The organism is Streptomyces sp. NPDC054794 (genome assembly GCF_053611585.1).
The window spans coordinates 111184-156566 of record NZ_JBSHAQ010000020.1 but is presented as its reverse complement, the minus strand read 5'-3'; the positions used below and the strand labels follow the sequence as shown (position 1 = coordinate 156566).

Genomic DNA, 45383 nt, shown 5'->3' with positions numbered 1-45383 from the left:
CACCCCCCCTCCCTACACCCCCCCCCAACCCTTCGCCCCCCCCCCCCGGGGGGGGCTCTCCCCGCCCCCCCGGCGCCCGCCCCCCCGGCGCCCGGGCCCCGACCGGTCTTTTCGGGAGAGGCGCACAGCGCAATTCCGCTGCAGGAATGCTGCAGGAATGCTGCAGGAATACAGAGCAGAATCGAAGGCAGGGGGGAAATCACCAATGCGACAGGGCACCCGCAAGGGCCTCATGACCGTCGCCGCCGCCACCGGCGTGATCGCCGCGGCAGGCGGCTACGCGCACGCCGACTCGGGCGCGAGCGGCTCCGCCGCGCACTCGCCCGGCGTGCTGTCCGGCAACACCGTGCAGGCGCCGGTGCACGTGCCGGTCAACGTCTGCGGCAACACCGTGAACGTGGTCGGCGCTCTCAACCCGTCCATGGGCAACAAGTGCGCCAATGACAGTGGCGGCAGCTCCTCGGGCGGCTACGGCGACTCCGGCGGGCACGGCGGCTCGCACGCGGGCGGGCACACCGGCGGGTCGCCGGGCGTGGGGTCGGGCAACACCGTCCAGGTACCGGTCGACGTGCCGGTCAACGTGTGCGGCAACAGCGTCAACGTGGTGGGCGTCGGCAACGCGGCCGTCGGGAACCACTGCGCGAACGGGAGCGGATCCGGGGGCGGTGACCACAGCCTGCCGCCGGGCGGGGGGCACGGGACGCCTCCGGGGGGCGGTCACGGAACGCCGCCGCCGGGAACGCCGGGCAACCCCGGGACACCGGGCCACCCCGGTCAGCCGGGCAACCCCGGGACGCCCGGACACCCGGGTATGCCGGCCACCCCGCCCGCCGCGGGCGGTCACCAGCCCGGGACCGGCGGTTCCGCGCACGTCGTCCAGCAGGGCACTGGCTCCGGGCAGCCGGGCCTCGCGCAGCTCGCCCACACCGGCAGCGACCTGCCGCTCGGCATGGTCCTGCCGGTCGGCGCGGGAGCGCTGCTCGCGGGCGCCGTGCTGTACCGCAAGGCGCGGGCCGCGGCATAACGCACCCGCACGCAGGACGGAGCGGGTCCCGACACCGCGGGGCCCGCTCCGATCATGTGCTCCGCCTCACCAGGTGGCGCGTACCTGGCGGATGATCCGCCGGCGCAACCGCACCCTGCGGCTGCCGTCGCGCATGAGGCTCAGTCGGTCCAACTCCCAGTGTCCGTACTCGGCATGGTCCGTCAGCAGACGCGTCGCCTCCTTGCGGGACACCCCGCGTGGTACGTACACGTCGACAAATTCGTATTCCGGCATCGCATCTATTGTGCGGGTTGGGGCCCGGTACGGATAGCGTCTGCACTATGTCTGATGCTGCGCAGCCCACCGCTGCCGAGGTACGCGCCGCCGCCGAAGCGGTCAAGACCGCGCTCGACCGTCACCTGGCGGCGGTCGAACGCAGGTCGGGGGAGGACGACCCGGCCGTCTACGAGGCGTTCAACCAGCTGGCCGCGGCCGCCGAGGCGTATGACGAGCTGCTCTACGACCACTACGACGAGGTCACGCCCTTCGAGATCCCGGGGACGGAGGACGCGCTGCCGCCGTACACGGGCCCCGAGGAACCCCACGCGATCAGTGTGCTGATCCGTCGCGACTACGCCGTGGCGGAACCGCAGCGGCTGCTGGCGCAGGCCCAGCGGGTCGAGGCGGCCGAGTACGGGGAGGGCTCGGGCGCGGAGGCCGCAGGCACGGTGCACGGGGCGCTGGGCATCCTGTTCGGGGAGTTCGAACCGGACGAGATCGCCTCCCGGCACAAGGAGTTCGGACTGGAGGAGGCCGACTCCACGCTGTGGGTGACCGCCGCGGACGAGCCGGCCGATCCCGGGGAGTGGCTGGAAGCGCCGTTCGAGCAGGTCGATCCGCAGTGGGTGGTGTGCCGGTTCGATGTCAGCGCGGTCTTCGACGACGAGGTCGAGGACGAGTTGGACGAAGAGGCCGGGGTGCTGGAGGACGACCTCGATCTGGACGGCGACGAGGAACTGGAGCCGTTGGACGCGGATCGCTGACCGCCGGAATCCGCCGCCGTGGCCGCTTGCCGTGGCGGCGGATCCGGAAGGCCGGCTGATCGGTGCGCGAGCGGATCAGCCGGACGCGGGGACCTGGGCTCGGAGGAGCGCCGGGAGGCGGGTCGTGCGGGGTTTGGGCGGGGTTTCGGTGACCGCTCTCGCCAGGGCCTGCTCGACGCCGTGGACCACGGAGAGGTGCCGGTCCGCCCGGCTGAAGGCCGTGTAGACCCAGGGCCGGCTGAGGGACTGCGCGGCGTCACCGGGCAGGACCACGACCACCGCCGGCCACCGCCCGCCCGCCGCCTGGTGCGCGGTCAGCGCCCACCCGTGCCGCACGGACTGCTCCACCCGCTCCCTCGGTACGACGACGGGGGCGCCCGAGCACGACAGGTGCAGCCCCTCGGCGTCGGCCTTCACGACCTGGCCCGCGAGCGTGCGCCCCGGCGCGGGGGAGTAGGCGATCCGGTCACCCGGGTCGAAGCCCCCGAAGCGGCCGGGACCGGGGTTGAGCCGCTCCTTGAGCGCGGCGTTGAGCGCGCGGGTGCCCGCGGCCCCGCCGTGCCCCGGCGTGATCACCACCGTCTGCTCGGCCGGGACGCCGATCGCCCGCGGCACCGAGTCCGCGACCAGCTGCACCGTCCGGTGCACGGCCTCGCCCGCGTCCCGCACCGGCACGATGACGACCTCCTTGCCGGGCGCGTCGACCTGGTTCAGCTCGCCGACGCCGATGCCCGAGACCAGCTCACCGAGGGGGCCGGGGTCGGGCACCCGCGAGGCGATCTGCGGGCACGTCCGCGCCGCGAGCAGATCCGCGAACACCCGCCCGGGCCCGACCGACCAGAGCACGGCCGGGTCTCCGGCCAGTACCAGCCGCGCGCCGTCCGGCAGCGACTCGAGGAGCAGCGCCGCCGTCTCGACGTCCAGCTGGGGCGCGTCGAGCACGATCAGCAGGTCGAGATCGAACGCGCCGTCCGCGTCCCGGCCGGGGCCCTCGGCGCTGGACAACAGGCCCGCGACGGTGGCGGTCGCGCCCACCGGCCGCTCGGACGGGCCGTCCGCCCTGCCGAAACCGGCGAGCAGGGCCGCGAAGCGGTCCCGGCCGTCGGCCGTGTGCGCGGCGGCCCAGGCGCGCAGCCCCAGACCGGGCGCCTCGGACAGCAGGCGCGCCGGGTCGGCCAGGGACGCGTACCCGCCGGTGTGCAGCACCAGCCCGTGTCCCGCGACCGCGCCGATCAACTCGCCGGCGGAGCCCCGGGCCCCGGCGGCGGCCCGCTCCCAGGCCTCGGCCGGGCCGTCCTCCTTCGGCACCGAGTTGGCCAGGCGGGCCAGTCCGTCGGCGAGGCTCTCCTCGGCGAGCGCGTACCGCTCCAGACCGACGAGGACGCGGACCGGCCGTTCCTCCTCGCTCTCCTCGCCCGACTCACTGTCTTCCTCCCCTTGCCGGGGCTGTCGCGCCGGGGCGCCCGGCTCCTCCAGGGCGTCCTGGAAGACCAGGGCCTCGCCCTCCGCGAGCGTGCTCTGCACGGCGGCGTCGGGATCCGGGACGCCGCCCTTGGCCAGTGTGGCGACGAGCGCGGGCAGTTCCAGCGAGGTGTGCCCGGCCAGGGCCGCCTGCTCCAGCAGCCAGACGGTGACCGCGCGGGCGCGCCGCTCGTCGTCAGGGCGGCACTCCGCGCCGAGCAGCGCCCGCGCGAACCCGTCCGCCCGGTCCGGCCGGATGCCGGCGACCCGCAGCAACTGCCAGGGGTCCTCCCGCAACAGGGCGTCCGCGCCCTCGCCGAGGGCCGCCGCGACCTGGGGCGCGAGCGTCTCGGGCGCGCCGCCGTCGGTCAGGACGCGGCGCACGGCGTCGACCGACTCCGCCGCGGGGGCGGCGGGCACGGTGGTCTCGGCGACCGCCTGTGTGAGGGGCTGCGGGCGGGACGCGGACTCGGGCGCCGGGCGGCGCGGGGCAGGCTCCCGCTCCTCGAAGACCGTGGCCGCGGGCTTCTCGCCGCTCTCCACCGCCCGTACCGCCGCGAGCAGATCGGCCGCCTTGCCGCTCAGCTTGGTGCCTGCGGCGACCGGCCCCTTCCGCTCGGCCTTCCGCCGCTCGATCCGCTCCCGCTCGACCCGCTGCGCCGCGAGTTCGGCCTGCGCCTCGGACACCTGGGCATCGGCTCCGGCCTCGGCATCGCCCGACCGCGCCCCCGCGTCGCTGCCGCCGTCGCCACCGTCATCGCCGTCGGCCTCGACATCCGCAACGGAGTCGGCCTCGACATCCGCAACGCCGTCGGCAGTTGGATCGACCGCCCCCGCCGCTTCGGTCCCGCCGGCCTCCCCGGTCGGCGTACCTTCGGCGGTCGCGGCGCCGTCCGAGGTGTCCGGGGTCCCCGGCCCGGTTTCCTCCGTGGTCTCCGGCTCCGTGCTCACAGCGTGCTCCAGTCGTGATCGGGATAGCGGTGCACGGGCGCAGACACATCGTCGAGCGCCCGGCAGATCTCGTCAGGAAGACTAAGCGCCTCCACTGACAATGCCGCCGTGAGCTGCTGCGCCGTGCGCGCGCCGACGATCGGGGCGGCCACGCCGGGCCGGTCCCTGACCCAGGCGAGGGCGACCTGGAGCGGGGTCACGGCGAGCCCGTCGGCAGCCGTCGTCACCGCGTCCACGATCCGGCTCGCCGTGTCGTCGAGGTACGGCGCGACGAACGGCGCCAGATGCTCCGAGGCGCCCCGCGAGTCGGGCGGGGTGGAGTGACGGTACTTGGCCGTCAGGACGCCCCGGCCGAGCGGGGAGGAGGGGAGCAGGCCGACGCCCAGGTCGAGGGCGGCGGGCAGCACCTCGCGTTCCACGCCGCGCTGGAGCAGCGAGTACTCCATCTGCGTGCTCGCCAGCCGGGTGCGCGGGCCCGGCTGCGCGAGCTGCCAGGTCGCCGCCTTGGCCAGCTGCCAGCCGCAGAAGTTGGACACGCCGACATACCGGGCGCGGCCGCTGCTCACCGCCAGGTCGAGGGCCTGGAGAGTCTCCTCCAGCGGGGTGTCCGGGTCGTAGGCGTGCACGTGCCAGACGTCCACGTAGTCCGTACCGAGGCGGGCGAGCGAGGCGTCCAGCGCGGAGAGCAGATGGCCGCGCGAGCCGTCGAAGCGCCGGTCGGGATCCGGGACGCTGCCGGCCTTGGTCGACAGGACCAGGTCGCGGCGCGGCACCAGGCCGTCTATCAGCCGTCCGAGCAGATACTCGGACTCCCCGTCGCCGTACACGTCCGCGGTGTCGACGAGCGTTCCGCCGGCCTCCCAGAACGCCTTCAGCATGTCCGCGGCGTCGTGCTCGTCGGTGGCCCGGCCCCAGGTCAGGGTGCCGAGTCCGATCCGGGACACGCGCAGGCCGGTACGGCCGAGATGCCTCTGCTCCATGAACGCCGAGATTACTGGCCAGAACTGTTGGATTGGGTTGCCTGTGGATAACCGATTTCCCCAGGACCACGGGAGTTCGGCACGGCCACGGACGGCCCCGCGGCCGATCCCCCCCGACGGCCGCACCCACTGCCCCCCGCAGCCGTGCCGCGCTAGGGTCGGGGCCACAGGGACATTACTGATCAGTAAGGGGATTCGGCCATGCAGCTCGGGATCAACCTCGGCTACTGGGGCGCCGGAATGGACGCGGACAATCTCGCCGTGGCCCAGGAGGCGGACCGGCTCGGTTACGCCGTGTGCTGGGCCGCGGAGGCCTACGGATCCGACGCGCCCACGGTGCTCGCGTACGTCGCCGCCAAGACCGAGCGCATCGACGTCGGCTCCGCCATCATGCAGATTCCCGCCCGCCAGCCGGCGATGACCGCGATGACCGCCGCCACCCTCGACTCGCTCTCCGGCGGCCGCTTCCGCCTCGGCCTCGGCGTCTCGGGACCGCAGGTCTCCGAGGGCTGGTACGGCGTCAAGTTCGACAAGCCGCTGGCCCGGACGCGCGAGTACGTCGAGATCGTGCGCAAGGCGATGACCCGGGAGCGCCTGACGTACGACGGCGCGCACTGGACGCTGCCGCTGCCAGGCGGCCCGGGCAAGCCGATCAAGCTGACCGTGCACCCGGAGCGGGAGCACATCCCGCTGTACATCGCCGCCATCGGACCGAAGAACCTGGAGCAGACCGGCGAGATCGCCGACGGCGCCCTGCTCATCTTCCCCTCCGCCGAACACCTGGAGGACACGGCCGTCACGTACCTGCGCGCCGGGCGCGAGAAGGCCGGCAAGACCATGGACGGGTTCGACGTCTGCCCGACGCTGCCGCTCGCCGTCGGCGACGACAAGGACGTGACCCGGCTCGCCGACACCTTCCGCCCCTACACCGCGCTGTACCTGGGCGGCATGGGCAGCAGCAAGCAGAACTTCTACAACGAGCTCGCCCGGCGCATGGGGTACGAGAAGGAAGCCGCCGAGATCCAGGAGAAGTACCTGTCGGGGGACAAGCAGGGCGCCGCGGCCGCCGTACCGCACGACCTGATCGACCGGACCACCCTGCTGGGTTCCGTGGACCGCATCGCCGACCGGATGAAGGCCTACGCGGCGGTCGGCGTCACCACGCTCACGCTGGCCCCCGCGGGCTTCACGCTCGACGAGCGGCTCGCCTCCCTGCGGGCCGGCAGCGAGGCCGCGGAGCGCGCCGGACTCGTGTAACGCGGGGAGCGGAAGAGGGAGTTCAGCGGCCGTGGTGGGGGCTCGGGGGTCTACCCCGCCACGGCCGTCACAGGGAACAACGCGCCCGGGCCCACGCGGTTACGCCCTTGTCAGGACCCCGGTGCTCCTTCTTTCGGCCCAGTTGTGCGACATACCTGTTGCAGGACGCTCCCGGCCGCATTTGACTCGGTCTCTGCGGTATCTCGTGGAATTCCCCCGAATCCACGGGATTCTCCGGGAACCCCGCGCATCCTGCAGAGAGGTGCCCACGATGCTTTCGGCCAAGAGTCTGTTCCAGGAGATCCTCGACAACGACGAGTCCTTCCGGCTCTTCTGCTCCATCGCGGCCAGCGGGGAGGCGCAGGGCGGCTGGGAGAACGGGCGCATCGCCGCGCTGGTGCCGGACGGCGAACGCGCGCTCGCCCCCAAGATCACCCGGCACGGCGCGGACGAGGACAAGCACGGCCGGATCTTCAACGCCCTGCTGCGCAAGCGCGGCCTGAAGCCTGTCCCCGTACCGCCCGAGACCGACTACACGATGCTCCTGGAGCGGCACGGCATCGGCCTCGCCCACGAGAAGCTCAAGGCCGACGAACCGCTCACCGTGCTGGACATCGTCGTCTACCTCGCCCACAGCCGCGTCACCGAGCAGCGGGCCTGTGAGCAGATGGAACTGCTGCGCAGGCACTTCGGGGAGCACCCCGACCTCGGCCGGGCGGTACGGATGATCGCGGCCGACGAGGACGACCACCTCGCCTACTGCCACGAGGAACTGCTGCGTCTCGCGTACGCCGGTCACGGCCCCGCCATCCGGCGGACCCTGCGCGCCTGCGCCCTGGCCGAGATCCGCGTCCACCGGGACGTCAGCCTCGCCGTCATGGCTCGCATGGGGCGCATCCTCGGCTGGTCCCGGGCCAGGTCCGCGGTGCTCATGGCCGGTATCCACGCCGTGTACGCGTACGAGCGGCTCGCGGGCTGGCGGCGGATGGTGTCCCTGAGGATGCCGGAGCGCCGGGACGCCCTCGGCGGCCCGGCGAACACGGCCCCCGAATTCGCCTGAGGCCCGCTCGACTCGACCGAAGTCCGTTCACTCACCGCGGCCGGCGCCGCCTCACAGCCAGCCGCGGCGCTTGAACATGCGGTAGAGCACCAGTTCCAGCAGGCCCATCGTCCCGATCACCAACGGATACGACCACAGCCAGTGCAGCTCCGGCATGTGGTCGAAGTTCATGCCGTAGATCCCCGCGATCATCGTGGGGATCGCGGCCATCGCCGCCCAGGCCGAGATCTTCCGCATGTCGTCGTTCTGCCGCACGCTCGTCTGCGCCAGATGCGCCGCCAGCACGTCCGAGACCAGCCGGTCCAGGCCCTCCACGGACTCGTTCACGCGCGTGAGGTGGTCGTTCACGTCCCGGAAGAACGGACGGGCGGCCTCGGGCACGAACGGCACGTCCGTCGCGGAGGGCCCCAGTCCCGCGAGCTTGCTCATGGGCAGCGCCAGCGGCCCCGTCGCCCGCCGGAACTCCTGCACCTGCCGTTTGAAGGTGTAGATCCGTGACGCCGTGTGCCGGGAGCCGCCCAGGTTCGGCGAGAACACCTCGGCCTCCAGCTCCTCCAGGTCGGTCCCGAGCTCGGTGGCCACCTCCAGGTAGTGGTCGACGACCGCGTCGGTGATCGAGTACAGCACCCCGGTCGGACCGTGCCGCAGCATCTCGTGCTGCTCCTCCAGATGGCGCCGGATGCTGCCGAGCGGCGACCCCTCGCCATGGCGCACCGTCACCAGGAACGAGTCGCCGATGAACAGCATCAGCTCCCCGGAGGCGACCGTGTCGCTCTTCGCCTCGTAGGTCACCGGCTTGAGCACCACGAACAGCGAGTCGTCGTACACCTCCAGCTTGGGCCGCTGGTGGGCCTTCAGGGCGTCCTCGACGGCCAGCGGGTGGAGTCCGAACTCCTCGGTGACCAGGTCGAACTCCTTCTCCGTCGGTTCGTACAGGCCGATCCACAGGAAGCTGTCACCACGGGCGCGCGCCTCCGCCAGGGCGTCGGCGAAGTCCTGGGGACTCTCGGTACGGTGCCCGTTGCGGTAGATGGCGCAGTCGACGATCACGGAGCGTATTCTCCCGCCGGGCGCCGACCGGCGCACCCTGTCGTTCGCGGCATGCGCCTACCCTGGGCGGCATGCCCACGCTGATCCTCGTAAGGCACGGACGTTCCACCGCCAACACCGCGGGCCTGCTCGCCGGCTGGACGCCGGGCGTCGCCCTCGACGAGCGGGGGGCGGCCCAGGCCGCCGCGCTGCCCGGACGGCTCGCCGGGCTGCCCCTCTCGGAGGTCGTCACCAGCCCGCTGCAACGTTGTCAGGAGACCCTCCGGCCGCTGCTCGACGCCCGCCCGGAGCTGCGTCCCCACACCGACGAGCGGATCGGGGAGTGCCACTACGGCGACTGGTCCGGCCGCAAGCTCGCCGAGCTCATGGACGAGCCGCTGATGCAGGTGGTGCAGACGCACCCGTCGGCGGCCGCGTTCCCCGGCGGCGAGTCGATGCGGGCGATGCAGACCCGGGCCGCCGAGGCCGTACGCGAGTGGAACGCGCGCGTGGAGCGCGACCACGGCGCCGACGCCGTGTACCTGATGTGCTCGCACGGCGACATCATCAAGTCGCTCGTCGCGGACGCCCTCGGACTGCATCTCGACCTCTTCCAACGGATCTCCGTCGAACCGTGTTCCATCACGGCGATCCGTTACACCCGGCTCAGGCCTTTTCTCGTTCGCCTCGGCGACACCGGGGATTTCGCCTCCCTTGCGCCGCGCGAGGAACCCCAGGGGGAAGACGCACCGGTCGGGGGCGGTGCGGGCGCACCGTGATCGTCGGCCGCAGTAGGGTGAAGCGATCCACACAGTCGCGCTCACGCATGCACTCTCACGCACTTTCGATTCCAATGGAGACAGGACGTGTCCCGTCAGGTGTTCCTCTACGACCCGCCGGAGCGCTTCGTGGCCGGTACGGTCGGGCTGCCCGGGCGCCGTACGTTCTTCCTCCAGGCCACCGCCGGCCCCCGGGTGACCAGCGTGGTCCTGGAGAAGACCCAGGTCGCCGCCCTCGCCGAGCGCATGGACGAACTGCTCGACGAGGTCGTACGACGTAGCGGTGGCAATGCCGCCGTCCCCGCCGTCGCGCCCACGGAGATCTCCGACACGGCTCCGCTGGACACCCCGATCGAGGAGGAGTTCCGCGTCGGCACCATGGCTCTGGCCTGGGACGGCGAGGAAGAGCGCATGGTCGTCGAGGCCCAGGCGCTGGTGGAGCTGGACGCCGACTCCGAGGAGGATCTCGCGGAGGCCGAGGAGCGGCTCCTCCAGGACGAGGAGAACGGGCCCCCGATGCTGCGGGTCCGGCTCACCGGCGCGCAGGCCAGAGCCTTCGCCAAGCGCGCCCTCGACGTCGTCAACGCCGGGCGGCCGCCGTGCCCGCTGTGCAGCCTCCCGCTCGACCCGGAAGGACACGTATGTCCGCGCCAGAACGGATACCGCCGGGGAGCGTGACGCCCGGCGTCGCCCCCGCCGCACTGCTCGCCGAAGGGGAGCTGACGGTACGCGGGCGCATCCGCGAGGCGTCCAACACGGCGCTGTTCTGCAAGGTCGCCCTCGACGGCCAGGAGGCGTCCTGCATCTACAAGCCGATCGCCGGGGAGCGCCCGCTGTGGGACTTCCCCGACGGCACCCTCGCCGAGCGCGAGGTCGCCGCGTACGAGGTGTCCGAGGCCACCGGCTGGGGGCTCGTACCGCCCACCGTGCTGCGGGACGGGCCGTACGGCGAGGGCATGGTCCAGCTGTGGGTCGAGGAGACCCCTCAGGCCGAGCTGCTCGCCCTGGTGGACGGCGAGGAGGCCGGGCCCGGCTGGAAGGCGATCGGCTTCGCCGAGGTCGGTGAGGGCCGCACGGCGCTGCTGGTGCACGCCGACGACGAACGGCTGCGGCGGCTCTCCGTCCTGGACGCCGTGATCAACAACGCGGACCGCAAGGGCGGTCACCTGCTGCCGACGTCCGAGGGGCAGCTGTACGGCATCGACCACGGGGTCACCTTCAACGTCGAGAACAAGCTCCGCACCCTGCTGTGGGGCTGGGCGGGGGAGCCGCTCACCCTCGACGCGATGGGCGTGCTCAAGGTGCTCAGGGACGTCCTGGGCGACGGCGGCACGCTCGGCATCCGGCTGGCCGGGCTGATCACCGCGGCCGAGCTCGCGGCCACGCGCGCGCGGGTCGAGGCACTGCTGACCTCGGGGAAGCACCCGGAGCCGAGCGGGGAGTGGCCGGCGATTCCCTGGCCGCCGGTCTAGGACGCGCCGCCGGTCCGGGGAGCGCCTGCGACGGCGCGGAAGCACATCGGGGGCCGGACCGCAAGATCGCCTTTCCGGTCATCTGGCCTGGTCCGGTTCGTACGCGCGAGTTGAGGCCGGTTACGCTCATGTACATGCATGCCTGGCCCGCTTCTGAGGTCCCCGCCCTGCCCGGTCAGGGCCGCGACCTGAGGATCCACGACACCGCGACCGGCGGTCTGGTCACTCTGGCCCCCGGTCCCGTCGCCCGTATCTACGTCTGCGGCATCACGCCGTACGACGCGACCCATATGGGTCACGCGGCGACCTACAACGCGTTCGACCTCGTTCAGCGCGTGTGGCTCGACACCAAGCGGCAGGTCCACTACGTGCAGAACGTCACCGACGTCGACGATCCACTCCTGGAGCGCGCGGAGCGGGACGGCGTCGACTGGGTCGCCCTCGCCGAGAAGGAGACGGCCCTGTTCCGCGAGGACATGACCGCCCTGCGGATGCTCCCGCCCCAGCACTACATAGGCGCCGTCGAGGCGATACCCGGCATCGTCCCGCTCGTGGAGCGGCTGCGCGACCTCGGCGCGACCTACGAGCTGGACGGCGACATCTACTTCTCCGTCGAGTCCGACCCGCACTTCGGCCAGGTCTCGAACCTCGACGCCGCCGCCATGCGGCTGCTGTCCGCCGAGCGAGGCGGCGACCCGGACCGTCCGGGCAAGAAGAACCCGCTCGACCCGATGCTGTGGATGGCCGCCCGCGAGGGCGAGCCCAGCTGGGACGGCGGCTCGCTGGGGCCCGGCCGCCCCGGCTGGCACATCGAGTGCGTCGCCATCGCCCTGGACCACCTCGGCATGGGCTTCGACCTCCAGGGCGGCGGCTCCGACCTCGCCTTCCCGCACCACGAGATGGGCGCCTCGCACGCCCAGGTGCTGACCGGCGAGTTCCCCATGGCCAAGGCGTACGTCCACGCCGGCATGGTCGCCCTGCACGGCGAGAAGATGTCCAAGTCCAAGGGCAATCTCGTCTTCGTCTCGCGGCTGCGCCGCGACGGCGTCGACCCGGCCGCCATCCGGCTCGCCCTGCTCGCCCACCACTACCGGGCCGACTGGGAGTGGACCGACCAGGTCCTGCGGGACGCCGAGGCGCGGCTCGGGCGCTGGCGCGCCGCCGTCTCCCGCCCCGACGGACCGCCCGCCGAGGCGCTCGTCGAGGAGATCCGCGAGGCCCTCGCGAACGACCTGGACGCGCCGGCCGCGCTGGCCGCCGTGGACCGCTGGGTCGCGCTGCAGGACGAGCGGGGCGGCACGGACATCGGCGCCCCGGGCGTCGTGTCGCGCGCCGTGGACGCCCTGCTGGGCGTGGCGCTGTAGAAAGCCGACAGGGCGGCTCCTCCCCGCGGTAGGAGCCGCCCCTTCTTTCACGCGCCGGCCGGCCGTTCACCTGCCGGTCGGCACTTCTCCCCGGCGCCGGTCAGAGCCGCTGCACCCGCACGCTGCGCAGGACCGCCGGTGACGTACCCTCCCAGACGCCGATCACCTGGTGGCCGAGGGCGAAGGCCTGCTGGATCTCCTGGTGGGCCTGCGGGGTCGGGTTGTTGAGGACCCGGAAGCCGTCCGGGAAGCGCAGGAAGATCTGCTGCGGCTGGCCCGGCAGCGGCTGCACGATGTCGACATAGCCGTTCGCGATGCCCGCCTGCAGCAGCTGGGCCGAGGCCTGTTGGATCGCCGCCTGCGTGACCTGCTGCATCTGGTGCTGCATCTGCTGCTGGATCTGCTGGATCTGTTGCTCGCCCTGCCCCTGCGGCTGTCCGATCTGGGGCTGTCCGAGCTGCGGCTGTCCGAGCTGCTGCAACAGCTGCTGGTACGGCTGCTGCTGCCCGAGCTGCTGGAGCTGCTCCAGCGAGCCGACCGTGCCGTACGGCTGCTGGTAGGGCGAGGTGGTCGGGAACTGCTGGTGCTGGTGGCTCATCTGCGGGGTGGTGCTCATACGGTGTCACCTTCCCTTGATGGATTGGTCCGTCAGCCCGTGACGACCAGGCCGACGATCTCGTCGTCCGCGAACCACACGCGGACGTCGGGCCGTCCCCCCGCGAAGGCGGTGTGCACCGCCTGGCGGATCTCGGGGGACGGGTGGTTCAGGTTCCGCCAGGCGCCGGCCACGAACAGCCGGAGCCTCGGCGGGAGTTCACGGGGGTACGGGAGCAACTCGTCCCAGTACCGCTCGGCCCGGCCCGAGCCCACCGCCTCCGGCAGCAGGCGCGTGACGGCCGCCCTGACGTCGGGCCGGCCCCCGATGCGCTGGGAGGCGGGCCGGCCCGGCGCGTCCTGCTGCGGGGAGCCCGTGGCCCGCAGCACCTCGCGGGCCCGGTCGGCGGACATCGGGGGCTGGGCGGCCGCCCTGAGCATCCCCTGCAGGGCGGCCAGGGCACCGGCCACCACCGGGGTGGCGGCGGAGGTCCCGGAGAAAGCGTCCGTGTACCAGGCGATCTCCTCGGGCCCGCCCTGCAGATCGCCGGGCCGGTCCCAGAAGCCGCCGGTGGTGGTGACCTCGCGGCCCCAGCCCTGGGCGTCGACCCGGGCGCCGTAGTTGGAGAAGGCGAGCCGGGAGCGGTCCGGGCCGTGGTCGCGGCCGTGCGTGCCGGGCGGCGGGGCACCCGCGCCGACCAGGATCGCGCCGGAGGCCGGGTTCGACGGATCGAACGGGTTGCGCCACCAGGCCGGGAAGCCGTCCGGACGGCGCTCGTAGACCGCGTCGTCGAGGGACTCGGCGCCGTTCCCGGCGGCGGCCACGACCAGCACGCCCCGGTCGGTGGCGTGGCGGATCGCCGCGAAGTCGTCCGGCCACCATTCCAGCGGGAGGTAACCGCGCTGGTCGTCGCGGTCCGCGTAGTCGAACCGCGGCCCGGGGCGGTGCAGCCCGACCACCATCAGGTCGCCGGGGCCGAGCCGGTCGGCCGCCGCGTGGATCGCCGCCGCGGTACCGGCGGTCCGGACGGACGCGGCCGCGGTCACCGCCTCCGGGACGATGCCGGTGATGCCGCACTCGCCGCGGTCCCCGCCGAGCACCCCGATCACGGCGGTGCCGTGGTTGCGCCAGGCCAGGTCGGTCAGGGGCGTACCGACGACCACGCCGGCCAGCTTGGCCGCCAGGTCCTCGTGTCCGAGCTGCCAGGCGCCCTCGACGTCGATCACCGTGACGCCCTGACCGGACCCGCCGGGCCGCTGCCAGGCCCAGTGGGCGTCGATCCCCTCCGGCCCGCGGCGCAGATACCCCTGACGTCCGCTGAAGTCCGGGGTGACCGGGGCGCCTTCCTTGAGACGACGGTCGTCGGCGGGGGCCGTCGCCGGTACGGCGCCCGGTTTGACGTACGCCGTGTCGATCCCCGGCAGTGCGGCGATCCGCGCGCACAACTCCTGTGCCCGGTCGTCCCCGCCGCGCAGCCGGTAGAAGAGTGTCAGGTCGGGCGCGCCCTCCGTGCCGGACTGCCGCACCCGCTCCTCGCTGCCGAACAGCGGTTCCAGGGTGAGCTGTTCGTCGCCGAGGAACATGGCGAGCGCCGACACGTCGGTGCCCGCCGCCGAGCGGACCCCGTCGGTCCCGGCGCGCAGCCGGGCCTCGGCACGCGCGACGACGATCAGCTCACGTTCGGCCCCGCGATAGGTGAATCCCGCTCCGTCGGGCCCCGGTCCGGTCGCCCCGGGGTCCCGCTCCGGCATGGTTCGATCGGTCATCGCTGCCGCTCCCTTCGGTCCGTTCCCTTCGGTCCGTGCGGGCCGCCACGCAGCACAACCAAGCACGCCGACGGCGAGCCGTCCAGACGTGTTTCGGCAACTCGGTTTGGAACAAGTTGAATTGGGTAACGTGTGCATTCCGTCCGGAAGCAGATGTCACGCCATGATCCGGCCAGTTGCCGGCAGGGTGCTGTGGACGATCAGGGGGTCACCTGTGGCGGGAGCGGCCACAGGGGTGCCCGGCACGAGGGCGGTACGCGTGTCGCGTACCGCCCCGGCTCAGTCCTCGGAGGTGTCCTCGTCGTCGCTCTCGGGCGTGCCCGTGCTGCCGCCGGGGCCCGCGGAGCCGGGCCGCGGGGGCTTCGGCGGGCGGGTCTTCCCGCTGGGGTTGTCCCGCAGGTACGACGAGCCGTCCCCGCCGTCCGCCGTCGCGTGTCCGCCCGGCGGGTTGACGTCCCTGCGCCGCAGGTAGCGCTCGAATTCGCGGGCGATCGCCTCGCCCGACGCCTCCGGCAGCTCGGCGGTGTCCCGGGCCTCCTCCAGCGTCTGGACGTACTCGGCGACCTCGCTGTCCTCCGCGGCCAGCTGGTCCACGCCCACCTGCCAGGCACGCGCGTCCTCCGGCAGCTCGCCCAGCGGAATGCGCAGGTCGAGCAGGTCCTCCAGCCGGTTCAGCAGGGCCAGCGTGGCCTTCGGGTTCGGCGGCTGCGACACATAGTGCGGGACCGCCGCCCACAGTGACACCGCCGGGACGCCCGCGTGCGTGCACGCCTCCTGAAGGACGCCGACGATGCCCGTGGGGCCCTCGTACTTGGTCTCCTCCAGGTCCATGCGCTGGGCCAGGTCCGGGTCGGAGGTGACCCCGCTGACCGGCACCGGACGTGTGTGCGGGGTGTCACCGAGCAGGGCGCCCAGGACGACCACCAGCTCCACACCCAGCTCGTGGGCGAAGCCGAGGAGCTCGTTGCAGAACGATCGCCAGCGCATGGACGGTTCGATACCGCGGACCAGCACCAGGTCCCGCGGCTTCTCGCCGCCGACCCGGACCACCGACAACCGTGTCGTCGGCCAAGTGATCTTGCGGACGCCCGCATCCATCCACACCGTGGGGCGATTCACCTGGAAGTCGTAGTAGTCCTCGGCGTCCAGCGCCGCGAACACCTCGCCCTTCCACTCGCGCTCCAGATGCGCGACCGCGGTGGAGGCGGCGTCACCGGCATCGTTCCAGCCCTCGAACGCGGCCACCATGACTGGGTCGATCAGCTCGGGAACTCCCTCCAGCTCGATCACCCAGCGCCTCCTTCCGACGTGCCCTCGCGTACGTCCCAACCTTACGGCGTCCATCGGGGGCGCCCGCAGCCCCCTTGCACGGGGGAGTGAACGGATCACTGCCCCGTTCATCACCCGCGAACACCCCTCGTCGGTGGGGAGCCTCGGTGGCCCGCCGAGGTGTCACAGGGTGCTGCGCAGCCACTGCTCCACGCTCGCGATGTGCACGGTCGCCCAGGAACGCGCCGCCTCCGCGTCCCGGTCGCGCAGCGCGGCCAGGATCGCCCGGTGCTCGCGCAGCGTGCGGGCCACCGCGTCCTCCTGGGTGAGGCCGCGCCAGATCCGGGCCCGCGTGGTCGGCCCGGACAGGCCGTCCAGCAGGGAACACAGCACCGAGTTGCCGGCGCTCTGCACGATGCCGCGGTGGAACTCCAGGTCGCAGGCGACCAGTTCCTCCACCGAGGGTGCGGCGCCGAGCTCGTCCAACTGGGCGGAGAGCGTGTCCAGTTGCCGCTCGCTGATCCGGGCGGCCGCCATCGCCGTGGCGGCGGGCTCCAGGATGCGGCGCACGGCCAGGAACTCCAGCACCGTGTCGTCGCGGTGGAAGTCGACGACGAAACTCATCGCCTCCAGCAGCAGTTGGGGATCGAGGCTGGTGACGTAAGTGCCGTCGCCCTGCCGTACGTCCAGGATCCGGATCAGCGACAGGGCGCGCACCGCCTCCCGCAACGAGTTGCGGGACAGCCCCAGTTCGGCGGCGAGTTCGCTCTCCTTGGGCAGCCGGTCGCCGGGCCGCAGCGCACCGGAGACGATCATGTCCTTGATCTTCTCGATCGCCTCATCGGTGACCGCCATGGCGGGCCTCCCTGTCGCTCAGACCTCCGATGTCTCAGCACATTATGGAGGCACTCCGGAGCCACGTCAGAGCCCTGTCAGAGCCACTTCACTGGACTCGCTCGCGCCGGCGGGGCAGGGGCTGGGCCTGCCGGATGTTCACCGCGTGGTCGGCCAGTCGCCGGTCGGCCGGGGCTCAGCGCACGTCGAGCGGCACCGGGTCCTGGAGCCTGCGCAGCCGGGCCTCCGCCGCCCACTGGTCGCGTACGGCCTCGGCCGGCGCGTCGGCGGCCCGTCGCCGGTCCTCGCCGGCCGACCGAGGAGGCGGGTCGGCGTCGCCGCGCAGGACGTCGGCGACCAGCGCCTCGACCGATACGAACGCGCCGATCCGGTGCCGAACCGCTGTGTCGGAGCCAGCCGCTCCAGTGGCCGAACCGGTGACGAACCGCCTGCCGATGTACGCAGGGGGGACCCGCGCCGGCAGAAGACCGGCGCACGCAGACGAGAGGGACGGCTCCATCGGCGTGGAGCCGCCCCTCTCGTGGCGCCGGCCCCGGTGCGGCGGGGACCGGACCTGCGCGGCTCCGGCCCCGGTCAGGGGGGCCGACGCCGTGGCCTACTTCTTGTCGAGCAGGTCCTGGACCTTGGCGCGGACGTCGTCCGTGGCCAGGCCGCGGATCGTCAGCGTCGTACGGCGGCGCAGCACGTCGTCCGCCGTCTCGGCCCACTCGTTGTCCCGGGCGTAGACGACCTGGGCCCAGATCTCCGGGGCGTCCGGGTGCACCCGCGCGCCGAGCTCCGGGTCGTCGTTGGCCAGCCGGGCGATGTCGAAGGCCAGGGAGCCGTAGTGGGTGGCCAGGTGCTTGGCGGTGTCCGCCGCCATGCGCGGGCCGGGCGCCGGGTTGTCGACGAGCAGGCGGTGGGCGACCGCGCGCGGGTTGGCGACGCCGGGCAGCGGCAGCTTCTTCGGCAGCGAGGAGATCGGCTCGAAGTCGTCGCCCAGCGGGTGGCCGGGCAGCGCCTCCAGCTTCTGCATCACCGTGCGGCCGATGTGCCGGAAAGTGGTCCACTTGCCGCCCGCGACGGACAGCATGCCGCCCTTGCCCTCGGTGACGACCGTCTCGCGCTTGGCCTTGGCGGTGTCGCCGGGGCCGCCCGGCAGCACCCGCAGACCGGCGAAGGCGTAGGTGATCAGGCTCCGGTCGAGCTGCTGGTCGCGCACGGAGAACGCGGCCTCGTCGAGTATCTGGGCTATGTCCTTGTCGTTGACCGAGACGTCCGCCGGGTCACCCTCGAACTCCTCGTCGGTCGTGCCCAGCAGGAGCATGTCCTCCCAGGGCAGCGCGAACGTGATGCGGTACTTGTCGATGGGGGTCGCCAGCGCGGCCTTCCACGGCGAGGTCCGCTTCAGGACCAGATGCGCGCCCTTCGAGAGGCGAATCGACGGCGCGGCGTTCGGGTCCTCCATGCGGCGCAGGTGGTCGACCCAGGGGCCGGTCGCGTTCAGCACCAGGCGGGCGTTGACGCCGAACTCCTCGCCGGAGACCCGGTCCCTGAGGTCGGCGCCGGTGACCCGGCCCTGGGTGAAGCGCAGGCCGGTGACCTCGGCGTGGTTCAGGACGACCCCGCCCGCCTCGACGGTCGCGCGGACCGTCATCAGCGCCATGCGCGAGTCGTTCATCTGGTCGTCGCCGTAGACGGCGACGGCCTTGAGGTTCTCGGTGCGCAGCTCCGGCACGTCCTGCGCGGCCTTCGCGGGGCTGAGCAGGTGACCGACACCGTCACCGAAGGCGGAGAGCGCGGAGTAGGCGAAGACGCCCGCTCCGAGCTTCGCGGCGCCGTGCGGCCCCCCCTTGTACACGGGGAGGTAGAAGGTGAGCGGGTTCGCCAGGTGGGGGGCCACCTGGCGGGAGACCGCACGGCGCTCGAAGTGGTTCTCCGCCACCAGCTTCACCGCGCCGGTCTGCAGGTAGCGCAGACCGCCGTGGAGGAGCTTGGAGGAGGCGGAGGAGGTGGCGCCGGCGAAGTCGCCGGCGTCGACCAGAGCCACCCTGAGCCCGGACTGCGCGGCGTGCCAGGCGGTGGAGATGCCCAGGATGCCGCCGCCGATCACGAGAAGGTCGTACGACGCCTTGGAGAGCTGCTCCCTGGTCTCGGCCCGGCTCGGGTTGGAGCCGGAGGCCGGGTGCGTCCCGAGGGCAGGCACGGACTGCAGGGTGGACTGACTGGTCATTTCGGGTTCTTACTCCTCGTCAGAGTTGGCTGGGCGGTCCGGGCCGCTCAGTCCTCGTCCTCGATCCAGCCCATGGTCCGGTCGACGGCCTTGAGCCAGCTCTTGTACTCACGGTCGCGGGTGTCCGCGTCCATGTGGGGGGTCCACTCGGCGGCCCGGCGCCAGTTGGCGCGCAGTTCGTCCGTGCTGGACCAGAAGCCGACGGCGAGACCGGCGGCGTAGGCGGCGCCGAGGCAGGTGGTCTCGGCGACCATCGGGCGCACCACCGGTGCGTCCAGGACGTCCGAGAGCGTCTGCATCAGCAGGTTGTTGGAGGTCATGCCGCCGTCGACCTTCAGGGCCACCAGCTCGTCGCCGGAGTCCTTGACCATGGCGTCGGCGATCTCCTTGGTCTGCCAGGCGGTGGCCTCCAGGACGGCACGGGCGAGGTGCGCCTTGGTGACGTACCGGGTCAGGCCGGCGATCACACCGCGGGCGTCGGAGCGCCAGTGCGGGGCGAACAGGCCGGAGAAGGCCGGCACGAAGTAGGCGCCGCCGTTGTCCTCGACCGAGAGCGCGAGCGTCTCGATCTCGGCCGCGGTGGAGATCAGGCCCATCTGGTCCCGCATCCACTGCACCAGGGAGCCGGTGACGGCGATCGAGCCCTCCAGGGCGTACACGGTCGGCTGCTCACCGATCTTGTAGCCGACCGTGGTCAGCAGGCCCGCGTAGGAGTTGATGATCTTGTCACCGGTGTTCATCACCATGAAGGTGCCGGTGCCGTAGGTGGACTTGGTCTCGCCCTCGGAGAAGCAGGTCTGGCCGAACAGGGCCGCCTGCTGGTCGCCGAGCGCGGAGGCGACCGGGATGCCGCCGAGGACGTCGCCGAGCTTGCCGCCGATGACCTCGCCGTAGACCTCGGCGGAGGAGCGGATCTCGGGCAGGATCTGCAGCGGCACGCCGATCGACTCGGCGATCTTCTCGTCCCACTCCATGGTGTGCAGGTTCATGAGAAGGGTGCGGGAGGCGTTGGTGACGTCGGTGACGTGCTTGCCGCCGTTGACACCGCCGGTCAGGTTCCAGATGACCCAGGTGTCCATGGTGCCGAACAGGATGTCGCCGGCCTCGGCGCGCTCCCGCAGGCCCTCGACGTTGTCCAGCAGCCAGCGGGCCTTGGGGCCGGAGAAGTACGACGCGAGCGGCAGGCCGGTCTCGCGGCGGAAACGGTCCTGGCCGACGTTGCGGCCGAGCTCCTTGCAGAGCCCGTCGGTGCGGGTGTCCTGCCAGACGAGGGCGTTGTGGACGGGCTCACCGGTGTTCTTGTCCCACAGCACGGTGGTCTCGCGCTGGTTGGTGATGCCGATGGCCTTGATGTCGTCACGGGTGATGCCGGCCTTCTGGATGGCTCCGGCGACGACTTCCTGGACGTTGGTCCAGATCTCATTGGCGTTGTGCTCGACCCAGCCCGGCTTCGGGAAGATCTGCTCGTGCTCCTTCTGGTCGACGGAGACGATGCGGCCGTCCCGGTCGAAGACGATGCAGCGGCTGGAGGTGGTGCCCTGGTCGATGGCCGCGATGAAGGGGCCGGCCGTGTGGGCGTCGGTCACTGTGTGCTCCTGGGAGTTCCGTGGTTACGAGGGCTGTACGTACGGCGCGTGCTGTGAAGCTCGGTGCTCGAAGACGAGGTTCGGTGCTCTTTAAGCAAATGCGACGTTGTAGATGCCTGCGGCGATCGCCGCGCCGATCAGAGGACCGACAACCGGGATCCAGGCGTAGCCCCAGTCGGAGCCGCCCTTGTTGGGCAGGGGCAGGAGAGCGTGCACGAGGCGCGGACCGAGGTCACGGGCCGGGTTGATCGCGTAGCCGGTCGGGCCACCGAGGGACAGACCGATGCCGACGACCACGAAGGAGGTGATCAGGGCGCCCAGGGTGCCGAGGCCGTTGCCCTTGTCGTTGAGGCCCTGCGTGAGCACGGCGAGGACGAGGACGATTGTTCCGATGATCTCCGTGGCGAGGTTCTGCACCGCGTTCCGGATCTCGGGACCGGTGGAGAAGATACCCAGGACCGGGCCGGCGCCCGTCTCCTGGGCCTCGACGGCCTTGGCCGCCGTGGCCTGCGCACCCGGGCCGCCGACGATCTCCTTGTCGGTGAGGTGCGCCTGGAACTGGCCGTAGTAGGCCACCCAGACCAGGGTCGCGCCGATCATGGCGCCCAGCAGCTGGCCGCCCCAGTAGGTGGGGAGGTTGCTGTAGTCGTGGTCCTTGATCGCGAGTGCGAGGGTCACGGCCGGGTTGAGGTGGGCACCGGAGAGCGGTGCCGAGGTGTAGACCGCCGTCAGGACGGCGAAACCCCACCCGAAGGTGATGGCGAGCCAACCGGCGTTACGGGCCTTGGAGGCCTTGAGCGTCACGGCGGCGCAGACGCCTCCGCCGAGCAGGATGAGTATGGCGGTACCGATGGTCTCGCCGATGAAGATGTCGGAGCTGGACACCCGCGACTCCTTTGCCTTGCGTCCAGGGAAGCCGAACCCCGGGTCCCGCCGGGGATCTGGCGCCCTCGGGGGTGAGAGCGATGAGCTGGCCCTTGGCGTTGTCACACCTTAGCGTGTATTGCCGGTAGGTGTTCGACAATGCCGACCGATGGACGGGAGTCTTGCTCCGGCGTTACACCTGCGTCAAGAGTTCTGTTATCGAAAGTGCGATCGTTATTGATCGCCCCTCGTTATTGATCTTCACGCACGAGACGTAGGCATTAGTCCGTTATGTTCATTTCAGGGTATGGCGATGACCGGAACGCCGCCCAGCGTCCCGGTTCTCCCTCGTTCCCTTGTGGCCCCGCGGGGCCCTAGAAGCGGCCGCCGCCCAGGTCGCGCGACACCGCGCGGGCGCAGTCCCGCACCGCCGCGATCAGTTCGGGGCGCAGCTCGCCGTCCCGGCACAGCCGTTCCACGGCGCCGGTGATGCCGACCGCGCCCACGGGCATGCGCCGCCGGTCGTGCACGGGCGCGGCGACGGAGGCCACGCCCTCCCAGGTCTCCTCGACGTCCGCCGCGTAGCCACGCGCGCGTGTCATGTCGAGAACGTGCTCGAAGTCCTCCAGGTCGCACACCGTACGGTCCGTGAACGCCTTGCGGTCGGCCTCCAGGACCTCGCTGTGCGCCACCGGGTCGTACGCCGACAGCACCTTGCCCAGGGCCGTCGAGTGCAGTGGCTGCATGGCCCCGATCTCCAGGACCTGCCGGCTGTCGTCGGGCCGGAAGACGTGGTGGACGATCAGTACGCCCTGCTGATGCAGCACTCCTAGATAGACGCTCTCCCCGCTGGAGCGGGCCAGATCGTCGGTCCACACCAGGGCGCGGGCCCGCAGCTCGTGCACGTCCAGATAGGTCGTGCCCAGGCGCAGCAGTTCGGCGCCCAGCTGGTAGCGGCCGGAGGCCTCGTCCTGTTCCACGAAGCCCTCCTGCTGGAGGGTGCGGAGGATGCCGTGGGCCGTGCCCTTGGCGAGGCTCAGCGACGAGGCGATGTCCGAGAGGCCGAGCCGTCGCTCGCCGCCCGCGAGCAGCCGCAGCATCGCTGCCGCCCTTTCGAGCGACTGGATGTTCCGTGCCATCGCCGTACTGCCTCCGTCTCCTTCGGACTCCGACAGTGTCCTCGACACCGTTCGGCAATGTCGAACACTACCGGTCCATGTCGACCTCCCGCCAATGTTCGGTCGACGCTTGTTACGTCACACGTGGCCTGCGCGTGGCACGGCCGCCACACCCGTCCGCCTCGTGGACGCCCTGCCCATCCAATCCCACTCCCGGCTACTCTGGCGCCGTGCGGCTTCCCCGACCCGATGGGGAGACCGCATAGCCGACAGCCGTCGCACTCCAGGGAGCCCTTCATGGCCTCGTTGCCGCCGTCCCCTTCCGCCGACAGCCGGACCCGCGCGTCCGCCCTCCGAGAGGCGCTCGCCACCCGAGTGGTGGTCGCCGACGGAGCGATGGGCACCATGCTGCAGGCACAGGACCCCACCCTCGACGACTTCGAGCATCTTGAGGGATGCAACGAGATCCTCAACCTCACCCGCCCCGACATCGTGCGCTCCGTCCACGAGGCGTACTTCTCCGTGGGCGTCGACTGCGTCGAGACCAACACCTTCGGCGCAAACCACTCCGCCCTCGGCGAGTACGACATCGCCCACCGCGTGTACGAGCTGTCCGAGTCCGGCGCCCGTGTGGCCCGCGAGACGGCCGACGCCTTCACCGCCCGGGACGGGCGCCAGCGCTGGGTCCTCGGCTCCATGGGCCCCGGCACCAAGCTGCCCACCCTGGGCCACGCCCCGTACACCACCCTGCGCGACGCCTACCAGCGCAACGCCGAGGGACTCGTCGCGGGCGGCGCCGACGCGCTGCTCGTGGAGACCACCCAGGACCTGCTGCAGACCAAGGCCTCCGTCCTCGGCGCCCGCCGCGCCCTGACGGCCCTGGGCCTGAACCTGCCGGTGATCGTGTCCGTGACCGTCGAGACGACCGGCACCATGCTGCTCGGCTCGGAGATCGGCGCCGCGCTCACCGCGCTGGAGCCGCTCGGCATCGACATGATCGGCCTGAACTGTGCCACCGGCCCGGCCGAGATGAGCGAGCACCTGCGCTACCTCGCCCGCACCGCGCGCATCCCGCTGTCCTGCATGCCCAACGCGGGCCTGCCGGTGCTCGGCAAGGACGGCGCCCACTACCCGCTGACCGCGCCCGAGCTCGCCGACGCCCAGGAGACCTTCGTCCGCGAGTACGGCCTCTCCCTGGTCGGCGGCTGCTGCGGCACCACCCCCGAGCACCTGCGCCAGGTCGTCGAGCGCGTCCAGGGCCTCACCCCGCCCGAGCGCCGGCCCCGGCCCGAGCCGGGTGCCGCCTCCCTCTACCAGACCGTGCCCTTCCGCCAGGACACCTCCTACCTGGCCATCGGCGAGCGCACCAACGCCAACGGCTCCAAGAAGTTCCGCGAGGCCATGCTGGAGGCCCGCTGGGACGACTGCGTGGAGATGGCCCGCGAGCAGATCCGCGAGGGCGCGCACCTGCTCGATCTGTGCGTGGACTACGTCGGCCGCGACGGCGTCGCCGACATGGAGGAACTGGCCGGCCGCTTCGCCACCGCCTCCACCCTGCCGATCGTCCTCGACTCCACCGAGGTCGACGTCATCGAGGCGGGCTTGCAAAAGCTCGGCGGCCGCGCGGTCATCAACTCGGTGAACTACGAGGACGGCGACGGACCCGAGTCCCGCTTCGCCAAGGTCACCCGGTTGGCCCAGGAGCACGGCGCCGCACTGATCGCGCTCACCATCGACGAGGAGGGCCAGGCCCGCACCCCGGAGAAGAAGGTCGACATCGCCGAACGGCTGATCGCCGACCTGACCGGGAACTGGGGCATCCGTGAGGAGGACATCCTCGTCGACACCCTGACCTTCACCATCTGCACCGGTCAGGAGGAGTCCCGCAAGGACGGCCTCGCCACCATCGAGGCGATCCGCGAGCTCAAGCGCCGTCACCCCGACGTCCAGACCACGCTGGGCCTGTCGAACATCTCCTTCGGCCTGAACCCGGCCGCCCGCATCCTGCTCAACTCCGTCTTCCTCGACGAGTGCGTCAAGGCGGGCCTGGACTCGGCGATCGTGCACGCGTCGAAGATCCTGCCGATCGCCCGCTTCGACGAGGAGCAGGTGCGTACGGCCCTCGACCTGATCTACGACCGCCGCGCCGAGGGCTACGACCCGCTGCAGAAGCTGATGGCGCTGTTCGAGGGCGCCACGGCGAAGTCGCTCAAGGCCGGCAAGGCCGAGGAACTGGCCGCCCTCCCGCTGGAGGAGCGCCTCAAGCGCCGCATCATCGACGGCGAGCGCAACGGCCTGGAGGCCGACCTCGACCAGGCCCTTGAGACCCGCCCGGCCCTCGACATCGTCAACGACACCCTGCTGGACGGCATGAAGGTCGTCGGCGAGCTGTTCGGCTCCGGGCAGATGCAGCTGCCCTTCGTGCTCCAGTCGGCCGAGGTCATGAAGACGGCGGTCGCCTACCTCGAACCGCACATGGAGAAGTCGGACGCCGAGGGCAAGGGCACCATCGTGCTCGCCACGGTGCGCGGCGACGTGCACGACATCGGCAAGAACCTCGTCGACATCATCCTGTCCAACAACGGCTACAACGTCGTCAACCTCGGCATCAAGCAGCCGGTCTCCGCGATCCTGGAGGCGGCCGAGGAGCACCGGGCCGACGTCATCGGCATGTCCGGGCTCCTGGTCAAGTCCACGGTGATCATGAAGGAGAACCTGGAGGAGCTGAACCAGCGCGGACTCGCCGCCAGCTACCCCGTCATCCTCGGCGGCGCCGCCCTGACCCGGGCGTACGTCGAACAGGACCTGTACGAACTGTACGAGGGCGAGGTGCGCTACGCCCGCGACGCCTTCGAGGGCCTGCGGCTGATGGACGCGCTCATCGGCGTCAAGCGGGGCGTGCCCGGGGCGGCGCTGCCTGAGCTCAAGCAGCGCCGGGTCCGCGCGGCGGGCACGGTCGAGGTCGAGGAGCGCCCGGAGGAGGGGCACGTCCGCTCGGACGTCGCCACCGACAACCCGGTGCCCACCGCGCCCTTCTGGGACACCCGGATCGTCAAGGGCATCCAGCTCAAGGAGTACGCGAGCTGGCTGGACGAGGGCGCGCTGTTCAAGGGCCAGTGGGGTCTGAAGCAGGCCCGCGCCGGGGACGGACCGACGTACGAGGAGCTCGTCGAGACCGAGGGCCGCCCGCGCCTGCGCGGACTGCTGGACCGGCTCCAGACGGACAACCTGCTCGAAGCGGCCGTGGTCTACGGCTACTTCCCGTGCGTGTCCAAGGACGACGACCTGATCATCCTGGACGAGCGCGGCAACGAGCGCACCCGCTTCACCTTCCCGCGCCAGCGCCGTGGCCGCCGCCTCTGCCTGGCCGACTTCTTCCGTCCGGAGGAGTCGGGGGAGACGGACGTCGTCGGCCTCCAGGTCGTCACGGTCGGCTCCCGGATCGGCGAGGAGACCGCGCGGCTGTTCGAGGCGGACTCCTACCGGGACTATCTCGAACTCCACGGCCTGTCCGTGCAGTTGGCCGAGGCGCTGGCCGAGTACTGGCACGCCCGCGTCCGCGCCGAGCTGGGCTTCGGCGGCGAGGACCCGGCCGACATGGAGGACATGTTCGCCCTCAAGTACCGGGGCGCCCGCTTCTCCCTCGGCTACGGCGCCTGCCCCAACCTGGAGGACCGCACCAAGATCGCCGAGCTCCTCCAGCCGGACCGCATCGGCGTCCACCTCTCGGAGGAGTTCCAGCTCCACCCCGAACAGTCCACGGACGCGATCGTGATCCACCACCCGGAGGCAAAGTACTTCAACGCCCGCTGACCCCTCCGGGGGTTCGGCCGGGACACGACGCCCCGCCACTGCCCCCAAGGCCGCCGACGGCCTGGGGCGAACCGGGGCGCCCCCGCGGCCCCTTCCGGTGGCTCGACCGGGGTTCGACGTGGCGCGGCTCTGCCGGGCGGTGCCGTCGGTGGGGCCCGTGCCGGGGCATTGCGAGGCTTGGGCTGGGGTGTCCCGGTGGCCTCCTCCGGTGGCTCGACCGGGTCTCGACGTGGCGCCGCTCCGCTGCCGATCCCCTCTGGGGGCTCGGCGTGCTGCCGCCTTGCCCGGCGGGCTCCGCACACGGCGATCGGGGCGGGGCGCTGGGGGAGGCCCTGGGCCATTCGGGGTGCCCCCGCGGATCACGGGACCCCGGGGCATCCCTCGGCGACGCGGCGTCGACCGGAGCAGCGTGTCTGCCCAGGGCACGAGCGCAAGCAACCTCGGCCCGGCCGCTTCCCCGCACCGGCGCACGCCAAATCGCAGGCCCCGCCGGGGCAGCCGCGCGGGCGTGTCCGCCGTAGGGGGCGTTCCGTCGGTCTCTCGGCCGCCCCGTTCGGGCACCCGGGCGCAAGGCTCCTCGGGGTGTCGGCCGTCCGGCCGACCGCATCCCTGCGTCCCCTTCGCGGGCACGCGAAGTGGCTCCCGGCCTGGTCGCGGGGTGTTTGGGGGATACCCGCGCGCCCTAGTGATAAACAAGGCGTTTCGCCAGGAGGAGTCGTACACTGGTCGATCCACAGCAGGCCGGTTCCCCGTGCGGGAACCGGCCTGGTCGTCCCTCATGGAGGTGCGCCAGGATGACCAGCACGGTCCCCGCGCTCGGAACCCGTACGGCGGAAGGCTCAGCCCTCCAGGCCGTGCTGCTCGACATGGACGGCACCCTGGTGGACACCGAGGGCTTCTGGTGGGACGTCGAGGTGGAGGTCTTCGGCGGCCTCGGCCACGCCCTCGACGACTCCTGGCGGCACGTCGTCGTCGGCGGCCCCATGACCCGCAGCGCGGGCTTCCTCATCGAGGCAACCGGCGCCGACATCACCCTCGCCGAACTCACGGTCCTGCTCAACAACGGCTTCGAGGACCGCATCGAGCGAGCCCTGCCCCTGATGCCCGGCGCCGCCAGACTCCTCGCCGAGCTCTACGAGCACGAGATCCCCACCGCCCTGGTCTCCGCCTCCCACCGCCGCATCATCGACCGCGTGCTGACCTTCCTGGGCCCCCAGCACTTCGCCCTCTCCATCGCCGGCGACGAGGTGTCCCGTACCAAGCCGTATCCGGACCCGTACCTGCTCGCCGCCGCCGGACTCGGCGTGGATCCGGCCAGATGCGCGGTCGTCGAGGACACCGCGACCGGTGTCGCCGCGGCCGAGGCGGCGGGTTGCCAGGTCGTCGCGGTACCGTCCGTGGCACCGATCGCCCCGGCCACCCGCCGTACCGTCGTGACCTCTCTGGAACAGGTCGACCTGGCATTTCTGCACAGTCTGATGACAGAAATGCTCTAGACCTTCACCCAGCGTGCAAATTTCCTCGGGTAAAATCTCTGCATGGTGTGCCACGCGGAATTCCGACCGGCCGACCTGGCCGAATTCCGCTGCCGCTCAACCCAGTTGGGAGTGTGACGTTCCCCACTCCCTGGGGGGTCGACATCGATGTCGACATGTGCCGCTCACCCCTGTTCGGGGGGCATTCGCGCGCCCTTGTGTCCCGATTGGTGGAACGCTGTACTAATCCTGCCTCTGTCGGGTTTTCGGTGTGTCCGCGCACGGTTTCACTGCGTGATGGGAACGCAACTCCGGCGGCTGTGAACCCTCGTGCGGGCGCGGACTAATCTCATGGCGAGAACATCGCCGTTACCCCCGTGATCCGCCGCGACACCCCTGCATGCCGGGTACACGGACCGAAACAGCTCTGGAGAACTTCGAGCATGAACCGCAAGACTTTGGTGCTGCCGGCCGTGGTCGGCCTGCTTGCGCCGGTTCTCGCCGCGTGCGGCGGATCCGACAGCGAAGCCAAGAGCGGTGACGCGATCGTCGTCGGCACCACCGACCGGTTCACGGCCACCAAGGACACACCGGCCCCGCTCGACCCCGCCTACGCCTACGACGTCGGCACCTGGAACATCCTGCGCCAGACCGTGCAGACCCTGATGATCCAGCCCAAGGGCGAGGGCGACCCGGTGCCCGAGGCCGCCGAGAGCTGCGGCTTCACCGACAGCGGCAACGAGCGTTACGCCTGCAAGCTGCGCGACGGCCTGAAGTTCGCCAACGGCGACGCCATCACGGCCGAGGACGTGAAGTTCTCCATCGAGCGCGCCCTGCACCTCAAGGCCGACTCGGGCGTGTTCGCGCTGCTCTCCACCATCGACACCGTCGAGACCCAGGGCGACCGCGAGGTGATCTTCCACCTCAAGACCGCCGACGCCACGTTCCCGTACAAGCTGTCCACCCCGGTCGCGGCCATCGTCAACCCCAGCGACTACGCCAAGGACAAGCTGCGCGACGGCTTCGACGTCGACGGCTCCGGCCCCTACACCCTGACGACCGATGTCCAGGACAACGCCCTCGTCAGCGCCACCTTCAGCAAGAACCCCAACTACAAGGGGAGCCTGAAGGTGAGCAACGACAAGGTTGTCATGCGCACCTTCAAGGATGCGGACGCCATGGGCGTCGCCATCGACAAGGGCGACATCGACGTCATGACCCGCGCCATGTCGCCGGCCCAGATCCGCAAGTTCGACGCCGGCACCGACAAGAACGTCGAGCTGGTCGAGATGCCCGGCCTGGAGATCCGCTTCCTGGGCTTCAACACCAACGCGACGACCGTGAAGTCCAAGGCCGTCCGCCAGGCGATGGCCCAGGTCATCAACCGCGGCGAGCTCGTCTCCAAGGTGTACGGCTCCGAGGCCGAGCCGCTGTACTCGCTGGTCCCGGCGACCCTCACCGGTCACTCCAACTCGTTCTTCAACAAGTACGGAGAGCCGAGCGTCACCAAGGCCAAGACGCTGCTGCAGAAGGCCGGCATCACCACCCCGGTGAAGCTGACCCTGCACTACACGACGGACCACTACGGCCCCGCCACCAAGGACGAGTTCGAGGTCCTGCAGAAGCAGCTCAACAACAGCGGCCTGTTCGACGTCACCGTCAAGGGCGCGCCCTGGGACGCCTACCGGCCCGCCGAGCAGAAGGGCCAGTTCGACGTCTACGGCATGGGTTGGTTCCCCGACTTCCCGGACGCCGACAACTTCCTCGCGCCGTTCCTGGACAAGGACAACACCATCGGCTCGCCGTACGCCAACGCCGACGTCCGCAACACCCTGATCCCGGACTCCCGTCGCGAGGCCGACCGCCTCACCGCCTCCAAGGCCCTGACGGACATCCAGGACATCGTGGCCGACGACGTCCCCGTGCTGCCGCTGTGGCAGGGCAAGCAGTACGTCGCCGCCCGGAACGACGTCACGGGCACCTCGTACGCCCTCAACTCCTCGTCGACGCTCCAGCTGTGGGAGCTCGGCCGCGGCGCCAGCGGCTGACGGTCTCTCAAGTCCCGGTCGCCGAACGGCCGCTCGTCGGCAGACGGTAAGGTAATCGGGTTTGTGCCTCGGGGCCCGGGACCCGGCTTCGGGGCGACGAGAACCGAAGACAAGGCACACGTACGTGAATTTGCGCAACCAGTGGCCAGTCCTGCCGATCATGGCGGGGCTGGCCTCCGGCCTGTTGACCGGCTGCGGCTCTGAGACCGGTGATTCCGGGGGTACCGGCTCCTCCGTGGTGATGGGGATGTCGGACGAAGTCCAGGCCACGGACCCCGCCTCCGGTTACGACCCCGGGTCCTGGCTGTTGTTCAACAACGTCTTCCAGTCGCTGCTGAGCTTCCCCAAGGGCGCCACCGAGCCCCAGCCCGACGCGGCCAAGGAATGCTCCTTCACCGACAGCCGGGCCAAGGTCTACCGCTGCACCCTCAAGGACGGCCTCAAGTTCAGCAACGGTGACGAGCTCACCTCGCAGGACGTGAAGTTCTCCTTCGACCGGCTGCTGAAAATCAATGACCCCGCCGGTCCCGCGATCATGTTCCCGCTGCTCGACAAGGTCGAGGCACCGGACGCGAAGACCGTCGTCTTCCACCTGAAGGGCTCCGACGCCACCTTCCCCAGCAAGATCGCCTCCGGTGCCGGCTCCATCGTCGACCACCGGCAGTACGACGCGAAGGGATTGCGCAAGGACCACCAGGCCGTCGGCTCCGGTCCCTACAAGCTGGACTCCCTGGACGAGGACCAGGCCGTCTTCTCCGTCAACTCCCAGTACAAGGGCACCGCCGAGGCCAAGAACGACGGGGTCACCCTCAAGTTCTTCCACGGCGACCGGGCCGCCCTGAAGAAGGCCCTGCTCGACGGAGACATCGACATCGCCTACCGCGGTCTCGCCGCGACGGACATCGCCGACATCGACAAGCAGGACGGCAGCCAGGGCATCGACGTCATCGAGGGCACCAGCGCCGAGGTCCAGCACCTGGTCTTCAACATGCACGACCCGGTCGCCGGAAAGCTCGGCGTCCGCAAGGCCATGGCCTACCTGATCGACCGCGAAGCCCTGCTGAAGAACGTCTACCAGGGCACCGCCGCACCGCTGTACTCGATCATCCCGGCGGGCATCGCGGGCCACAACACGGCCTTCTTCGACACCTACGGCGCCCGCCCCTCCAAGGAGCAGGCCGCCCAAGCGCTGCACGCCGACGGCATCAACGGCAAGGTGAAGCTCACTCTCTGGTCCACGCCGTCGCGCTACGGCCCCGCCACCGGCCAGGAGCTGAAGGCCATCGCCGCCCAGCTCAACAGCAGCGGCCTGTTCGACACCGACGTCAAGTCGGTCGCGTACGACCAGTACGAGAAGGACATCGCCAAGGGCAAGTACGGCGTGTACGTGCGGGGCTGGGTGCCCGACTACCCGGACGCCGACAACTTCACGGCCCCCTTCTTCGGAAAGGGCAACGTGCTGGGCAACAACTACAGCAACGCCACCATCACCGGCTCCCTCCTGCCGCGCACGGCCGCCCAGAGCGACCGCTCCGCGACCGACAAGGAGTTCGGCCGACTCCAGGACATCGTCGCCGACGACGTCCCCCTGCTGCCGGTCTGGCAGGCGAAGCAGTACGCGGTCGTGCGCGACGGCGTCTACGGCCTGGAGTACTGCCTCGACGCCTCGACCGTGTTCCGCTTCTGGGAACTCAGCAAGAGCTGACGGCGGTTCCACGGACACGCGAAGGGCGCCCCTTCCCACCGGGAGGGGGCGCCCTCGTCGTCTCGACCGCCTCTTGCGTACCGCCGGCCGCGTACCGCCTACTGCGCGCCGGGGCGAACCAGCCCGCTCTCGTACGCGTACACCGCGGCCTGCACACGGTCCCGCAGGCCCAGCTTGGTGAGCACATGGCCGACGTGCGTCTTGACGGTGGTCTCGCTGACGAACAGATCCGCGGCGATCTCCGCGTTCGACAGCCCGCGCGCCACCAGCTTCAGCACCTCGACCTCGCGGTCGGTCAGCGTGTGCAGCGTGTCCGGCACCGGCTCGTCGCCCGAGGGCAGATGCGTCGCGTACTTGTCGAGCAGCCGGCGCGTGATGCTCGGCGCCAGCATGGCCTCACCCGCGGCCACCACCCGGATCGCCTGCACGAGCTCGTTGGCCGGTGCGTCCTTCAGCAGGAACCCGCTCGCCCCGGCCCGCAGCGCCTCCACCACGTACTCGTCCAGGTCGAAGGTGGTCAGCACCAGCACCTTCGCCGGACCGTCCCGCCCCGGCCCGGTGATCTGCCGGGTCGCCTCCACACCGTCCATCCGCGGCATACGGATGTCCATCAGAACCACATCGGGCTGCAGGGCGCGCACCTGGTCGAGGGCCTGGAGGCCGTCTCCGGCCTCGCCGACGACCGCGATGTCCTGCTCGGCCTCCAGGATCATGCGGAAGCCCGTGCGCAGCAGCGGCTGGTCATCGACCAGTAGGACGCGGATGGCCACGTAAGTCTCCTTCGCTAGTCCGGCCCCATTCTGCCCTGCGCCGGACCTGCCGGGTCGGCCGCCCTCACCGGCAGCGGATAGGGCGGGGGAGTACCGCCGAACTCCGGGCAGTGCGCCTGGTGATCGCACCAGCCGCACAGCTTCGTCGGCCGGGGCCGCCACTCGCCGGACTCCGTCGCCTGCCGGATCGCCTCCCACAGCGCCAGCAGCTTGCGCTCGACGCGCTCCAGGTCGGCGGGGACCGGGTCGTACGTCCGCACGTCACCGCTGCCGAGGTAGACCAGCTGGAGCCGGCGCGGGATCACGTTCTTCAGCCGCCACACGACGAGGGCGTAGAACTTCATCTGGAACAGCGCGCCCTCGGCGTACTCCGGCCTGGGCGCCTTGCCGGTCTTGTAGTCGACGATCCGCACCTCGCCGGTCGGTGCCACGTCCACCCGGTCGATGATCCCGCGCAGCCGCAGCCCCGAATCCAGCTCGGCCTCGACGAACAGCTCCCGCTCGGCGGGCTCCAGCCGCGTCGGATCCTCCAGCGTGAACCAGCGCTCGACCAGCTGCTCCGCCTCGCCCAGCCAGCGCGCCAGCCGCTCGCCCTGCGGGTCGTCCGCGAACAGCTCGACGACCTCGGGCCTGGTCTCCCGCAGCCGGTCCCACTGCCCCGGGATCAGCGACTTGGCCCGGGGCGCGGTCCGCTCGCCGGCGGGCGCGTCGAAGAGCCGCTCCAGGACCGCGTGCACCAGGGTGCCCCGGGTCGCCGCCTCGCTCGGCTTCTCCGGCAGCCGGTCGATCACCCTGAACCGGTACAGCAGCGGGCACTGCATGAAGTCGCTCGCGCGCGAGGGCGAGAGGGAGGCGGGCGCGGCGGCGGGCCGCTCGGTGCCCGCCGGCGGCCCGTCCGCGGTGTCCGTCGACTCCGCCGGTTCCGTCGTCCTCGCCGTCGGCATCGCCGTGACCGGCGGATCCGCGTCCCCGCCCGCGCCGGGCCCGGCCTCGGCGGTGCCCTCGATGCTGCTGTCCATGACCACAGACCATACGGCCCGCCACTGACAGTGACCCAGCCGCGGGCCGTGTGACCGCGATACGGCAGGGCAAACACAGGGGGTGCCGGGGCGGAACACGTCACGACGGCCGCATACCATCGACCCAGACCCCTTCGCCCGGCTGGTGCGGAGGACGATCGAACGAGGGGAAACCGTGGACGTGAGCGGCGGGAGCGGGCAGCCGCGGTCCGGCAACGACAGGCCGGCCGAGCACTCCGCGGATCCTACGGCCCCGGCCACCGAACACCCCGGGCCGCCCCTTCGCGAGGCCTCCGACCGGGCCGCGGACGCACAGGCCCCGGCTCCGGACGCGGGCACCTCGCCTTCCGCCGCCACCAGCGACGTCCCCGGACCGCCCGCGCCCTCCGAGACGGAAACGCACGAGGCGGCGAAGGCGTACGACGCGGCGAAGCCGCACGACGCGCATGATCCGGTGGACGCGCGCGACGAGGCCGACAGGCCCGCCGAGCACGACGACAACGCACCCCACCGTCCGGACGCGGGCGAGGCCGCGGACGCTGACAAGGCCACGGCCTCCGACGTCGACGGCGAGCCCGAGCCCGCCGAGGAAGCCCCGACGGCCCCGGTCCCCCCGGCCGCCACGAGACCCGCTCCCCGCACCCACCCCGAACCGCCCCCCGCCCCCGACGCCCACCCCGACCGCTCGCACGCCGACTCCGGCATCGCCAAGGGGCGGCCGCCGCAGCGACCGAGGGAACCCGGGGGCGGCCTGCTGATGGGCCGGCCCTTCGGCGTGCCCGTGTACGTGGCGCCGAGCTGGTTCCTCGTCGCCGCCCTGATCACCTGGGTGTTCGGCGGCCAGTTGGACCGGGTGCTGCCCGAGCTCGGCGCCGCCCGGTACCTGGTCTCCCTCTTCTTCGCCGTCGCCTTCTACGCCTCCGTGCTGGTCCACGAACTCGCCCACACGGTCGCCGCGATCCGCTACAAGCTTCCGGTCCGCCGCATCCAGCTCCAGTTCTTCGGCGGCGTCTCCGAGATCGAGAAGGAGGCCGAGACACCGGGACGCGAGTTCGTGCTGGCCTTCGTCGGCCCGCTGCTCTCCCTCGTCCTCGCCGGGATCTTCTACCTCGCCATGCAGCCCGTCAGGCCCGGCACGGTCCCCGGCGTCCTGCTGGCCGGCCTGATGATCTCCAACCTCATCGTGGCCGCCTTCAACCTCCTGCCCGGCCTCCCCCTCGACGGCGGCCGCATGCTCCGCGCCGTCGTCTGGAAGATCACCGGCAAGCCCATGAGCGGCACCGTGGCCGCCGCCTGGGTCGGCCGCGCCCTCGCCATCTCCGTCCTGATCGGCCTCCCGCTGCTCAACCAGTCCGGCACCTTCGGCTCCGGCCACGAGGAAATCAGCGGCATGGACACCGTCACGGACGCCCTGCTCGCCGCCATCCTCGCCGCGATCATCTGGACCGGAGCCGGCAACAGCCTGCGCATGGCGCGCCTGCGCGAACACCTCCCGGAACTGCGCGCCCGCAACCTCACCCGCCGGGCCGTCCCGGTCGAGACCGACACCCCGCTCTCCGAGGCCCTGCGCCGCGCCAACGCCGCCGGGGCCCGCGCCCTGGTCGTCGTCGACGCCGACGGCAACCCCCTGTCCCTGGTCCGCGAGGCCGCCATCGTCGGCGTACCCGAACACCGCCGTCCCTGGGTCGCCGTCAGCGGCCTGGCCCAGGACCTCACCGACGGCATGCGCGTCTCGGCGGAACTCGCGGGCGAGGACCTCCTCGACGCCCTGCGGGCCACCCCGGCCACGGAGTACCTCGTCGTCGAGGAGACCGGGGAGATCTACGGCGTCCTGTCCGCCGCCGACGTAGAGCGCGCCTTCGTCAAGGCGATGGCCAGGCCCGCGTAACGAGCCCCCCAAGGGCGGGGAAACGGCGTGGTCCGAGGGGCCCGCGGGGACCGGTAGGCTGTTCACATGTCCGAACCGACCGGTGCCGCCCGCAGGCGCGGGCCCTTCAAGGTCGGGGACCAGGTTCAGCTGACCGACCCCAAGGGCCGCCACTACACGTTCACGCTCGAAGCCGGGAAGAACTTCCACACCCACAAGGGATCCTTCCCCCACGACGAGCTGATCGGCGCTCCCGAGGGCAGCGTTGTCCGCACCACCGGAAACGTCGCCTACCTCGCGCTGCGCCCCCTGCTCCCCGACTACGTCCTGTCCATGCCCCGCGGGGCGGCCGTCGTCTACCCCAAGGACGCCGGACAGATCCTCGCCTTCGCCGACATCTTCCCCGGGGCCCGCGTCGTGGAGGCAGGCGTCGGCTCCGGCTCGCTCAGCAGCTTCCTGCTGCGCGCCATCGGGGACCAGGGCATGCTGCACTCCTACGAGCGCCGCGCGGACTTCGCCGAGATCGCCCAGCAGAACGTCGAGCGCTACTTCGGTGGCCCGCACCCGGCGTGGCAGCTCACCGTCGGCGACCTCCAGGACAACCTCAGCGACACCGACGTCGACCGCGTCATCCTCGACATGCTGGCCCCCTGGGAGTGCCTGGAGGCCGTCTCCAAGGCACTCGTGCCCGGCGGCATCCTGTGCTGCTACGTGGCGACCACCACCCAGCTCGCCCGGACCGTCGAGTCCATCCGCGAGATCGGCTGCTTCAACGAGCCGACCTCCTGGGAGACGATGATCCGCAACTGGCACATCGAGGGCCTGGCCGTCCGCCCGGACCACCGGATGATCGGCCACACCGGCTTCCTGCTCACCGCCCGCCGCCTCGCGGACGGCGTCGAGCCGCCCATGCGCCGCCGCCGCCCCGCCAAGGGTGCCTACGGCGAGGACTACGCCGGCCCCAACGCCGACGGCGGCGCCGGCCGCTGAGCCGAGCCCCGCACCGCGACCAACGCAACGGCGCCGTGCTCGAGTTCCCCGGACGGTTCGGGAACTGGGGCACGGCGCCCGCGCGTTGACCGGACACCGGGATCCGCACGGCACGAGCCGCAGGAACCTCGGACCCCACCGTTCCCCGCCACTGTGACGTGTGGCACCATGCTGGCCACCCCCACCGGCACAGCCACCGCAGGAGACACTCCTAGTGCAGCACTCCGCCGTCCCGGAACTCGCGCACACCGACGCCCGCGCCCTTCACTGGGTCGCCACCGCGACCGCTGTCGCCGGCGTCGTGGCCCTCTCCTCCGTCGTGCAGCCGGGCTCGGCCAAGGCAGCCCCGCCCGCCGCCGGCACCAGGACGCAGTCCGCCCCCTCGGCCGTCGCCCCGCCCGCCACCACGGGGGTCGACTTCCCCTTGGAATGCGGTCCAGTGAAGGTCGTGGTGAAGAAGAAGGCCGCCGGAGACCTCGACGGCGACGGCCGGCCGGAAACAGTCGTCGTGGCGCACTGCGACGCCGCCATGGGCACCCCGCCGGACGCCGTCTACGTCCTCACGCAGGCCGCCGGGGCGACCAGGCCCCGGGTCGTCGCCACGCTCGTCGACCCCAAGGACCGGCTCACGGTCACCGACTTCAGCGTCCGCGCCGGAGCCGTCACCGCGACCCTGCTCGGCTATTCCACGTCCGACGTGCCGAGTTGCTGCCCCGACGTGCGGACCGGGGCCAAGTGGCAGTGGAACGGGAGCGCGTTCATCCGCTCCACGCCCGCAGCGGCCCACAGCGTGTGAAACTCCCGGGCGCGGGCCCGGGGGTGTGAGAAATCAGACAATGCTCACGGCGCGTGCCCCAAGGGTCACTCCGCGTCCGGCCCGTAGACCTCAACCTTGTCCAGAACCCGACGCACATGGATGCAGTCGCCCGGGCATTCCCTGGCCGAGTCCACCACATCCGCGAGAAGCGGCAACGGCACCGCCGTCACTGCCCCCTTGGCCTGCAGCAGCTCGTCGTCAGGACCCTTCACGTAGGCCAGTCCGTCGATGTCCAGCTCGAACACCTCGGGCGCGTACTGGGCGCAGATCCCGTCGCCCGTACACAGGTCCTGGTCGATCCAGACCTCCAGCGCATCGTCGCCGCTTCGGGTCTCCTGCTGCACGCTCATGTCTCCTGCCATTTCTGCGCCGAGCTGCACGGGAATCCGGCCAGCTCTGACGGGTGTTGAACGGTTCGAGCCTACCTCTGGCGGCTTCCCAATCATGTTCGGTGGGTATTCCCCTGGCGTGAGGGAGAGCGCAAGGGTGAAGATCGGACACTCCTTGACAGTCTTTGTGATCTAGGGGTTTCAATCGACACCCACCCAGGTAGGGTCTGGAAGCGTCCAGCTCCCCTTGGAGGAGGTGAGGACCGTGGCAGCCCACGACGACGACATGAACCGCGGCATCCGCCCGGGACGAGGGTCCGAAGACCCGGCCGGGCAGATCGCCTACCTTGAGCAGGAGATCGCCGTCCTGCGACGCAAGCTCGCCGACTCTCCGCGACACACGAGGATTCTCGAAGAGCGGATCGTCGAGCTGCAGACCAATCTGGCCGGCGTGTCCGCCCAGAACGAGCGGCTCGCCAACACGCTCCGCGAGGCCCGCGACCAGATCGTGGCACTCAAGGAAGAGGTCGACCGGCTCGCACAGCCGCCCGCCGGCTTCGGTGTCTTCCTGCAGGCGAACGAGGACGGCACGGCCGACATCTTCACCGGCGGCCGCAAGCTGCGGGTGAACGTCAGCCCCAGCGTCGACCTCGACGACCTCAGGCGCGGCCAGGAGGTCATGCTCAACGAGGCGCTCAACGTGGTCGAGGCCATGGAGTACGAGCGCGTCGGGGACATCGTCACCCTCAAGGAGATCCTTGAGGACGGCGAGCGCGCCCTGGTGCTCGGGCACACCGACGAGGAGCGGGTGGTGCGGCTCGCCGAGCCGCTGCTGGACGTCACCATCCGCCCCGGCGACGCCCTGCTGCTCGAACCCCGCTCCGGCTACGTCTACGAGGTCGTCCCCAAGAGCGAGGTCGAGGAGCTCGTCCTCGAAGAGGTCCCCGACATCGGCTACGAGCAGATCGGCGGCCTCGGCAACCAGATCGAGGCCATCCGCGACGCGGTCGAGCTCCCGTACCTCTACCCGGACCTGTTCAAGGAGCACGAACTGCGTCCGCCCAAGGGAGTCCTGCTCTACGGACCTCCCGGATGCGGCAAGACGCTCATCGCCAAGGCCGTCGCCAACTCGCTCGCCAAGAAGGTGGCCGAGGTCACCGGGCAGGCCGCCGGCAAGAGCTTCTTCCTCAACATCAAGGGCCCCGAGCTCCTGAACAAGTACGTCGGCGAGACCGAGCGGCAGATCCGCCTCGTCTTCCAGCGCGCACGGGAGAAGGCCAGCGAGGGCACCCCCGTGATCGTCTTCTTCGACGAGATGGAATCCCTCTTCCGCACCCGCGGCTCCGGCGTCAGCTCGGACGTGGAGAACACCATCGTCCCCCAGCTGCTCGCCGAGATCGACGGTGTCGAGGGCCTGCAGAACGTGGTCGTGATCGGTGCCTCCAACCGTGAGGACATGATCGACCCCGCCATCCTGCGCCCCGGCCGACTCGACGTGAAGATCAAGATCGAGCGTCCGGACGCCGAAGCGGCCAAGGACATCTTCGGCAAGTACCTCACCGAGCGCCTCCCGCTGCACGCCGACGACCTCGGCGAACACGGCGGCAGCAAGGAAACCACCGTCCAGAGCATGATCCAGACGGCGGTCGAGCACATGTACGCCGAATCCGAGGAAAACCGCTTCCTGGAAGTCACCTACGCCAATGGCGACAAGGAAGTCCTCTACTTCAAGGACTTCAACTCCGGCGCCATGATCGAAAACATTGTCGGACGCGCCAAGAAAATGGCGATCAAGGAATTCCTCGAACACAACCAGAAGGGTCTGCGCGTCTCCCACCTGCTCCAGGCCTGCGTGGACGAGTTCAAGGAGAACGAGGACCTGCCCAACACCACCAACCCGGACGACTGGGCCCGAATCTCCGGAAAGAAGGGCGAGCGGATCGTCTACATCCGTACCCTCATCACCGGAAAGCAGGGTGCGGACACCGGACGCTCCATCGACACGGTGGCGAACACCGGCCAGTACCTGTAAGAGCAGGGCGGCTGCGGGTGCCCTCGGCGGGTACCCGCAGCCGACTGTTTTTCGGCCCACGGCTGGAGCAGGCAATGACGCAAATGATCTCCCCACCAGTGCAAAGGCGTTCTAGGCTCTTTCCTACCGCCGAGTCGCGCAGTGCGGGGACGGGCACCGCACACGCACCGGAGCGCCAGCGGTACGTGAGCGGCGCCCACGACCGAGGGTGCCGCCGGGCAAGGAGGGCCGCATGACCGTACGGCGAGTAATGGGCATCGAGACGGAGTACGGGATCTCCGTCCCCGGCCACCCCAACGCCAATGCCATGCTCACCTCGTCCCAGATCGTCAACGCCTACGCGGCGGCGATGCACCGGGCCCGACGGGCCCGCTGGGACTTCGAGGAGGAGAACCCGCTGCGGGACGCGCGAGGCTTCGACCTGGCCCGCGAGGCCGCCGACTCCAGCCAGCTCACCGACGAGGACATCGGCCTGGCCAACGTGATCCTCACCAACGGCGCGCGTCTCTACGTCGACCACGCCCACCCCGAATACAGCGCTCCCGAGGTCACCAACCCCCGCGACGCCGTCCTGTGGGACAAGGCAGGCGAGCGGATCATGGCCGAGGCCGCGGAGCGCGCCGCCCAGCTGCCCGGCGCCCAGCCGATCCACCTCTACAAGAACAACACCGACAACAAGGGCGCCTCCTACGGCACCCACGAGAACTACCTGATGAAGCGGGAGACCGCTTTCTCGGACATCGTCCGCCACCTCACGCCCTTCTTCGTCTCCCGTCAGGTCTTCGCAGGAGCGGGCCGCGTCGGCATCGGTCAGGACGGCCACGAACACGGCTTCCAGCTCAGCCAGCGCGCGGACTACTTCGAGGTCGAGGTCGGCCTGGAGACGACCCTCAAGCGCCCGATCATCAACACCCGCGACGAGCCGCACGCGGACGCCGAGAAGTACCGCCGGCTGCACGTGATCATCGGCGACGCGAACCTGTCGGAGATCTCGACCTACCTGAAACTCGGCACGACCGCCCTGGTCCTGTCCATGATCGAGGACGGCTTCATCGCGGTCGACCTGGCGGTGGACCAGCCCGTACGCACCCTCCACCAGGTCTCCCACGACCCCGGCCTCAAGCGCCTGGTCACCCTCCGCAGCGGCCGCACGCTCACCGCGGTCCAGCTGCAGATGGAGTACTACGAGCTGTCGCGCAAGTACGTGGAGGAGCGCTTCGGCGCCGACGCGGACGAGCAGACCAAGGACGTCCTCTCCCGCTGGGAGGACACCCTGAACCGCCTGGAGAACGACCCCATGAGCCTCGCGGGGGAGCTGGACTGGGTGGCCAAGCGGGAGCTCATGGAGGGCTACCGCCGCCGCGACGGCCTGGACTGGGACGCCGCCCGGCTGCACCTGGTCGACCTCCAGTACGCCGACGTGCGGGCCGAGAAGGGCCTGTACAACCGTCTGGCGGCCCGCGGACGCATGAAGCGGCTCCTGGGCGAGGCGGAGGTCGAGCGGGCCCGTACGAAGCCGCCGGAGGACACCCGGGCCTACTTCCGGGGCCGCTGCCTGGAGCAGTACGCCGACGACGTGGCCGCGGCGTCCTGGGACTCGGTCATTTTCGATCTCCCCGGGCGCGACAGCCTCCAGCGCGTCCCAACCCTGGAACCGCTACGCGGAACGCGTAATCACGTCAAGGAACTGCTGGACCGCTGCCGTACCGCGGAAGACCTGGTCAGGGTCCTGTCCGGCGGATGAGCCGGCGCGGTGGGCGCACCGGGCGCACGGGGTGGAAATCCCGGCGCCCGGGAATCATCGAGGTGGCCCCCGTACGTTGGAGAAACTGCGGGGCCGATGTCGGACCCGGCTTGTAGGGTCTGATCATCACCGATCGGCAGGAATGCCGACCTGTCGACCATGTCGGGCGAACTGAGCGGGGTGAGGGTTATGGCGACCAAGGACACCGGCGGCGGCCAGCAGAAGGCGACGCGCTCCACCGAGGAGGTCGAGGAGCAGGCGCAGGATGCGCAGGACTCCGGGGACCTCAAGGAGCGGCACGAGAAGCTGAGCGACGACGTGGACTCGGTGCTGGACGAGATCGATGATGTGCTCGAAGAAAACGCCGAGGACTTCGTGCGCTCCTTCGTTCAGAAGGGTGGAGAGTGATTTCACCTTCGGTTCGAAGGTTGCGGTGGGGGGTTGGGGTTGGTCGAAAGTGAAGGCGTGAAGCGCTGCTCGCGGTGCAAGCAGGACAAGCCGCGGGCGGCCTTCGCGAGTAACAAGGCGATGCGTGACGGACTCCAGGCGTACTGCCGGGAGTGCTCGGCGGCGTACTACCGGCAGCGCCAGGATGCCCGCGGTAGGAAGCCCCGCCCGAGGGTGGCCGCACCCGAGGGGCACAAGTATTGCCAGCGTTGCGGGGAGATCAAGCCGCACTCCGAATGGGATCGCAACAGGACGGCCTCCGATGGTCTGTCTACGCGCTGCAAGGCGTGCCGGGCAATCGAGGCGCGCGCGCACCATCTGAAGCGCCACTACGGCCTCACCGAAGCCGAGCGTGACGCGATGGTGGCCGCGCAACGCGGACTCTGTGTGATCTGTCTGTCGGCTCCCGCCGTACATGTGGATCACTGCCACAAGACGGGTAGGGTCCGTGGCGTACTGTGCTTCAACTGCAATTCGGCCATCGGCAAGTTGGGCGACGATCCCGACGCCGTACGCCGGGCCGCCGCCTATCTGGAAGGAAACTCGTGGAAGCCAATACTCGTGGCAACGGGCGTCTACCAGCTGCCTTCCTGACGCCAGGTTCTTCTTCTTTCATGGACTTCCTGTCCGATCACCAGCCGCAGCTGCTGCCCGGCAATCGGCAGCTGCCGCCCACCCAGGGTGTGATCGAGGCGCCCCACGGCACCACGATCGTCGCCGTGAGCTTCCCGGGCGGTGTCGTGCTCGCCGGTGACCGCCGGGCCACCATGGGCAACGTCATCGCCCAGCGGGACATCGAGAAGGTCTTCCCGGCCGACGAATACTCGGCCGTGGGCATCGCCGGCACGGCCGGTCTGGCCGTCGAGATGGTCAAGCTCTTCCAGCTGGAGCTGGAGCACTTCGAGAAGGTCGAGGGCGCCCAGCTGTCGCTGGAGGGCAAGGCCAACCGGCTGTCGACCATGATCCGCTCCAACCTCGGCATGGCCATGCAGGGCCTGGCGGTCGTGCCGCTGTTCGCCGGGTTCGACGTGGACCGGGCCAAGGGCCGGATCTTCTCCTACGACGTCACGGGCGGCCGCTCCGAGGAGCACGGCTACGCGGCGACGGGCTCCGGCTCGATCTTCGCCCGGGGCGCCATGAAGAAGCTGTTCCGTGACGACCTCACCGAGGACCAGGCCACGACGCTCGTGGTCCAGGCCCTGTACGACGCGGCAGACGACGACTCGGCGACCGGCGGTCCCGATGTCGCCCGCCGGATCTACCCCCTCGTCACCGTGATCACCGAGGACGGCTTCCGCCGACTCACCGAGGACGAGGCCTCCGAGATCGCTCGCGCGGTCCTGGAGCGACGGCTGGAGCAGCCGGACGGCCCGCGGGCCGCGCTGCTGTAGCCCGACGGCCGGTTGTTTCCAGGTGATCGCAGTGACTTCGACAGAAAGGGACGGATAACCGGTGTCGACGCCGTTCTATGTCTCCCCCCAGCAGGCCATGGCCGACCGGGCGGAGTACGCCCGCAAGGGCATCGCCCGTGGCCGCAGCCTGGTCGTGCTGCAGTACGCCGACGGCATCGTGTTCGTCGGTGAGAACCCGTCCCGCGCGCTGCACAAGTTCAGCGAGATCTACGACCGGATCGGCTTCGCGGCCGCCGGCAAGTACAACGAGTACGAGAACCTCCGCATCGGCGGCGTCCGCTACGCCGACCTGCGCGGGTACACCTACGACCGGGACGACGTGACCGCCCGCGGTCTCGCCAACGTCTACGCCCAGACGCTGGGCACGATCTTCTCCAGCGCGGCCGAGAAGCCGTACGAAGTGGAGCTGGTCGTGGCCGAGGTCGGCGAGACCCCCGAGGGCGACCAGATCTACCGGCTGCCGCACGACGGCTCGATCGTGGACGAGCACGGCTCGGTCGCGGTCGGCGGCAACGCGGAGCAGATCAGCAGCTTCCTCGATCAGCGTCACCAGGACGGCATGAGCCTCGCGGAGGCGCTCAAGCTGGCCGTGCAGGCCCTGTCCCGGGACACGAACGGCAGTGAGCGGGAGATCCCCGCCGAGCGCCTGGAGGTCGCGGTCCTGGACCGCACCCGCCCCCAGCAGCGCAAGTTCAAGCGCATCGTCGGCCGCCAGCTCTCCCGCCTCCTGGAGGCGGACGGCGCGGCCACGGAGGCGGAAAGCGCCGAGGAGGAGGACTAGTTCCCTGCACCTCACCCACCTCACCCCGGACGCGCCCCGACCGACCACCATCGGCCGGGGCGCGCCTGTGCGTCAGGAGGCCCGTGGTGGGGCCGTCGAGCCGCGTACGACGAGTTGTACGGGGATGTCGCCGTTCTCCGGCTCCTCGCCTTCCAGGACGGCCAGGAGGGCTCGCATGCCGTGTTCGCCGAAGAGTTCGGCGTCGAGGCGGACGGTGGTGAGTTCGGGGTCGATGGCGGTGGCCAGGGCCAGGTCGTCGAGACCGGTCACCGAGATGTCGTCCGGGACGCGCAGGCCCAGTCGGCGCAGGGCCTTGTAGGCGCCCGCCGCGAGTTTGTCGTCGTCGCAGACCAGTGCCGTGGGGCGGGGGCCGGGTGCGGCGAGGGCGGCCTCGGTGGCGGCGAGGGCGCCCTCGATCGAGATGGGCGCCCGGACCGTGCGTACGTCTGTCCCGGCGACGGCCCCCACCCGTGCGGCGAGCTCCCGGGCGCGTACCTCGAAGGTCCACGACGCGATGTCGGCGGCCAGGTGCAGGAAGCGCCGGTGGCCCAGGTCCAGCAGGTGCTCGGCGACCTGGCGGACCCCGTCGGCGATGTCGAGGTTCACGGTGGCGGCGCCGAGGCTGCCCTCCGGGTCGCTGTCGAGCATCACCAGCGGCAGCTGGTCGCCGCGGATCGCGGTGAGCGCGTCGGCGGCCATGGAGGACGCGATGACGCCGTCGAGGGCGGCCTGGGCGGAGGCGAAGGGGTTGCGGGCCGGGCCGATGCCCTCGGGGGAGGGGTAGAGCACGACGCCGAAGCCGTGCTGCGCGGCGACCCTGGCCGCGCCGGTGTAGACGCCGGCGAAGAACTCGGTCGTCAGCGCGGGTACGACGAGGAGCACGGTGCGGGTGTGGCCCAGGCGCAGATTGCGGGCGGCCAGATTGGGCCGGTAGCCGAGCTCGCGCGCGGCCTGCCGTACCCGTTCGGCGGTGGTCTCGGAGACCCGTCCGCGCCACTTGTCGCCCAGCACGAGCGAGACGGCCGCCTGGGAGACACCGGCCGCCTGGGCGACGTCACGGCTCGTCGGGCGCGTACTGCTGCGTGCCACGGGGGGTGCGCTCCTTCGTATGGACGTGTGAACAGCGCACATGGTACGTATGGACGAGGACGTTATACGTAACACCTGTGGGGCCAAAAGCCCTACGGGCGAGCCGGTGGAGGACTACGGATGGCCGCGGGATACCTGGAGATCCTCAGGGCGAGGCACGCGGCCCGGCTGCTGGTGGGCACGCTGGTGGGCCGGCTGCCCAACGCCACCGCCGCCATCGCCCTGGTGCTGTTCGTCCGCGCGCAGGGCGGCACCTACAGCCTCGCCGGGGCGCTGGCGGCCGTCTACGGCGTCGCCAACGCCGTGGGGCAGCCGCTGCTGGGCCGGCTGGTGGACCTGCACGGACAGCCGCGGGTGCAGCTGCCCGCCGCCGTCCTGTCGGCCCTCGCGATGACGGTG

General features: G+C 70.9%; 39 protein-coding genes (1 of these 39 running past the window's edge). 22 read left to right on the top strand and 17 right to left on the bottom strand.

Features of this window, described 5'->3' with window-relative positions; genetic code table 11:
* Positions 1–205: 205 nt before the first annotated feature.
* On the top strand, positions 206–1024 hold the full coding sequence (locus tag ACWGKT_RS22595; protein ID WP_453275087.1) for a chaplin: 819 nt from the start codon (positions 206–208) through the stop codon (positions 1022–1024).
* A 66-nt stretch (positions 1025–1090) separates the two neighbouring features.
* Here ACWGKT_RS22595 and ACWGKT_RS22590 read toward each other — a convergent pair whose 3' ends face one another.
* Positions 1091–1279, bottom strand: coding sequence for a DUF5703 family protein (locus tag ACWGKT_RS22590; protein WP_046732800.1), 189 nt, complete (start codon positions 1277–1279; stop codon positions 1091–1093).
* Between the two features lie 47 nt (positions 1280–1326).
* On the opposite strand from ACWGKT_RS22590, the gene ACWGKT_RS22585 reads away from it, so the two are divergent.
* Positions 1327–2028, top strand: a complete 702-nt coding sequence (locus tag ACWGKT_RS22585) for a hypothetical protein (RefSeq protein WP_453275086.1) — start codon at positions 1327–1329, stop codon at positions 2026–2028.
* Positions 2029–2103: 75 nt separating this feature from the next.
* Here ACWGKT_RS22585 and ACWGKT_RS22580 read toward each other — a convergent pair whose 3' ends face one another.
* Complete coding sequence (locus ACWGKT_RS22580) at positions 2104–4440, bottom strand: helix-hairpin-helix domain-containing protein (RefSeq protein WP_453275085.1); 2337 nt, start codon at positions 4438–4440, stop codon at positions 2104–2106.
* The gene (locus ACWGKT_RS22575) at positions 4437–5420 is read right to left on the bottom strand and encodes an aldo/keto reductase (protein WP_453275084.1); all 984 of its coding nucleotides are present in this window, start codon (positions 5418–5420) and stop codon (positions 4437–4439) included. The genes ACWGKT_RS22580 and ACWGKT_RS22575 overlap by 4 nt, the downstream gene beginning before the upstream one ends.
* 201 nt (positions 5421–5621) lie before the next feature.
* On the opposite strand from ACWGKT_RS22575, the gene ACWGKT_RS22570 reads away from it, so the two are divergent.
* A complete protein-coding gene (locus ACWGKT_RS22570; protein WP_356143948.1) occupies positions 5622–6677 on the top strand; it encodes an LLM class F420-dependent oxidoreductase in 1056 nt (351 codons plus the stop codon).
* Positions 6678–6948: 271 nt separating this feature from the next.
* Positions 6949–7737: a ferritin-like domain-containing protein gene (locus ACWGKT_RS22565; RefSeq protein WP_453275083.1), complete on the top strand. Its 789-nt coding sequence runs from the start codon at positions 6949–6951 to the stop codon at positions 7735–7737.
* A gap of 51 nt (positions 7738–7788) precedes the next feature.
* Here the strand turns inward: ACWGKT_RS22565 and corA are convergent, their stop codons facing one another.
* Positions 7789–8787: a magnesium/cobalt transporter CorA gene (gene corA, locus ACWGKT_RS22560; RefSeq protein ID WP_453275082.1), complete on the bottom strand. Its 999-nt coding sequence runs from the start codon at positions 8785–8787 to the stop codon at positions 7789–7791.
* A 71-nt stretch (positions 8788–8858) separates the two neighbouring features.
* On the opposite strand from corA, the gene ACWGKT_RS22555 reads away from it, so the two are divergent.
* The 4 genes from ACWGKT_RS22555 to mshC all read left to right on the top strand — a co-directional run bounded on the left by ACWGKT_RS22555 (position 8859) and on the right by mshC (position 12381).
* Positions 8859–9545, top strand: coding sequence for a histidine phosphatase family protein (locus tag ACWGKT_RS22555; RefSeq protein WP_356143942.1), 687 nt, complete (start codon positions 8859–8861; stop codon positions 9543–9545).
* An 87-nt stretch (positions 9546–9632) separates the two neighbouring features.
* A complete protein-coding gene (locus ACWGKT_RS22550; protein WP_453275081.1) occupies positions 9633–10223 on the top strand; it encodes a DUF3090 domain-containing protein in 591 nt (196 codons plus the stop codon).
* The gene (locus ACWGKT_RS22545; RefSeq protein WP_453275080.1) at positions 10187–11017 is read left to right on the top strand and encodes an SCO1664 family protein; all 831 of its coding nucleotides are present in this window, start codon (positions 10187–10189) and stop codon (positions 11015–11017) included. The genes ACWGKT_RS22550 and ACWGKT_RS22545 overlap by 37 nt, the downstream gene beginning before the upstream one ends.
* Positions 11018–11151: 134 nt before the next feature.
* The gene (mshC, locus tag ACWGKT_RS22540) at positions 11152–12381 is read left to right on the top strand and encodes a cysteine--1-D-myo-inosityl 2-amino-2-deoxy-alpha-D-glucopyranoside ligase (protein WP_453275079.1); all 1230 of its coding nucleotides are present in this window, start codon (positions 11152–11154) and stop codon (positions 12379–12381) included.
* A gap of 100 nt (positions 12382–12481) precedes the next feature.
* Here the strand turns inward: mshC and ACWGKT_RS22535 are convergent, their stop codons facing one another.
* The 9 genes from ACWGKT_RS22535 to ACWGKT_RS22495 form a co-directional block, all read right to left on the bottom strand.
* Positions 12482–12997 (bottom strand): hypothetical protein, encoded by a 516-nt coding sequence (locus ACWGKT_RS22535; RefSeq protein WP_453275078.1) that lies wholly within the window; start codon positions 12995–12997, stop codon positions 12482–12484.
* 32 nt (positions 12998–13029) lie between these two features.
* Positions 13030–14742 carry a S8 family peptidase gene (locus ACWGKT_RS22530; RefSeq protein WP_453275077.1) on the bottom strand — a complete coding sequence of 571 codons (1713 nt, stop codon included), beginning with the start codon at positions 14740–14742 and terminating at the stop codon, positions 13030–13032.
* A gap of 279 nt (positions 14743–15021) precedes the next feature.
* A complete protein-coding gene (locus ACWGKT_RS22525) occupies positions 15022–16032 on the bottom strand; it encodes a PAC2 family protein (protein ID WP_235452868.1) in 1011 nt (336 codons plus the stop codon).
* Positions 16033–16194: 162 nt separating this feature from the next.
* Positions 16195–16866, bottom strand: coding sequence for a FadR/GntR family transcriptional regulator (locus tag ACWGKT_RS22520; RefSeq protein ID WP_235452866.1), 672 nt, complete (start codon positions 16864–16866; stop codon positions 16195–16197).
* A gap of 175 nt (positions 16867–17041) precedes the next feature.
* The gene (locus tag ACWGKT_RS22515; RefSeq protein ID WP_453275076.1) at positions 17042–17365 is read right to left on the bottom strand and encodes a hypothetical protein; all 324 of its coding nucleotides are present in this window, start codon (positions 17363–17365) and stop codon (positions 17042–17044) included.
* 96 nt (positions 17366–17461) lie between these two features.
* Positions 17462–19078 (bottom strand): glycerol-3-phosphate dehydrogenase/oxidase, encoded by a 1617-nt coding sequence (locus tag ACWGKT_RS22510; RefSeq protein ID WP_356143928.1) that lies wholly within the window; start codon positions 19076–19078, stop codon positions 17462–17464.
* Between the two features lie 47 nt (positions 19079–19125).
* Entirely contained in the window at positions 19126–20664 is a 1539-nt protein-coding gene (gene glpK, locus ACWGKT_RS22505) for a glycerol kinase GlpK (RefSeq protein ID WP_356143926.1), read from the bottom strand.
* 90 nt (positions 20665–20754) lie between these two features.
* The gene (locus tag ACWGKT_RS22500) at positions 20755–21549 is read right to left on the bottom strand and encodes an MIP/aquaporin family protein (protein WP_356143924.1); all 795 of its coding nucleotides are present in this window, start codon (positions 21547–21549) and stop codon (positions 20755–20757) included.
* A 353-nt stretch (positions 21550–21902) separates the two neighbouring features.
* A complete protein-coding gene (locus tag ACWGKT_RS22495) occupies positions 21903–22667 on the bottom strand; it encodes an IclR family transcriptional regulator (RefSeq protein ID WP_356143923.1) in 765 nt (254 codons plus the stop codon).
* 276 nt (positions 22668–22943) lie between these two features.
* Between ACWGKT_RS22495 and metH the strand changes: the two genes are divergently transcribed.
* The 4 genes from metH (at position 22944) to ACWGKT_RS22475 (ending at position 31687) form a co-directional block, all read left to right on the top strand.
* The gene (metH, locus tag ACWGKT_RS22490) at positions 22944–26459 is read left to right on the top strand and encodes a methionine synthase (RefSeq protein ID WP_453275075.1); all 3516 of its coding nucleotides are present in this window, start codon (positions 22944–22946) and stop codon (positions 26457–26459) included.
* Positions 26460–27253: 794 nt separating this feature from the next.
* Complete coding sequence (locus ACWGKT_RS22485; protein ID WP_453275074.1) at positions 27254–27955, top strand: HAD family hydrolase; 702 nt, start codon at positions 27254–27256, stop codon at positions 27953–27955.
* A 422-nt stretch (positions 27956–28377) separates the two neighbouring features.
* Positions 28378–29982, top strand: coding sequence for an ABC transporter substrate-binding protein (locus ACWGKT_RS22480; protein ID WP_453275073.1), 1605 nt, complete (start codon positions 28378–28380; stop codon positions 29980–29982).
* 124 nt (positions 29983–30106) lie between these two features.
* Complete coding sequence (locus ACWGKT_RS22475; RefSeq protein WP_356143916.1) at positions 30107–31687, top strand: ABC transporter substrate-binding protein; 1581 nt, start codon at positions 30107–30109, stop codon at positions 31685–31687.
* Between the two features lie 98 nt (positions 31688–31785).
* On the opposite strand, the gene ACWGKT_RS22470 is transcribed toward ACWGKT_RS22475, so the two are convergent.
* Positions 31786–32457, bottom strand: coding sequence for a response regulator (locus tag ACWGKT_RS22470; RefSeq protein ID WP_020141342.1), 672 nt, complete (start codon positions 32455–32457; stop codon positions 31786–31788).
* 14 nt (positions 32458–32471) lie between these two features.
* Entirely contained in the window at positions 32472–33476 is a 1005-nt protein-coding gene (locus ACWGKT_RS22465; protein WP_453275072.1) for a RecB family exonuclease, read from the bottom strand.
* A 175-nt stretch (positions 33477–33651) separates the two neighbouring features.
* Between ACWGKT_RS22465 and ACWGKT_RS22460 the strand changes: the two genes are divergently transcribed.
* From ACWGKT_RS22460 to ACWGKT_RS22450, 3 genes are all read left to right on the top strand, one after another.
* Positions 33652–35364, top strand: coding sequence for a site-2 protease family protein (locus tag ACWGKT_RS22460; RefSeq protein ID WP_453275071.1), 1713 nt, complete (start codon positions 33652–33654; stop codon positions 35362–35364).
* 66 nt (positions 35365–35430) lie between these two features.
* Complete coding sequence (locus ACWGKT_RS22455; RefSeq protein ID WP_055492728.1) at positions 35431–36333, top strand: tRNA (adenine-N1)-methyltransferase; 903 nt, start codon at positions 35431–35433, stop codon at positions 36331–36333.
* 214 nt (positions 36334–36547) lie between these two features.
* The gene (locus ACWGKT_RS22450; RefSeq protein ID WP_453275070.1) at positions 36548–37129 is read left to right on the top strand and encodes a hypothetical protein; all 582 of its coding nucleotides are present in this window, start codon (positions 36548–36550) and stop codon (positions 37127–37129) included.
* 65 nt (positions 37130–37194) lie between these two features.
* Here ACWGKT_RS22450 and ACWGKT_RS22445 read toward each other — a convergent pair whose 3' ends face one another.
* On the bottom strand, positions 37195–37500 hold the full coding sequence (locus tag ACWGKT_RS22445; protein WP_453275069.1) for a ferredoxin: 306 nt from the start codon (positions 37498–37500) through the stop codon (positions 37195–37197).
* A 244-nt stretch (positions 37501–37744) separates the two neighbouring features.
* Between ACWGKT_RS22445 and arc the strand changes: the two genes are divergently transcribed.
* From arc to prcA, 6 genes are all read left to right on the top strand, one after another.
* Positions 37745–39511, top strand: a complete 1767-nt coding sequence (arc, locus tag ACWGKT_RS22440) for a proteasome ATPase (protein WP_235458126.1) — start codon at positions 37745–37747, stop codon at positions 39509–39511.
* 232 nt (positions 39512–39743) lie between these two features.
* Positions 39744–41255: a depupylase/deamidase Dop gene (gene dop / locus ACWGKT_RS22435; RefSeq protein ID WP_453275068.1), complete on the top strand. Its 1512-nt coding sequence runs from the start codon at positions 39744–39746 to the stop codon at positions 41253–41255.
* Between the two features lie 189 nt (positions 41256–41444).
* Positions 41445–41663, top strand: coding sequence for a ubiquitin-like protein Pup (locus ACWGKT_RS22430; RefSeq protein ID WP_356143903.1), 219 nt, complete (start codon positions 41445–41447; stop codon positions 41661–41663).
* Positions 41664–41876: 213 nt separating this feature from the next.
* Positions 41877–42296, top strand: a complete 420-nt coding sequence (locus tag ACWGKT_RS22425; protein ID WP_453275067.1) for an endonuclease VII domain-containing protein — start codon at positions 41877–41879, stop codon at positions 42294–42296.
* A complete protein-coding gene (gene prcB / locus ACWGKT_RS22420; protein ID WP_453275066.1) occupies positions 42248–43093 on the top strand; it encodes a proteasome subunit beta in 846 nt (281 codons plus the stop codon). The genes ACWGKT_RS22425 and prcB overlap by 49 nt, the downstream gene beginning before the upstream one ends.
* Positions 43094–43154: 61 nt before the next feature.
* A complete protein-coding gene (prcA, locus tag ACWGKT_RS22415; protein WP_235458130.1) occupies positions 43155–43895 on the top strand; it encodes a proteasome subunit alpha in 741 nt (246 codons plus the stop codon).
* Between the two features lie 72 nt (positions 43896–43967).
* On the opposite strand, the gene ACWGKT_RS22410 is transcribed toward prcA, so the two are convergent.
* Positions 43968–44984 (bottom strand): LacI family DNA-binding transcriptional regulator, encoded by a 1017-nt coding sequence (locus ACWGKT_RS22410; protein ID WP_453275065.1) that lies wholly within the window; start codon positions 44982–44984, stop codon positions 43968–43970.
* Positions 44985–45104: 120 nt separating this feature from the next.
* Between ACWGKT_RS22410 and ACWGKT_RS22405 the strand changes: the two genes are divergently transcribed.
* Positions 45105–45383 carry the 5' portion of an MFS transporter gene (locus tag ACWGKT_RS22405; RefSeq protein WP_356143895.1) on the top strand. It continues 981 nt past the right edge of the window, so only the first 279 of its 1260 coding nucleotides appear in the window; it begins with the start codon at positions 45105–45107; its stop codon lies off the right edge, out of view.

Excerpts from the sequence above, each read along its gene's own strand:
- ACWGKT_RS22495 (WP_356143923.1), bottom strand. The coding sequence starts at position 22,667 with ATGGCACGGAACATCCAGTCGCTCGAAAGGGCGGCAGCGATGCTGCGG.
- ACWGKT_RS22515 (WP_453275076.1), bottom strand. The coding sequence starts at position 17,365 with ATGGAGCCGTCCCTCTCGTCTGCGTGCGCCGGTCTTCTGCCGGCGCGG.
- ACWGKT_RS22480 (WP_453275073.1), top strand. The coding sequence starts at position 28,378 with ATGAACCGCAAGACTTTGGTGCTGCCGGCCGTGGTCGGCCTGCTTGCG.
- ACWGKT_RS22455 (WP_055492728.1), top strand. The coding sequence starts at position 35,431 with ATGTCCGAACCGACCGGTGCCGCCCGCAGGCGCGGGCCCTTCAAGGTC.
- ACWGKT_RS22485 (WP_453275074.1), top strand. The coding sequence starts at position 27,254 with ATGACCAGCACGGTCCCCGCGCTCGGAACCCGTACGGCGGAAGGCTCA.
- dop (WP_453275068.1), top strand. The coding sequence starts at position 39,744 with ATGACCGTACGGCGAGTAATGGGCATCGAGACGGAGTACGGGATCTCC.
- ACWGKT_RS22520 (WP_235452866.1), bottom strand. The coding sequence starts at position 16,866 with ATGGCGGTCACCGATGAGGCGATCGAGAAGATCAAGGACATGATCGTC.
- ACWGKT_RS22535 (WP_453275078.1), bottom strand. The coding sequence starts at position 12,997 with ATGAGCACCACCCCGCAGATGAGCCACCAGCACCAGCAGTTCCCGACC.
- ACWGKT_RS22430 (WP_356143903.1), top strand. The coding sequence starts at position 41,445 with ATGGCGACCAAGGACACCGGCGGCGGCCAGCAGAAGGCGACGCGCTCC.
- ACWGKT_RS22555 (WP_356143942.1), top strand. The coding sequence starts at position 8,859 with ATGCCCACGCTGATCCTCGTAAGGCACGGACGTTCCACCGCCAACACC.
- ACWGKT_RS22565 (WP_453275083.1), top strand. The coding sequence starts at position 6,949 with ATGCTTTCGGCCAAGAGTCTGTTCCAGGAGATCCTCGACAACGACGAG.
- ACWGKT_RS22545 (WP_453275080.1), top strand. The coding sequence starts at position 10,187 with ATGTCCGCGCCAGAACGGATACCGCCGGGGAGCGTGACGCCCGGCGTC.
- mshC (WP_453275079.1), top strand. The coding sequence starts at position 11,152 with ATGCATGCCTGGCCCGCTTCTGAGGTCCCCGCCCTGCCCGGTCAGGGC.
- ACWGKT_RS22590 (WP_046732800.1), bottom strand. The coding sequence starts at position 1,279 with ATGCCGGAATACGAATTTGTCGACGTGTACGTACCACGCGGGGTGTCC.
- ACWGKT_RS22595 (WP_453275087.1), top strand. The coding sequence starts at position 206 with ATGCGACAGGGCACCCGCAAGGGCCTCATGACCGTCGCCGCCGCCACC.
- ACWGKT_RS22570 (WP_356143948.1), top strand. The coding sequence starts at position 5,622 with ATGCAGCTCGGGATCAACCTCGGCTACTGGGGCGCCGGAATGGACGCG.
- ACWGKT_RS22575 (WP_453275084.1), bottom strand. The coding sequence starts at position 5,420 with ATGGAGCAGAGGCATCTCGGCCGTACCGGCCTGCGCGTGTCCCGGATC.
- ACWGKT_RS22585 (WP_453275086.1), top strand. The coding sequence starts at position 1,327 with ATGTCTGATGCTGCGCAGCCCACCGCTGCCGAGGTACGCGCCGCCGCC.
- ACWGKT_RS22465 (WP_453275072.1), bottom strand. The coding sequence starts at position 33,476 with ATGGACAGCAGCATCGAGGGCACCGCCGAGGCCGGGCCCGGCGCGGGC.
- ACWGKT_RS22510 (WP_356143928.1), bottom strand. The coding sequence starts at position 19,078 with ATGACCAGTCAGTCCACCCTGCAGTCCGTGCCTGCCCTCGGGACGCAC.
- ACWGKT_RS22530 (WP_453275077.1), bottom strand. The coding sequence starts at position 14,742 with ATGACCGATCGAACCATGCCGGAGCGGGACCCCGGGGCGACCGGACCG.
- metH (WP_453275075.1), top strand. The coding sequence starts at position 22,944 with ATGGCCTCGTTGCCGCCGTCCCCTTCCGCCGACAGCCGGACCCGCGCG.
- ACWGKT_RS22445 (WP_453275069.1), bottom strand. The coding sequence starts at position 37,500 with ATGAGCGTGCAGCAGGAGACCCGAAGCGGCGACGATGCGCTGGAGGTC.